This window comes from Pimelobacter sp. 30-1 (assembly GCF_018831735.1).
In the GTDB taxonomy this organism is placed as follows: domain Bacteria; phylum Actinomycetota; class Actinomycetes; order Propionibacteriales; family Nocardioidaceae; genus Nocardioides.
In genome coordinates this window covers 1-56,080 of sequence record NZ_NHTS01000004.1, presented here as the reverse complement: position 1 = coordinate 56,080, position 56,080 = coordinate 1, and the positions used below count along the sequence as shown (strand labels likewise).

The window sequence follows — 56,080 nt, the reverse complement described above, 5'->3', positions numbered from 1 at the left end:
CGGTCCAGCGCGGTTCCGTTGAAGTCGTCGTGGAAGCTGCAGGACCAGTACGTGCCGTCGGCGCGCTGCGGGCGGGGACCGCAGGCGTCCGAGGGTGCCGAGGCGGCCGGGACGGCGACGTGCCGGACGCGGCGTGACTTGCTCGCCCGGCCCGCGGCGTGGGCACGGAACACGCGCGTACGACCGGGGGCCGGCAGGGTGATCGTGAACCGGCCGGCCGCCGAGGACCGGCGGACGGCGACCGTGGCCCACCGGCCGCTCGTGCGCATCTGCAGGCGGACGGAGGTCCGGGGCCGGGCGAGTCCGCGGAAGGTCACGGACGTCCCGGCGCGGACAGGGCGCTTCAGCACGGGGACCGCTCGCGCGTGGGCCGCCGCGGCCGCGGCCTGCGGCACGCCGGCCGACGGGGTCGCGGGCGCCGGTGCCACCAGCAGGCCCAGCGCGAGCGTCGCGACGACGGTGGCGACGGCGATCCGCCGACGCCGGAACCGGGTACGCCGGCGCTCGGACGGTGCTGCTCCCACGCTGACCATCGCTGCTCCTCGTTCCGCGTGCGCTGACGCCTCGACAGGGTCGTTTCGGCACGAGCTCGCCACGCGGGCGAGGTCGGCGTCACAGTAGTGGGACGAGGTCGGCGAGGCGAGGGTTCGGCGCAATTCTCCTCAGGAGTCGATCCGGCGCTCGCCGGCGACGGGCACGACCGCGACCGCCAGCAGCGGCAGCGCCGCCGCGAGGGCGTACGCCGCGCCGTACCCCCAGGCGGCGATGGTGAGTCCCGCGACGGGCGGGACGGCGACGGCGGCGACGTGCTGGGCCGTGTTCTGCAGGCCGAGGGCGCGTCCCGACCAGAACGGGCCGGCGCGCTCGGCGACGGCGGTGAAGGCCAGGCCGTTGTCGGCGACGGTGACCGCGGACGCGACGACGAGCAGCCCGACGGCGAGCACGGTCAGCGGTGTCGAGCCGGCGGCGCCGGTCGCGGCGAGGCCGAGCAGGGCCATGGTGGCCGCGGCCAGGAAGGCGACGGCGCGCATCGGGCGCATCCGGCTGCCGACGAGGTCGGAGGCCCAGCCGGCGCCGATCCGGGCGGCGGCACCGGCGGCCTGGGTGCCGGCGACGACCAGGCCGGCGACGCCCGGCGACCAGCCGAGGTCGTCGACCAGCCAGGTCAGGCCGAAGGTCCACACCAGGAACTGGGGGACGACGAGCAGCACCGACGCGGCATGGATCCGGGTGAGATAGCTGTCCGCCCGGTAGGGGTTGGCCGCGCGGACCCCGCCGGTCGCGGCCGGCCGGGGTGGGTCGAGGACGACCAGGGCGACGAAGCCCATCATCAGCACGGCGGCCCCGGTCGGCACCCACAGGGCCGGGCCGATGCCGTGGTGATGGGCGATGACGGCGACCGTGCCGGCGGCGAGCCCGACGCCGAGCGGCTGGCCCGTCTGCCGGATCCCCATCGCGATGCCGCGCCGCTCGGGCGGGAACCAGCCGACCACGACCCGGCCCGAGGCGGAGTTCGTCGCGGCGGCGCCGATCCCGGCGAAGCACAGGGCGGCGGCCATCGGCCACGGCGAGGCGAGGACGGCGGCCACGCCACCGCCGACCGCGGTGACGAGCAGCCCGGCGAGCAGCGCGAACCGCTCCCCGCGCCGGTCGACCACCAGGCCCCAGAGCACCAGGGTGAACATCATCCCGGTCATCGACGCCGCGGCGACGACCCCGGCCTCGGCGAGGCTCATGCCGTACCCGCCCTCGGCGATCGGCCGGTGCAGCTCGGGGATCAGGAAGCTCGGCGCGGTGACCATCGCGGACGTCGCGGCCTGAGCGCCGGTGCCGGCCGCCAGCATCGCCCAGCGGCGGGCGGCCGAGACCGTCGCCGGCGCCGGGCGGCGCGCGGCGGAGGTCGTGCTCATGGCCCCAGTAGACGCCCGCGGGCCGGCGCGGGACCGCCGGATCTCATGGGAGGAGGTGTGAGAAATGCGGCACCCGCGCCGGCCCGGCCGGGCCGGCGGCCCAGCGACCTAGCGGCCGAGCAGCTTGCGCAGCACCGCGAGCCCGGTCAGGGCCGCGATCGCGCCGAGGACCGCCGCCTGGAGCGGGGTCGGCTGGGGGAGCACGGAGCCGAGGTCGAGCGGCGGGTTCTCCGCCGGGGCGACCGGGCGCGGCGCCGTGGCCGCCGGGGCGGCAGCGGCCGAGGCAGCGGCGGGAGCAGCGGCGGGAGCGGCGCCCCGTGGCTGGGTCAGCTCGTCGGCCAGCCGGGTGGCGAACTGCCCGACGATCTTGTTGCTCACGTCCTGCATCAGCCCGCGCCCGAACTGCGCGGGCCGGCCGGTCACGTCCAGCTCGGTGGTGACGTGGACGGCGGTGTTGTCGCGGTCGAGCTCCTCGAGCCGGGCGGTGATCCGGGCGGCGGCGGTGCCGTTGCCGCGGGCGTCCTTGGCGCGCCCGTCCATCACCATCACGTGGTCGGCGGCGTTGCGCTCGAGGATGGTGGCGGTGCCCAGGTAGTTGAGCATCACCGGGCCGAGCTTGACCTTCACCGCGCCCTCGAGGACGTCGCCCTCCATCCCCGCCAGGGTCGCCCCGGGCAGGCACGGCGCCACGCGCTCGAAGTCGAGGAGGGCCTCCCAGGCTCGGTCGGTGGTCACCGGCACGGTGAACGTGTGGTCGAGCTGCATCTCAGATCTCCTTGGGTACGTCGAGGGCGGGGGTGGCGTGCGGTGCGTCGGCGTGCTGACCCGGCTCGGAGCGGTCGGCCGCGAAGCGCAGGAGGTGGTAGACGACGATCGTGCCGACCCCGCTGAGCGCGATGCCCGCGAAGACGTAGTCGCCGAGCGTGAGCGTGTAGTTCGCGGCGCCGACGACGAGGCCGAGGGCGGCGGTCGTGAGGTTGACCGGGTCGCGGAAGTCGACCTCCGCGGCGACGTACATCCGCAGGCCCATGCAGGCGATCATGCCGAAGAGGATCGTGGAGACGCCGCCCAGGACCCCGAGCGGGACCGCGCCGACGAGGGCACCGAACTTCGGGCAGATGCTGAGCGCGATCGCGATGCCCGCGGCGATCATGTAGGCCGCGGTGGAGTAGATCCGGGTCAGCGCCATGACGCCGATGTTCTCGGCGTAGGTGATCTGGCCGGAGCCGCCGAACAGGCCGGACACGGTGGTCGCGACGCCGTCGCCGACGATCGCGTTGCCGATGCTGGAGTCGAGGTTGCGCTCGCACATCGCGCTGACCGCCTTGACGTGCGCGGCGTTCTCGACGACGAGCACCAGCAGCACCGCCGGTACGACGAGCAGGATGGCCTGCAGGCTGAACGTCGGCGTGGTGAACTCCGGCCACCCGAGCCAGGCCGCCTCGCGCACCGGGTCGAGGTCGACCCGGCCGAGTCCGGCCGCGAGCAGGTAGCCCGCGGCGACGCCGATGAACACGGCGAGCCGGCTGATGAACCCGCGCAGCAGCACGCTGACCAGCACGACGACGGCGAGCGTGACCGAGGCGAGCAGCCCGTCGTCCTGGTAGCTGGACCACGCCACCGGCGCGAGGTTGAGGCCGACCATCGTGACGATGGTGCCGATCACCACGGGTGGCGCGATCCGGTCGATGATCTGGTAGCCGACCTGGTTGATGATCAGGCCGGTGATGATGAGGGCGACGCCGGTGGCGACCAGGCCGCACAGCGCGGCCGCGTAGCCGCCCTGCGCCTGGGCCGCGAGCACCGGCGCGATGAACGCGAACGCCGAGCCGGTGTACGACGGCACCTTGTTCCGGGTGATCACCAGGAACAGCAGCGTGCCGACGCCGCTGAAGAACAGGGTGGTGCTCACCGGGAAGCCGGTGAGGATCGGGACCAACGTCGTCGCGCTGAACATCGCGATGACGTGCTGGGCGCCGAGTCCCGCCATGCGCGGCCAGGCCAGCCGCTCGTCCGGCGTGACCACGCGTCCCGGGATGACCTTCTTGCCGTCCCCGTGCAGGGACCAACTGAGCAGTGCCATGGAGGCTCCTCGGATGTGTATCCGTTCACCGGATACGGCCTACGAATATTCGCCAAGTAAGTCCCTGCCCTGCCCAGGTTGTCAATAGTCACCGGGCAAAAGAATTCTCCCCAGACGTCACCCCTTGACAGCGATCGTTGTCGAGGTCTCTACTTCATTCAGCGAAATCAACATTCGCTCAGCGGATAGGAGCAAGTGACATGGCAGGTTCGTTCAGGGTCTCGGTGGACACCGGTGGGACCTTCACTGACGTGATCGGGGTCGACGCCTCCTCCGGAGAGCTGTTCGCGGTCAAGACCCCGAGCAACCGCGAGGACCCGAGCCGCGCGCTCCTCGAGGGCGTGGCCAAGGTGCTCGAGGCCGCGGGCAAGACGCCCGAGGAGATCGAGCTCGTCATCCACGGCACGACGACGGCGACGAACGCCGTCCTGGAGCACGAGTTCGACGGCATCGGGCTGCTGGTCACGACCGGCTTCCGGCACCTCGTCGAGATCGCGCGCCAGTCGGTGCCGGACGGCTACGGCAACTCGTACTTCTGGGTGAAGCCGCCCCGGATCGTCCCGCTGCACCTGGTGCGCGAGGTCCCCGAGCGCCTCGCGTACGACGGCGCGGTGCTCGAGCCGCTCGACCTCGACGCCGTGCGCACCGCCGCGGCCGAGCTGGTCGAGTCCGGCGTCAACCGGCTCGGCGTGTGCCTGCTGCACGCGTACGCCAACGACAAGCACGAGCGCGAGATCGGCCAGATGCTCGCCGAGGAGTTCCCCGACCTCTTCGTCTCGCTCTCGTCGGTGGTGCTCCCCGAGTACCGCGAGTACGAGCGGGCGATGACCACCCTCATCGACGTGATGGTCAAGCCCTACTGCAAGACCTACCTCGGCGCCGCGCAGCGCGACCTCAACGAGGTCACCGGCGGCCGCCCGTTCCTCATCATGCAGTCCAACGGCGGTGTGGTCTCGGCCGAGACGGCCGGCGACAAGCCCGTCACGATGCTGCTCTCCGGCCCGGCCGGCGGCGTCCTCGGCGCGATCGAGGCGGCCCGCAGCGCCGGCGTGCGCGACCTGATCACCCTCGACGTCGGCGGTACGTCGACCGACGTGGCCCTCATCGAGGACCTCAAGATCCGGCTCACCAGCGAGACCGTCATCGAGAACTACCCGGTCAAGGTGCCGATGATCGACATCGCCACCGTCGGCACCGGGGGCGGCTCGATCGCCTGGCAGGGACCGGGCGAGTCGCTCAAGGTCGGCCCCAAGAGCGCCGGCGCCTACCCGGGCCCGATCTCGTACGGCCGTGGCGGCACCGCGCCGACCGTGACCGACGCGGCCGCCATCCTCGGCCGGCTCCCCGACGCGCTCGTCGGCGGTGAGCTCAACCTCGCCAAGGACGCCGCGCGCACGGCCTTCGACGCCTTCGGCACCCAGTTCGGCCTGAGCGCCGAGGAGGCCGCGGCCGGCGTCCTGGAGGTGGCGGTGATCGGCCAGGTGGCCGGCATCCGCCAGGTCTCCACGCTCAAGGGCCGCGACCCGAGCGCCTACGCCCTCGTCGCCTTCGGTGGCGCCGGGCCGCTGCTGGCCAACGAGGTCGCCGAGGCGCTCGGCATGCGCCGGGTGCTCGTGCCCCCGACGCCGGGCAACCTGTCCGCCTTCGGGCTCCAGGTCTCCGACGTCAAGCGCGACTACGTCCGCACCCTGGTCCGCGACCTCGACGCCGGCAACGACGCCACCGTCGTCGACGAGATCGAGAAGGTCTGGCTCGAGCTGGAGGCCGCCGGGCGCGGCGAGCTGCGCGCCGAGGGCGTGCCGACCGAGCAGGTCTCGCTCGTGCGCGGAGCCGACCTCCGCTACGTCGGTGAGGGCTACGAGGTCTCCGTCGTCATCGACGACCTCGCCGGCGACGCCGCCGTGCGGGCCGTCGAGGCGGCGTTCCACGAGGAGCACAACCGGGTCTACGGCTTCTCCTACGCCGGCGAGCAGCAGGTCGAGGTCGTGGCGCTGCGCGTCCAGGCCCTCGGCGAGCTGCACCGCCCGACGCTGGCCACCGCACCGAAGACCGGGAGCGGCGGCGCGCCCGAGCCGACCGGCAGCCGCTCCGTCTACTGGCGCTCCACCGGCTGGATCGACTGCCCGACGTACGACCGGGCGAGCCTCGGCGACGGCGACGCGGTCGCCGGCCCCGCGATCGTCGAGGAGTACGGCTCCACCTACGTCGTCCCCACCGGCTGGGACGCCACCGTCGACCACTTCGGCAACATCCTCAGTGAAAGGAAGGACGCGTGAACACCACCAGGAAGCTGGGGCCGATCGAGCTCGAGGTCATCACCGGGACGATCCGCTCGGCCGAGGTCGAGATCGAGGCGGCCGTCGAGCGCGCCGCCCGCTCGCCGATGATCCGCGACCAGCACGACTACCGCGTCGGCCTGTACGACGCCCGCGGGCGCAAGCTCACCGGTCGCTCGTACGGCAGCCTGATCGAGCCCGTCTTCGAGTTCTTCGGCGACGACATCAACCCGGGCGACGTCTTCTTCTGGAACGACCCCTACAACAGCGCCGGGTCCTGCGGCCACGTGCCGGACCTGTGCACGACCGTGCCGATCTTCGTCGGCGACCGGCTGATCGGCTTCAGCCAGGTCTTCGGCCACCACGACGACGTCGGCGGCTGCGTCCCCGGCAGCCTCCCCGTGCAGGTCCACGACCAGTGGGGCGAGGGGCTCGTCGTCCCGCCGATCAAGCTCTACGACCGCGGCGTGCTCAACGAGACCGGCTTCCGGATCATCGAGCGCAACTCCCGGCTCTCCGAGCACCTGCGCGGTGACATCGACTCCGAGATCGGCGCCTGCCAGCTCGGCTCGCGGCGCCTGGTCGAGCTCGCCGAGCGCTACGGCATCGAGACGCTGGAGGCGGGCTTCGACGGGATCATCGAGAACTGCGCGCGAACCATCCGCGAGGAGCTGTTCCCGAAGATCGAGGACGGCGTCTACACCTTCGAGGACTACATCGAGTGCGACGGCTTCACCCGTCAGCTCTTCGCGATGCGGGTCACGATGACCAAGACCGCCGACAAGATCACCCTCGACTTCAGCGGCACCGACCCCGAGGCCGAGGGCCCGATCAACTGGGCGATCGACTACTGCGACGGCCGCTTCGTCCGCAAGTGGATGGCGCCGGTGCTGCGCTGCCTGGCCAGCTCGCCGGAGCGCGCGGCCGAGATCGACATCAACGAGGGCGCCCTCGACGTCATCGACGTGGTCTTCCCCGAGAAGGGCACGCTCATCACGCCGCACTTCGGGCGGCCGACCGGCCTGCGGTTCTTCATCCTGCTGCGCTCGCTCGGCATCTTCGCCGGGGCGCTCGCCAAGGCGACCGGCGGCCAGATGCCGGCCGACCACGAGACGATCCGGATCTGGGGCATGCACAGCCGCGACGAGCAGGGGAAGCTCAGCCTGTTCCGCGAGGTGCTCGGCGGCGGCGGTCCCGGCCGGCCGTGGGCCGACGGCAGCGACGTCGTCCACATCGTGCCCAACTCCCGGAACCTGCCGGCCGAGTTCTCCGAGCAGCGCTACCCGGTGCTGGTCGAGCAGCTCGCGCTGCGGCCCGACTCCGGCGGCGCCGGCAAGCACCGCGGCGGCCTCGGGTACGACAAGCGGATCCGTGCGCTCAAGGACTGCATGCTCCTGTCGAACGCCGACCGCACCGACCTCAACCCCTACGGCGTCAACGGCGGCCAGGCCGGCGGCAACTACTCGATCCTGCTGCAGCGCGCCGACGGCACCGAGGAGGTGCTCGACGGCATGGTCGACAACGTCCCGGTCCGCGAGGGCGACGTCGTCCGGCTGTGCACGACCGGTGGTGGCGGCTGGGGCGACCCGCTGGCCCGCGACCCCGAGACGGTCCGGTACGACGTCCTGTGCGGCAACGTCACGCTGGCCGCGGCCGAGGGCTTCTACGGCGTCCGGCTGGTCGGCGAGGGTCCCGGGCTGAGCGTCGACACGGCCGGCACCGAGGAGCTGCGCGCCAAGCTCACCGCCGAGCGCGGCGACGTCGCGATGTTCGACCGCGGCGAGCACTTCGAGCGGATCAAGGCCGACGGCGGCGTGCGCTGGCCGGAGGGCTGGAGCGACCCCGACGACTGCCTCGCCGGGCGGTCCTGAGGAGCATGGGACCGACTGCGCCGGAGGAGGTGCCGATGAACGACGTGACCTGGGTAGTGTGGGATCAGCCTCACGAGCTACGAAGGGAGGGTGGTCGTGGCCGACAAGAAGGGCCGGACCGGCAGCAGCGCGGCGGCGGCCGAGGCCTCCTCGCCGACGCTGCAGGGAGTCTCCCGGGCGCTCCGGGTCCTCGACGTGGTCGCCCAGCGGCCGATGCGGACGACCGAGCTGTCCGAGGAGCTGGGCATCTCGTGGGCGACGCTGCAGCGGACGCTGGCGCAGCTCGAGGCCGACGAGTTCATCACCCGCGACGAGCGGGGCAACTTCCACATCGGGCGCAAGACCTGGCTGCTGGGCAGCACCTACCTGGTGGGGCACCGGCTGATGGAGCTCGCGGTGCCGCTGCTGACCCGCGAGTCCAGCCTGGTGCCCACCTCGGTGCTCCAGCTGGTCGAGCGCAGCGGCGACACGACCGTGGTGCTGTTCTCCCGGGAGGCGGCCTCCAAGGAGGTCATCACCCGGACGACCTACGGTCACCACTTCCCGCTGCACTGCGGCTCCAAGGGCTGGGTCTTCCTGGCCAACGCGGAGCCGGAGTTCATCGACCGCTACCTCTCCGAGCCGCTGATCTCGCTCACCCCGGCGACGGTCACCGACCCCGACGAGCTGCGCGAGCGGCTGGCCGAGGTGCGCGAGCAGGGCTATGCCGTGACGGTCGGCGACGTCCAGTCCTTCACGGGCTCGGTGGCGGCGCCGGTCTTCAACGACGAGGGTCAGGTCGAGGCCTGCATCTGCGCGGTCTCGCGCCGGTCCAGCCTGACCGGCGACAAGCAGGAGCAGATCGTCGAGCTGGTGCAGCGCGTCGCGCAGACGCTCTCGCTCGGACTGGGTTGGCAGCCGTTGCGGCACGCCAAGGTGGTCCAGCGGAGCTGACCCGCGGCGTCGTTCCGGCCGGAGCAGGGGAGCGCGCATGAAGCCGTCACGGTTCGAGTACGTCCTGCCGCGCTCGATCGAGGAGGCGGTCGCCGCCCGGGTCGAGCACGCGGACACGGTGGTGCTGTCGGGCGGGCAGAGCCTGGTCCCGACCCTCAACTTCCGGTTGTCCAACCCGGAGGCGGTCATCGACCTGCGGCTGGTCCCGGGGCTGGCCGACGTCCGGGTCGACGGGGACTGGATCCACGTCGGCGCCCGGACCCGGCAGCGTGACCTGGAGCTGGACGAGGTGGTGCACGCGGCGAACCCGCTGATCCGGGAGACCCTGCACCACGTCGCCCACCCGGTGATCCGCAACCGCGGCACCGTGGGCGGCAGCATCGCCCACGCCGACCCGTCGGCCGAGCTGCCGTGCCTGCTGCTGTGCCTCGACGGCGAGGTCACCGCCCACGGGCCCGACGGCGCGCGGACCATCGACGCCCAGGACCTCTTCGAGTTCATCCTGTCCACGTCGCTGGAGCCCGAGGAGATCCTCACCGAGGTGCGGTTCCCCGTGCTCCCCGACCGGACCGGCTGGTGCTTCACCGAGTTCGCCCGCCGGCACGGGGACTTCGCCCTCGCCGGGGTCGCCGCCACGCTCACCCTGGCCGAGGACGGCTCGGTCGCGTGGGGGCAGGTCGCCGCCTGCGGGGTCACCACCACGCCGGTCCGGCTGGTCGCCGTCGAGGACGCCCTGCTCGCCGACGGCGCCGACCCGTCCCGGTTCCCCGAGATCGCCCGGCTCGCGGCCGACGTCGTCACCGTCCCCGACGACGAGTCCTGCTCCAGCGCCTACCGGCGCGACCTGCTGGTCGGCCTGGTGGAGCGCGCGCTCCGCACCTCCTTCGAACGAGCCACCGCACGAACCTCCCGAGAGGTCACCTCATGACGTCCTCGATGTACCGGTCGCCGGTGAACGACGACCCCACGCTCGACATCTCGCTGGTCGTGAACGGCCGCAAGGTCGAGGCCGCGGTCAGCCCGCGGCTGCTGCTCAGCGACTTCCTGCGCCACCACCTCGGCCTGACCGGCACCCACGTGGGCTGCGAGCACGGCGTGTGCGGTGCCTGCACCGTGCACATCGACGGCCGGGCGGCGCGCAGCTGCCTGACCCTCGCCGTCCAGCTCGACGGCGCCACGGTGCGCACCGTCGAGGACCTCGAAGGTCCCGACGGATCGCTGAGCCCGGTCCAGGAGGCGTTCCGCGACTGCCACGGCCTCCAGTGCGGCTTCTGCACGCCCGGCTTCCTGATGTCGGTCACGGCCCTCCTCGACGAGGACCCCGACGTCGCCGACGCCTCCGACGCCGAGATCCGCGAGCGGATCGCCGGCAACCTGTGCCGCTGCACCGGCTACCAGGGGATCGTCGCGGCCACCCGCCAGGCCGCCGAGACCATCCGCGACGCGAAGGAGCAGGCCGATGGCTGAGCCGCCGATGGTCCACACCGGAGCCCGCGTACGCCGCAACGAGGACCCGCGGCTGCTGCGCGGCCAGGGCCGCTACGTCGACGACATCCCCCTCGAGGGCTGCGTCCACGGCGCCTTCCTGCGCAGCACCGTCGCCCGCGGCCGGATCGTCGCGCTCGACACCACCGAGGCCGAGCAGGTGCCCGGCGTCCTCGCGGTCTACACCTGCGACAACATCGAGGGTCTCGACCGCGAGATGCCGCTGCTGATCCCGCACCCCTGCATCACCCACGGCCGCACCCAGCGCCCGCTCGCCCGCGACGACGTCTACTACGTCGGCCAGGCGATCGCGTTCGTCGTCGCCGTCGACCGCTACGTCGCCGAGGACGCCGTCAGCCGGATCTCGGTCGACATCGAGCCGCTCCCCGTCGAGGTCGACATGGAGCGGGCCGTCGAGGACGGCGCTCCGCTGGTCCACCCCGACGTCCCGGCCAACATCGCGGCGTCCCTGGTGCAGAACTGCGGCGACGCCGACGCGGCGTTCGAGCGGGCCGAGCACCGCACCAAGATCCGGGTCCAGGTCGACCGCAGCACCGGCGCCCCGATGGAGTGCCTCGCCACAGCCGCGCGCTGGGACCCGGTCTCCGGCGAGCTGGTCGTGTGGGACGGCACCCAGGCGCCGATCGGCCTGCGCGGCGCGCTCGCGTCGCTGTTCGACCTCGACGAGGACAAGGTGCGCGTCATCGCGCCCGACGTGGGCGGCGGCTTCGGCCCCAAGATCCACTTCCCCTACGCCAACGAGGTGCTGGTGCCGCTCGCGGCGATGCAGCTCGGCCGGCCGGTGAAGTACATCGAGGACCGCTCCGAGAACTTCGTGCACATGTCGCACGAGCGCACCCAGATCCACGAGATCGAGCTCGCCGCGACCAAGGACGGCGAGGTGATCGGGCTGCGCGACGTCTTCCTGCACGACACCGGCGCGTTCATCCCCTACGGCATCGCGGTCGCCCAGGTCGCCTCGACGGCGATCGCCGGGCCCTACCGGATCCCGAACATCGAGGTGGAGTTCCGCTGCGTCTACACGCCGACGGTGCCGGTCACGCCCTACCGCGGCTGCGGCCGCCCGCAGGCCAACTTCGCGCTGGAGCGGGCGATGGACCAGCTCGCCGAGGAGCTCGGCATCGACCGCTTCGAGATCCGCCGGCGCAACCTCATCGCCGACGACGAGTTCCCCTACAAGCGTGAGGGGCTGATCTTCGCCGACGGCCTGCCGGTCACCTACGACTCCGGCCAGTACGGCGCCGCGCTGGCCCTGCTGGAGGAGGAGCTCGACATCCCGGCGTTCCGCGCCGAGCAGGAGCGCGCCCGGGCCGAGGGCCGTTGGCTCGGGCTGGGGCTGTCGTTCTACGTCGAGGGCACCGGACTGGGCCCCTACGAGGGCGGCCGGGTGCGCATCCACCCGATCACCGGCAAGGTCTACGTCAACACCGGCCTGACCACCCAGGGCCAGGGGCACGCGACGTCCATGGCCCAGCTCGTCGCCGACCAGCTCGGTGTCGCGGTCGACGACGTGATCGTCGTCGAGGGCGACACCGGCGTCTACGACTGGGGCGTGGCGACCTTCGCCAGCCGCGCCATGGTGGTCAGCGGCAGCGCCATCCACAAGGCCGCCGTCAAGGCCCGCGAGCGGGTCCTCGAGATCGCCGCCAACATGCTGGAGGTCGACCCCGCCGACATCGAGCTCAAGGACGGCGCCGCCGGCGTCCGCGGCACCACGACGACCATCCCCCTCGCTGCCATCGCGACCGTCTCGAACCCGCTGCGCTACGCCTTCAACGACGCCGCGCAGATCGCCACCCAGTTCGCGCCCGCCAGCAAGGGCGACGGCCCGCCGCTGCCCGGCGACGCGCGGCCCGGCATCGAGACCGAGCAGTTCTACAGCCCGCCGCACGCCACCTGGGCCTACGGCGTCCACGCCGCGATCGTCGAGGTGGACCCGGTCAGCTACGACCTCCAGGTCAAGCGCTACGTGATCGTCCACGACTGCGGGAAGATGATCAACCCGATGATCGTCGAGGGCCAGATCGCCGGCGGGGTCGCGTCCGGCATGGGCGGTGCGTTCTACGAGAAGCTCGAGTACGAGGCCAACGGCAACCTGCGCAACGCCAGCTTCATGGAGTTCCTCATGCCCTACGCGACCGAGGTCCCCCACATGGAGATGCACCACCTCGAGACGCCCACGCCCCTCAACCCGATCGGGGCCAAGGGTGCCGGCGAGGCGGGCACCATCCCGGTCGCCGCGGTCATCGCCTCCGGCATCCAGGACGCCCTCGCCCACGAGGGGATCGACCCGCTGTGGCACGTCCCGCTCAACCCGAGCGTCCTGCACGACGCCGTCCGGGAGGCCCGGTCGCGATGAGCACCAGCGACCTCTGCTTTCGCACCGCCCGCGAGCTCGTCGGCCTCATGGCGGCCGGCGAGGTCTCGGCGGTCGAGGTCGCCGAGGCCCACCTCGACCAGGTGGCCGCGGTGAACCCGGCGGTCAACGCCGTCGTCTCGCTCGACCCCGAGATCACCCTCGCCGACGCCCGCGCGGCGGACGACGCCCGCGCCGCCGGCCGGTCGCTCGGACCGCTGCACGGCCTGCCCATGGCGTTCAAGGACACCCACGACGCCGCAGGGTTCCCGACGACGTACGGGTCGCCGATCCATGCCGGCAACCGGCCGGCCGAGAGCGAGCTGCTGGTCGCCCGGCTGCGCGCCGCGGGCGTCGTACGGCTGGGGAAGACGAACGTGCCGGAGTTCGCGTCCGGCTCGCACACCTTCAACAACCTCTTCGGCACCACCCGCAACCCCTACGACCTCACCCGCTCGGCGGGCGGGTCCAGCGGCGGGGCCGCCGCCAGCCTGGCCAGCGGCATGCAGCCGCTCGCCGACGGCAGCGACATGGGCGGCTCGCTGCGCAACCCGGCGTCCTTCTGCAATGTCGTCGGGCTGCGGCCCTCGCCCGGCCGAGTGCCCATCCATCCCGCTCCGCTGCCCTGGCAGACGCTCGCCGTCCAGGGCCCGATGGCGCGCAATGTCGACGACCTCGCCCTCATGCTCGGCGTCGTCGCCGGCCCCGACGACCGCGTGCCGCTCTCGATCACCGAGGATCCAGCGGTGTTCACGGGGGCGCTCGAACGCGACCTCACCGGTCTCCGGATCGGCTGGTCGCCCGACCTCGGCGGCGCCCTCCCGGTCGAGCGCGCCGTCGTCGACGTGATCCGCAAGCGCCTGCACCTCTTCGAGGACCTCGGCTGCGACGTCATCGAGGTCGAGCCCGACTTCTCCGGCGCGGACCGCTGCTTCCGGACGCTGCGTGCCTGGCAGTTCCAGGCCACGTTCGGCGACCTCCTCGCGGCGTACCCGGGGCAGCTGAAGCCCAGCCTGGAGGCCAACATCCGCGAGGGTGCCGAGGTCACCGCCGCCGACGTCGCGATGGCGTCGAGGATCCAGGGCGAGCTGTTCCAGCGCTTCGCGGCCGCCTTCGCCGACGAGTACGACGTGCTGGTGCTGCCGGTCAGCCAGGTGCTGCCCTTCGACGCCGACCTCGAGTACCCCACCGTGATCGAGGGCGTCGCCCAGCAGACCTACCTCGACTGGATGGCGTCGTCGTACTACGTCAGCGCCATCGGCCTGCCTGCGCTGTCGGTGCCCGCCGGCTTCAGCGACGGCAGGCTGCCGGTCGGGATGCAGCTCGTCGGGCCCTACCGGCAGGAGCGGTTGCTGCTGGAGGTCGGGCGCGGGCTGGAGATCGCTGCGGGGGACGGCGCCTTCGTCCGGCCCCCCGTCGGCTAGTCGCCGCTCGGCACGATCGCCGAGATCACCGTGCCGTCGGCCCGCTGGATCCCCGCAGGGTACGGCGGCTCCCCCTCCAACCGCGGACCCTGGTGCGCGAGCGGCAGGGTCACCGCGGCGCCGGGCGCGAGCTTGACCGCCTCACCGCGCACCGAGACCGTGAGCGGCCCGTCGCCGTGCTCGATCGCGAGGTCGAGCTCGTCGGTGCGGACGGTGACGCGGAGCCGGGTGCCGAGCAGGGTGACCCGGTAGGTCAGCGACGACCAGCCGTCGGGCAGCCGCGGATCGATCTGCCACTGCTGGTCGCCCGCGGCCGAGCCGATGTCGCGGAAGCCGCCGAAGCCGGACACCAGGGCGCTCCACACGCCGCCGGTCGAGGCGACGTGCACCCCGTCGGCGGTGTTGTTGTGGCGGTCGGCGAGGTCGACGAAGAGGGCCGACATGAAGTAGCGCAGGGCGAGCTCGTGGTAGCCGACCTCGGCCGCGACGACGGACTGCATGACCGCCGAGAGCGTCGAGTCGCCGGTGGTGATGGGGTCGTAGTAGTCGAAGTCGGCCTTCTTCTGCTCGGGCGTGAACTCCTCGCCCTGCAGGTAGAGCGCGAGGACGACGTCCGCCTGCTTGAGCACCTGGAACCGGTAGATCACCAGCGGGTGGTAGTGCAGGAGCAGGGGCCGCTTCTCGAGCGGAGTGTTCTCGAGGTCCCACATCTCGCGCTCCAGGAAGTGCGCGTCCTGCGGGTGGATGCCGAGGAACTCGTCGTACGGGATCGACATGGCCTGGGCGGCCTCGGCCCACTCGTCGGGCTCGTCCGCCGTCAGCCCGGTACGCCGGACGAGGCCCTCGTAGGCCTCAGGGTCGTCGCGCTGCAGCTCCCACACGGCGCGGGCGGCGCGACGCAGGTTGAAGCGCGCGAGGACGTTCGTGTAGAGGTTGTCGTTGACGACGGTCGTGTACTCGTCGGGCCCGGTGACGCCGTGGATGTGGAACGTGCGCCGCGACTCGTCGCGCCAGAACCCCAGGTCGGCCCACAGCCGGGCGGTCTCGACGAAGATGTCGACCGCCTCGCGCGCCAGGAACTCCTCGTCGCCGGTGGCGCCGACGTACTGGCTCAGGGCGTAGGCCACGTCGGCATCGATGTGGTACTGCGCGGTGCCGGCCGCGTAGTACGCCGACGCCTCGTGACCGTTGATCGTGCGCCAGGGGAACAGCGCGCCCTTCTGGGAGAGCTCGCGGGCGCGGTGCCGGGCGCTGGTGAGCAGCGCGTAGCGGAAGCGCAGGGCGTTCCGCGCGGCCCACGGCATCGTGTAGGTCAGGAACGGCATCACGTAGATCTCGGTGTCCCAGAAGTAGTGACCGCCGTAGCCCGAGCCGCTCACCCCCTTGGCCGCGATGCCCTGGCCCTCGGCGCGTGCGGAGGCCTGGAGCACGGCGAAGAGGTTCCACCGGATCGCCTGCTGAATGGCGGGCTGGCCGGGGACCTCGACGTCGGCGCGCGCCCAGAAGTCGTCGAGCCAGGCGCGCTGGGCGGCGTACTGGCGGGGGAGACCTTCTTCGTGGGTGCGGTCGAGGGTGCGCTCGCAGCGGTCGATCAGCTCGCGCGGGGGCACGGTCTGGGCGGTGTGGAAGGCGACGATCTTGGTCAGCGTGACCGGGACGCCGGGCTCGGCGGCGATCCGGTAGATCACCTTGGCGAGGTCGTCCTCGGAGTGCACGCTCATCGAGCAGGAGGACGTCGTCTCGAGCGTGTGGTCGGCGACGACGCCGACGGTCATCCCGCTCTGGACGGTGCGGTAGCCGAGCTTGATCCGGCCGGTCTCGGCATCGGCGCCGTGGATCCGGGGGAGGAGCACGCGCCGGTCGAACGCCTCGGCCTTGCGCGGGTCGGCGGCGCCGCTCGGGGGCGTGCCCGCGAGCTCGGCGTCGGCGATCGGCTGCTCGACCTCCTCGTCCTGCCGGTTGACCAGCTGGGACGAGATCGCCAGCGAGGCGTGCTGGTCGAGCAGGGTCACCTCGAAGGTGAGGACGGCGAGGTGGCGCTGCTCCAGCGGCACCATCCGGGTGCTGCGCACCCGGACCCGCTTGCCGCCGGGCGTGCGCCACAGCAGGTCGCGCGAGAGCACGCCGCTGCGGAAGTCGAGCGCGCGCTCGTACTCGATCAGGTCGGCGACCGAGACCTGCAGCGGCTCGTCGTCGACGTAGAGCCGGATCACCTTGGGGTCGGGGACGTTGACGATCGTCTGCCCGATGCGCGCGAAGCCGTAGGCCTCCTCGGCGTGCGAGATCGGCCAGGTCTCGTGGAAGCCGTTGATGAACGTGCCGTCCTGGTAGGCGTCGCGGCTCTCGGAGTAGTTGCCGCGCAGACCGAGGTAGCCGTTGCCGACGCTGAACAGCGACTCCGTCGTGCCCAGGTCGGAGCCGTCGAAGCGGGTCTCGACGAGCCGCCACTCGTCGACGGGGAAGCGGGTGCGGTCGAGCGGGTCCTCCACCGACGGTGCGACGTGCGACGGGCCGGGGCCCTCAGGAGCGTTCATCGGTCCTCCTCGGCCGGGTCGGCACCGGGCAGCAGCTGGGCCAGGTCGGTGACGACGAGGTCGGCTCCCGCCGCGGTCAGGGCGTCGGCCCCGGCCCCGCGGTCGACGCCGATCACCAGCCCGAACTCACCGGCGTGACCGGCGGCCACCCCGTTGATCGCGTCCTCCAGGACGACGGCCCGCGCGTTCGTCGTCCCCAGGACGGTGGCCGCGTGGGCGAACGTGTCCGGGGCCGGCTTGCCGGGCAGCCCCAGCTCGGCAGCCAGCCCGCCGTGCATGACGAAGGCGAAGTCCTCGGTCATCCCGGCCGCCGCGATCACCGCGGGCGCATTGCGCGAGGACGAGACCACCGCCAGCGGGATGCCCCGCCGGTGCAGCTCCTCGACCAGCCGCTTCGAGCCCGGGTACGCCGTGACCCCCTCGGTGGCCAGGATCGCGCTGAACGCCTCGTTCTTGCGGTTGCCCAGCCCGCAGATCGTCTCCGCCGTCGGCGGATCCTCCGGACTGCCCTCGGGGAGCGTGATCTCGCGCGAGGCGAGCAGCGAGCGCACGCCGTCGTACCGGGGCTTGCCGTCGACGTAGGAGAAGTAGTCCTGCTCCGTGTACGGCGCATAGGCGACCCCGTCCGCGGCCGAGCGCGTCGTGAGGTACGTCGTGAACATCGCCTCCCAGGCGTGCATGTGCACCTCGGCTGTGGGGGTCACCACACCGTCGAGGTCGAAGAGCACCGCATCCCAGGCCTGCCAGTCGAGCGTCGTCCGAGCCACCGGAACAGGCTAGCCCGGCGACGTGGTCAGACCCCGCACTGCGAGATCGGATGACACACTCGTGCCCTTCTCGACAGGAACAGGACATGGGACTCTCCACGCCGTCGCCGCGGGAGCGTGAGCAGCGCTTCCGGGACATCTACGACGCGGCGTACGTCGACCTGCTGCGGTTCGTGCGCCGGCGCGTGCACCCGACGCATGCCGAGGACGTCGTCGGCGAGGTCATGCTCATCGCCTGGCGCCGCCTGGACGACGTTCCGGCCGACCTGCCGGCCGCGCGCGCCTGGCTGTTCGGCGTCGCCCGCAAGGTCCTCCAGAACGCCCGGCGCCGCGAGGACAAGCACGACGCCGTCGCCGTACGTCTCGCGGAGGCCCAGGACGATCCCGAGCCCGTGGCCGCCGGCCATCACCCCGACCTCGTCGCCTGCCGGATCGACCTGGGCGCGGCGTGGCCGCTCCTGAGCGCGACCGACCAGGAGGCGATCGCGCTCGCCGTCCTCGACGGGCTCACCGCGCCCGAGGCGGCCACAGTCCTGGGCATCTCGGCGACCGCCTTCCGGCTGCGGCTCTCCCGGGCGCGGCGCACGCTGCGCCGGCACCTCGACCAGACCGACGCGGCCCGCGCTCCAGGACCCGTCCTCCCCGCTTCCGAGAGGAGCCCGCGATGAGCAGGTCCACCGCCGACCTCGTGCTGCTCACGACCGCCCTGCGCCACCTCGACCCCGCACCGGATGCCGGGTTGAGCCAGGAGGAGCGCGACCGCGCTGACGCGGCCTTCGCGCGCATCGTGGCGACGCCCCCCGGTGCTCCGGTCCCCGTCGAGCCGGACCGACCCCACCGGAGCCGTCGGCGTCGCCGGATCCGGAACCGGCTGCTGGTCGCGGCCGGACTGGCCGGTGCCGTCGGCGTCGCCGGCCCCGCCCTGCTGCTCGGCGGGGGCAGCGCGTACGGGACGTGGACCCCGAAGCCCGAGCCCCTCACGGCCGCGGCCGCGATCGAGGCCGGGGTCACCTGCCGTGCCGCGCTCGCCGTACCCGATCGCGGGGAGCGGGTCGCCCTGGCGGAGCGGCGAGGCACGTGGACGTACGTCCTCCTGACCGGTCCCCGCGGGGAGGCTGCCTGCGTGATGCCCGAGGACCTCGTCGCCAGCGGGCGCCCCGACGACCGCGAGCGGAGCAAGGGCTTCCTCGGGACCTACACGCCCGACCCCTCGGCGCCCCCGGTCCTCGCCCCCGACGGCCTCGACGAGGACAGCGCCATGGAGAGCAGCACCGACGAGGGATGGCTCGTGTGGACCTCGGGCCACGTCGGCAGCGGCGTCACCGGGGTCACGGTGCACACCTCCACGGGCCTCGACATCGAGGCCACGGTCGCCGGAGGCCGGTTCGCCGCCTGGTGGCCGTCGGTCGAGCAGAGCTCCGAGCACCCGTCCGAGACGTGGTCGTACACCGTGCACCTCGCCGACGGGAGCACCCGGCGCAGCACCGGCTGACGGCGCGATCCGGGTCACACCAGGGGTCGTTCGGGGTCACACCCGATGTATCGAGTGGTCTCATCTGGTGGAATACCGTCCATGCGGCTCCCCCTCCTCGGCCCGATGCTCGGCCCGGTCAAGCAGCGCGTCGGCGTCTGGCTGCTCAACCGGACCATGCGCAACGGCATCGACCTGCGCAAGCTGCGCTTCCTCCCCGAGTCGGTCACGCTCCCCCTCAAGCGCGACGGCCTGGACCCGCTCCCCGCGATGATGAAGGTCCAGGGCGAGGAGCCGGTCAAGAAGCTCGCCGACCTGTTCGGCAAGGGTGTCTGGCTCGTCAGCGGGTACGACGAGTCGCGCGAGGTCCTCGCCGGCGGTGCGGAGGTCTGGTCCAACGACCTCGGCCAGTTCGTCTCCCAGGAGGGCCGCTCCGACGAGGAGCAGATCGGCGGCCTCGGCATGACCGACCCGCCGCTGCACACCGCGTTGCGCCGCTACCTCACCCCCGAGTTCACGATGCGCCGGCTGGCCCGCCTCCAGCCCGGTATCGAGCAGATCGTCGGCCAGCGCCTCGACGCGATGGCCGCGGCCGGGCGCGACGGCAAGCCGGTCGACATGGTCGAGGAGTTCGCCTTCGCGGTGCCCTTCGACGTCATCTGCGACCTGCTCGGCCTGCCCGTCGACGACCGGGCCCGGTTCCTCGAGCTCGGCGTCGCGCGCTTCGACCTCACCGAGGGTGGCGCCGGCGCCTTCGGGGCGGCCGCGCACACCCGGGAGTTCCTCATCAACGCGGTGCGCGAGCAGCGCGCCGACCCCGGTGACGGCCTGATCGGCGCCCTGCTCAAGGAGCACGGCGACGAGCTCGACGACGTCACCCTCGGCGGCATCGCCGACGGCGTCTTCCTGGGCGGCTACGAGACCTCCGCGTCGATGCTGGCCCTCGGCGCCTACCTCATCGCGACCACGCCCCAGGCCGGCGAGATGCTGCGCTCCGACGACGCCGAGCAGGTCAACCGGGTCGTCGAGGAGCTGCTGCGCCACCTGTGCGTCGTCCAGCTCGCCTTCCTGCGGTTCGCCAAGCAGGACGTCGAGATCGGCGGGGTGCTGATCAAGGAGGGCGACGCGGTCGGCGTCTCGCTCCTCGCCGCCAACCGCGACCCGCGCCTGGCGCCGGACCTCGACACCTTCGACCCGAGCCGCGAGCCCACCCGCCACCTGGCCTTCGGCTGGGGCATGCACCGCTGCGTCGGCGCCGAGCTGGCCCGGATGGAGCTGCGCACCGCGCTGCGGATGCTGGCCGAGCGGTTCCCCGACCTGGCCATGGCCAGCGACATCTCCGACCTCGACTTCCGCAAGCTCTCGGCCGTCTACGGCGTGGAGGCGCTCCCCGTCCTCACCGGCACCGAGCGCGAGCCGGCCTCGGCCTGAGCACGATGGCCGGGCCCCTGCGCATCGTCGTGGTCGGCGGCGACGCCGCCGGCATGAGCGCCGCCCACCAGGCGCTGCGCGCGGCCAAGGCGGCCGGTCGGGACGTCGAGGTCACGGTGATCGAGGCGACCGGGCACACGTCGTACTCGGCGTGCGGGATCCCGTACTGGATCGCCGGTGACGTCGCCAGCGGCGACGACCTCGTCGCCCGTACCGCCGACGAGCACCGGGCCGCGGGCCTCGACCTGCGCCTGGGCACCCGGGTGGTCGCGATCGACCGCGAGCGCCGCACCGTCCGGTACGACGGCGCGGACGGCGCCGGTGAGCTGCCCTACGACGAGCTGGTGCTCGCGACCGGCGCGACGCCCGTCGTACCGGACTGGGCGCGCGCCGACGGCGCCCTGGTCACCGGCGTGCACCCGGTCAAGAACCTCGACGACGGCGCCGCCTGGCTCGACCTGCTCGCCGCCTCCGCCGGTCCCGCCGTGGTGGTGGGCGGCGGCTACATCGGCGTCGAGATGGCCGAGGCCCTGCTGCGCCGCGGCTTCGGCACCACCCTGGTCACCCGGAGCCGGGTGATGAGCTCGCTCGACCCCGACCAGGGCGACCGGATCGAGAAGGCGATGGCCACCGCCGGCGCCGCGCTGCGCACGGGGCACACCGTCGAGCGTCTCGACCTCGACCCGGACGACGGCCGGGTCCGCGGCGTCGTCCTCGACTCCGGCGTCCGCCTCGACGCGGCCCTGGTGGTGCTCGCGATCGGCGTCGAGCCGGCCACCGCCCTGGGCGCCGCCGCCGGCCTCCCCCTGGGCGAGTCCGGCGGCTACCTGCCCGACCCCGGCGGCCGGATCGCCCCCCACGTCTGGTCGGCCGGCGACTGCTGCGAGATCGAGCACCGTGTCTCCGGCCGGCGGGCCTTCCTGCCCCTCGGCACCCACGCCAACAAGCTCGGCCGCGTGGTCGGCGACAACCTCCTCGGCGCCGACCGCCGCTTCGGCGGCGCCACCGGCACCGCCATCACCCGCTTCGTGGCGGGCGACGTCCACCTGGAGATCTCCCGCACCGGCCTCAGCACCGCCGAGGCCACCGCCGCCGGCCATGACGTCGCCTCGCTCGTCACCGAGGGCACCACGGCCAGCGGCTACATGCCCGAGGCCGAGCCGATCGCGACCAAGGTGCTCGCCGACCGTCGTACCCGGCGGCTGCTGGGTGTCCAGATCGTCGGCGGCCCCGGCTCGGCCAAGCGCGTCGACGCCGCCGCAGCCGCCCTGTGGGCCGAGCTCGACGTCGACGACCTGGCCGGCATGGACCTCGCCTACGCGCCGCCGTTCGCGACGGTGTGGGACGCGCTGCAGATCGCGGCACGGCGACTGGCCGAGCGGATCTGAGTCGATCCGCCCGGCCTCGCGCCGGCGCTCACGCCTTCTTGAGCGGGGTCTTCCCGGAGGTCGGGCATCCCGACGTGCCGTCGAGGTTGCGGGTGACCATGGTGTGCACCACCCGGTACTTCCCGTTCTTCTTCTCGTAGATGTAGAGGAAGCCCTGGAACTGGCCGGGCACGCACTTCGCGCTCGGCGAGCGCCACGCCTGCTTGACCGTGGCCTTGAGGTCGACGCACTTCGACTTCTCGGGCCGCGAGGCCAGGGCCGTGTGGTACCAGACGATGGCGCACGCCCGGTGCCAGGTCTTCTTCTTGCACGAGATGGTCGCGCCGGTCCAGGTCTTGCCGGGCTTCCCCTTAGACCAGTGCAGGTTGCCCGTCGCCGACGGTGTGCACGCGGCGGCGGCACTGGCCGGCGGCGGGCCGGCCAGTGCGCTGTCGGCGGGGACGAGGACCGCACCGGCCATCAGGACCGTGCAGAGGAGTCGCTTGAGCATGGAAACGTCGAACCTCCCGAGATAGGTGGCCGCCGAGGTTAGGTCACCCTCAAGGGAAGGTCAACCGGTCACCGGCTCGCCGCGATCCGGTACTGCCGCACGGCGAGGGGAGCGAACACCGCGATGATCCCGACGGCCCAGATCAGCGTGTAGGCCACCGGGTTCTGCAAGGACCAGGCGTCGGAGCCTGGGCCCACGCCGGTGTTGCCGAACAGGTCGCGACTGGCTTGGGTGACCGCGGAGACCGGGTTCCACTCCACGACCGGCTTGAGGACCGAGTTGAAGTCCTTGGTCGGCACGAAGGCGTTCGAGACGAACGTCAGCGGCATGATCACGATGAACGACGCATTGTTGATCACCTCGACGCTCGGCACCATCAGCCCGACCCACGCCATCACCCAGCTGATCGCGTAGCCGAACACCAGCAGCAGCGCGAAGCCGGCGAGCGCGTCGAGCGCGCCCTCGCGGATGCGCCAGCCGACGAGCAGGCCGGTCAGCGCCATGATGATCAGCGAGAGGACGTTGTAGACGACATCGGACGACGTGCGCCCCACCAGCACGGCGGAGTTGGACATCGGCAGCGACCGGAACCGGTCGATGATGCCCTTCTGCATGTCCTCGGCCAGGCCGGCGCCGGTGAACGTCGCGCCGAACACGATGGTCTGGCCGAAGATGCCGGCGATCAGCCACTCGCGGTAGTTGACGCCGGGGGTGTCGATCGCGCCGCCGAAGACGTAGGCGAAGAGCAGCACGAACATGATCGGGCTGACCAGGACGAAGACCAGGATCTCGGGGACCCGCACGATCTTGATGAGGTTGCGCTGGGCGACCACCCAGCCGTCGCTGACGGCCTGCGTCATGGTGCTCACTGGGCGGCCTCCGTGCTCTCGTTGCGGTCCGTGCTGTCGTGGCTGTCGTGCCCGGTGAGGCTGAGGAAGACGTCGTCCAGGGTCGGTCGGCGCAGGCCGACGTCGAGCACCTTGACGGCCTCGCGCTCGAAGCCCTGGAGGACGCGCAGCAGGTCGCCGGCGGCCTCGTCGCCGACGGCGGCGCCGAGCTCGCGCCCGGCGCTGGTGACCTGGACCTCGCCGACCGCGACCTCGTTGAGGATGCGGGCGGCGGCCTCGGTGTCGGCCGCATTGGTCAGGACGACCTCGATGCGCTGGCCGCCGGTCTGGGCCTTGAGCTCGTCGGCGGTGCCGTGGGCGATCTGGCGTCCGTGGTCGATGACGACGATGTCGTCGGCGAGGACGTCGGCCTCCTCGAGGTACTGCGTGGTGAGCAGCAGCGTGGCGCCCTCGCCGACCAGCTCGCGGATGACGTCCCACATGAGCTGGCGGCTGCGCGGGTCGAGCCCGGTGGTCGGCTCGTCGAGCACGATCACCGGCGGTGCGGCGACGAGCGCGCCGGCCAGGTCGAGGCGGCGGCGCTGGCCGCCGGAGTAGGTCTTGGTCGGCCGGCTCGCGAACTCGGTGAGGTCGAAGCGCTCGAGCAGCTCCTGCGCGCGGGCCCGCGCCCGCTGCCGGCCCAGGTGGTAGAGCCGGCCGATCATCACCAGGTTCTCGTACGCCGTGAGGTGCTCATCGACCGCGGCGTACTGACCGGACAGGCCGATCTTGGCCTTGGCCGCCGCCGGCTCGGCCAGCACGTCGATGCCGGCCACGGTGGCGCTGCCCGCGTCGGGCTTGAGCAGCGTGGTCAGGCAGCGCACGGCGGTGGTCTTGCCGGCGCCGTTGGGCCCCAGGAGGGCCAGCACCTTGCCCTCGGGCACGGCCAGGTCGAGGCCGGCCAGGGCCTCGACTTCCTTGTAGCGCTTGACCAGTCCGGTCGCGCGGATCATCGGTTCGCTCATCGGTCCTGCGTCCCCTCGTGCCTCTCGGATGCCCTGTGCTTCGCACCCTAGGGACCGCCACCGACAACGGAATTCATCGCTCGCGCGGGCGCCGGGTGCGCAATTGAGGCAAGGCTCGCTTTCCTGGAACGGTTCAAGAAAAGGTGGCAAGGTGGGGGTCACCGCAACCAGAGAACGAACGAAAGGGAGCAATCTCCATGGCCGCCACCGCGACCCAGCACCGCACCCGCCAGCACGTCTCGCACCCCGCCTTCCGCGCCGACGAGACGCTCGCCGGTCACCTCCAGCAGGTCCTCGTCGACCTCAACGACCTCGCGCTCCAGGGCAAGCAGGCCCACTGGAACGCCGTCGGCCCCAACTTCCGCGACCTGCACCTGCAGCTCGACGAGATCGTCGACGCCGCGCGTGAGTTCACCGACGACGTCGCCGAGCGGATGCGCGCCCTCTATGTCGTCCCCGACGGCACCTCGGCCCGCACCGCCGCGCAGTCGAGCCTGCCCGCCTTCCCCGGTGGCGAGGTCGAGACCGGCGCCGCGATCGACGCGATCGTCGCCTCCCTGTACGCCGTGGCCGGCACGGCCCGCCGCGTCCACGACGAGGTCGACGCCGCCGACCCGACCACGGCCGACCTGCTGCACACGATCCTCGAGCGCGTCGAGCAGCTCGCCTGGCTGACCGACGCCGAGCGCCGTACGCCGGGCGCCTCGGTGCCGGAGGCGATCGTCGTCTGACGCAACCCTAGACAGATCAGCCGACATGTCTCACTCTTGAGGCATGTCGGCTGAACTGTCCCACAACCACGGCTATCGCCCGGGCGGTGGCGCCGCCTGGCGCGATCCCTGGTCGGGCTACGCCTGGCTGCGCGAGCACGACCCCGTCCACCACGTGGTGCCCGCGGGCCGCCCCGAGCACGACCACTACGTGCTCTCCCGCCACGCCGACGTGCTCGCCGCGGCGGTCGACACCACGACGTACTCCAGCGCGGCCGGCCTCACCGTCGAGTACGGCGAGCTCGAGCGGATCGGCCTGGCCGACAACCCGCCGTTCGTGATGACCGACCCGCCGGTGCACACGACCTTCCGCAAGCTGGTGGCCCGCGGGTTCACCCCGCGCCAGGTGCGCGACGTCGAGCCGGCGGTGCGCGCGTTCGTGGTCGAGCGGCTCGACCGGCTGCGGGCGGCCGGCGGCGGCGACGTCGTCACCGAGCTGTTCAAGCCGCTGCCGAGCCTCGTCGTGGGCCACTACCTCGGTGTCCCGCCCGAGGACCAGGGCCGCTTCGACGACTGGAGCGGCGCGATCGTCGCGGCCAACGTCGCCGGTGAGGGTGCGGGTGCCGCCGACGACGCGGCCGGCGCGACCATCGAGATGATGGGCTACTTCACCGCCCTGGCCGAGCGTCGGCGCCACGACCCGGGCGACGACACGGTCTCCCAGCTGGTCCAGGCGGACGTCGACCTGCTCTCCATCCTCGCCTTCGTCTTCACGATGGTGGCCGGCGGCAACGACACCTCGACCGGCGCCCTCGGCGGCGCGGTCCAGCTGCTCGCCGAGCGCCCGGACCAGCGCGCGCTCCTCGCCGCCGACCCCGACCTCCTGCCCGACGCCGTCGAGGAGTTCCTCCGGCTCACCTCGCCGGTCCAGGGCCTGGCCCGGACGACGACCCGCGACGTCACGCTGCACGACACCGTCATCCCCGCGGGCCGCAAGGTGCTCCTGCTCTACGGCGCCGGCAACCGCGACCCGCGCAAGTACGGCCCCGACGCCGAGCACCTCGACGTCCGGCGCCGCCCGACCCAGATCCTCAGCTTCAGCCAGGGCCACCACCACTGCCTCGGCGCGGCCGCCGCGCGGCTCCAGATCACCGTCGCGCTCCAGGAGCTCCTCGCCCGGATCCCCGACTTCGCCGTCGACCACGACGCCGTCACCTGGGCGCCCGGCCCCTACGTACGCCGACCGCTCTCGGTCCCGCTGGTCGTGGTCTGAGGTGAGCGCCGCCTGGGTCGACCGCCGTACGGCGGCGGAGGAGCGGATCCTCGACGCCGCGGGCGAGCTCTTCGCCGCCGCCGGTGCCGCCGGTGTCGACGGTGTCGCCATGGGCGAGATCGCCACCGCGGCGGGCTGCTCGCGCGCCACGCTCTACCGCTACTTCCCCGACCGGCCCGCGCTGCAGCGGGCGTTCGTGCAGCGCGAGGCGGTCCGGGTGGGGGCGCTCGTCGCCGCCGACGGGGCCGCCACGGTCACCGACGCCGTGCTGTCGGCGCTGCGCCACGTGCGTGCCGCGCCCACGCTCGCCGCCTGGTTCCGCGCGGGGGATGCCGGCCGCGCCGCCGGCCTGGCCCACGACTCCGAGGTCATCGCCGCGCTCGGGCTGACGGTGGTGGCCGACCGGGACGCGGCGCAGTGGCTGGTCCGGGTGATCGTGTCGCTGCTGACCGTGCCGGGTGGCGACGAGGACGCCGAACGCCGGCTGGTCGAGCGGTTCGTCGTACCGGTGATCGCCCTGGGTAGCCCCTGATCGGTCCCTGGCCGGCCCCTGAGCCGCCCGGGAATGCGCCCGATCTCCCCTACGGTGGTGCCCGTGGCAGCGGTGGTCTGGGTCTACACGGTTCTGACGAGCCTCGTGCTGGCGATCGGCCTCGGGGCGGTGATCCGGCGGATCCTCGGCGCCCGCGTCGGCTGGCTGCGCACCGTGCTGGTGGCGTGGATCGCCCTCCTGGTGGGGATCCCGGTCACCGGCAAGCTGGCGGTCACCGCCGGCGTCGGTACGTCGAGCGGCGAGCTGACGACGTCCCAGGGGACGGCGATCGCCTTCATCCTGGTCAGCTGCCTGTGGGTCTTCGCGGCCGCGCTGGCGGTCGTCATGCTGACCGAGGTGCTGCTCCCGTCCGGCACGGTGCCAGGCCCCGGCGAGGTCGTCGGCCGGACCCGCTCGTGGGCCCGCCGGACCCGGCGCTACCTCCAGATCGCCCGTGCCGCCACCGGTTCAGGGCTCGGTGCTGTGCTGCGCGGCGGACCGTCGTCGGCCTCCTTCGGCCCGGCCCTCGCGTCGGTCTTCAACAAGTCCGGCGTCACCTTCGTCAAGCTCGGCCAGATCCTCGCCACCCGCGACGACCTGCTCCCGGCCGACACCACGCGTGCCCTCGCGACGCTCCAGTCCGACGCCGACCCCGAGCCGTACGACGCCGTGGCCGGCACCATCGCGGCCGAGCTCGGCGGCCGGCCCGACGCCCTCTTCGCGACGTTCGACGTCGTTCCCCTCGCCGCCGCGTCCGTGGCGCAGGTGCACACCGCGACCACCCACGACGGCCGCGACGTCGTTGTGAAGGTGCAGCGCAGCAAGGCGCGGCGCCAGGTCGAGGTCGACACCGAGATCCTGCTCCGGCTCGCCCGGACCGCGGAGCAGCGCTGGCCCTGGGCCCGCGACATGACGGTCTCCCGGCTCGCCGCCGGGCTCGCGCAGTCGCTGCGCGAGGAGCTCGACTACCGCATCGAGGCCGAGCGCACGGCGTCCGGCGCCGCTGCCCTCCGCGGTCGCGACGACATCGTCGTCCCCGCGGTCGACCTCGGGCTCAGCACCCGCCGGGTGCTCGTCATGGAGCGGCTGCACGGCGTACCGCTCTCGGCGGGGGACACGGCCGTCGCCGGCCTCGACCCCGAGCGCCGTACCCACCTCGCGGAGGCCCTCATCGGCGCCCTGCTCGACACGGTCTTCGTCAGCGGCTTCTTCCACGCCGACCTGCACCCCGGCAACATCCTCGTCCTGGACGACGGCCGGCTGGGCCTGCTCGACTTCGGTGCCGTCGGCATCCTCGACAGCGAGACCCGCCAGCTCCTGGCCCTGCTGCTCTTCGCGATCCTCAGCGACGACGCGGTGTCCGCGGTCGACGCGATGGCGCTCGCGTTTGACATACCGGACGACCTCGACGTGCCCCTCCTGCGCCGCGAGCTCGGCCGCGAGATCGCCGCCCTGCAGCTCCAGGACACCATCAGCGGCGACACCTTCGCCCGCATCTTCGCGGTCCTGCGCCGCCACGGCATCGGCGTCCCCGGCGACGTCGCGGCCGCCTTCCGGACCCTCACCTCCGTCGAGGCCGCCGTCACCCTCCTCGACCCCACCAACAGCCTGCTGTCGTCGGCCCGCGACCACCTCCCGTCCCTCCTGCGCCGCCTCGCCGCCCCCCAGCGCCTCGCCGCCCAGGCCGCCAGCCAGGCCGGCGTCGTCGCTGCCATCGCCCGCCGCCTCCCCGAACGCCTCGAGCACGTCACCGGCGCCCTCAGCGACGGCACCTTCACCGTCCGCACCCGCGCCTTCGGCGACGCCGAGGACCGCGCCTGGCTCCGCGACCAGGTCAACAACGGCCTGGCCGCCGCCTTCGGCATCACCGCCTGCGTCCTCGCCGTCCTGCTCGCCCTCAGCGACAACGGGCCCCGGCTCACCGACGACCTGTCGTTGTTCGGGCTGCTGGCGCTGGCGCTGGGGTTCTGCGGGGTCACGCTGGCGCTGCGGGTCGTCGTGCGGTTGTTCCAGCGGCGCGAGAGCCCCTAGTCCCTCCTGATATCGTCCGATATCAGGAGGTGGCGCGATGACTGACCTGCTCATCCGGAACGTGCCCGACGAGGACCTGCGGCGGATCGACGACAAGGCTCGTCGGCTCGGCCTGTCGCGGGCCGACTACTTCCGCCGGCTGATCCTCCAGGAGGCGGCGCGCGGGGTCGACGACGCCGAACCGGGCACCGACGTCTTCGCGCGGTTCGCGGACCTCGCCCAGGACCTCGGCGACGACGACGTCATGAGGGACGCCTGGTCATGACCGACTGGCTCATCGACAAGTCCGCCCTCGTCCGGCTGGCGCACGCTGCCGAGCGCGACGAGTGGCGCGAGCGCTGCCGCCGGGGTCTGGTCCGGATCACCTCGCCGACGCTGCTCGAGGCGGGCTTCTCCGCACGATCGGCCGACGACTGGCAGGCGCTGGTCGCCGGTCCGCCCGTGTCGTGGTTCCCCGTCGAGTACCTCACCCCCGCCATCGAGCGCCGCGCGCTCGATGTCCAGCGCATCCTCGCGGCGCGTGGCCAGCACCGCGCCCCGTCGGTGCCCGACCTGCTGATCGCCGCGGCGGCCGAGCTGGCGGGGCTCGTCGTCCTCCACCTCGACGAGGACTTCGAGCTCATCGCCGACGTCACCGGTCAGCAGGTCGAGCGCCTCGGCCTCACTGCGTGATCAGCGCCGCCGCCACCCGGTCCTCCAGCGGAGGCGTCAGCGCGTCGTCGCCCGAGACGATCTCGACGCGCTCGATCCGCCCGGTGAACCGGAACCCGTCGCGGGTCCCGTAGTCGTCGGTGACCGGCGTGCCGCGGTCGATGCCGACGTCGAGCGTCTGGTCCATCGAGAACATGTGGGGCAGCGACCGCTCCAGGCGGCCCTCGGCGACCTTTGCGCCGTCGAGCACGAGCGTGATCGAGGCGCCCTTGCCGAAGCCGCCGCCGTCGTACGCGAAGACGAGCTCGACGTCGTGCTCGCCGTCGGTCAGCACCGTCGCCGACCGCACGTGCGTCCAGTCGATCGCCGCCCGGCTGTAGGCCCAGGTGACGACGCCCTCCTTGACGTAGAGCGACCACCCGCCGAAGTACCCGCCCTGCGCGACGAGCACGCCCGACGTCCCCGGGCCTCCCGCGAACCTCGCCCGTACGACGTGCGACGCGTTGCGCACCGGCGGCACCGCGTCGTCGCGCAGCCGTCCCGAGGTGGGCCCGAGGACGATCGAGGTCGGGGGAGCGGGCCGGCCGGTGCCGCCGGCGTTGAACCGGCGGGCGAGCTTGTCGTCCATGGGGAGCACGTGGTTGCGCCGCGCCTCGGCCAGGAAGAGCTCCTGCAGGGCGGCGAGCCGCTCCGGCTCGGCGTCCGCGAGGTCCCGGGCCTGGGTCCAGTCGGTCGTGGTGTCGTAGAGCTCCCAGCGGTCGTCCTCGAAGCGCGGCGTCTCCACCGACGCCGGGTGCCAGGGCGCCTTGTGCGCGGCGACCGCGGTCCAGCCCTCGTGGTAGATCCCGCGGTTGCCGAACATCTCGAAGTACTGCGTGGTGTGCCGTTCCGCGGCCTGCGGCTGGTCGAAGGAGTAGGCGAACGAGACGCCGTCCAACGGCGCCTGCCGGACGCCGTCGATCGTCTCCGGCACCGGTACGCCGGCCACGTCGAGCAGCGTCGGCAGCACGTCGTTCACGTGGTGCCACTGGTGCCGCACCTCGCCGCGTGCCCGGATGCCCGCGGGCCAGTGCACGACCAGTCCGTTGCGGGTGCCGCCGTAGTGCGAGGCGACCTGCTTCGTCCACTGGTACGGCGTGTCCATGGCCACCGCCCAACCGGCGGGGTAGTGCGCGTAGGTGTCCGGTCCACCGAGCTCGCCGGGTCGCTCCGCGATGAAGCGCGCGATCCGCGCCGGGTCCTCCTCGATGCCGTTGAAGTGCAGCCCTTCGTTGAGCGTCCCGGCCGGCCCGCCCTCGGCGGAAGCCCCGTTGTCACCGAGGATGTAGAGCACGATCGTGTTGTCGAGCTCGCCGCGCTCGCGCAGCGCGTCGATCACCCGGCCCACCTGGGCGTCGGTGTGCTCGGCGAACGCCGCGTAGAGCTCCATGAGCCGTTGCCCGGTCTCCTGCTCCAGCGCGGAGACGTCGTCCCAGTGGGGGACGCCGGGCGTCCAGGGCGCCAGCTCCGCCTCCGGAGGTACGACGCCCAGGGCGCGCTGCTTCTCGAGCGTGATCTCGCGCTGCCGGTCCCACCCGTGCGCGAACTCGCCGCGGTAGCGGTCCCGCCACGACTCCGGGACCTGGAAGGGCGCGTGCGTCGCGCCGAACGCGAGGTAGCAGAACCACGGCTTGTCGGGCGCGTGCGTGCGGACGTCGCCGGTCCACGCGATCGCGCGGTCGGCGAGGTCCTCGGACAGGTGGTAGCCCTCGGCCGCGCTGCGCGGCGGGTCGACGAACGTCGTACCGTCGACGAGCGTCGGCTCGAACTGGCTGGCCTCGCCGCCGAGGAAGCCGTAGAAGCGGTCGAATCCCTCGCCCGTCGGCCACCGGTCGAACGGTCCTGCCGCGGTCTGCTCCCAGGGCGGCGTCTGGTGCCACTTGCCGAAGGCGCCCGTGCTGTAGCCGTTGCCGCGCAGGACCTGCGCGAGGGTGCCGGCGTCGCGGGGGCGCAGGCCGTCGTACCCCGGGGCGCCGGTGGAGATCTCCATGACCGTGCCGACGCCGACCGCGTGGTGGTTGCGGCCGGTCATCAGGGCGGCGCGCGTGGGGGAGCAGAGCGCCGTGGTGTGGAAGCGCGTGTAGCGCAGGCCGTCGTCGGCGAGCTGCTCGGCGACGGGCGTCCGGCACGGGCCGCCGAAGACCGAGGGGGCGCCGAATCCCATGTCGTCGAGCAGGACGACGAGCACGTTCGGCGCTCCCTCGGGGGCTTCGAGCCGCTCCCGCCCCGGCAGCGGACCGTCCTGGTCCCGTACGTCGACCTCCGCCTCGAAGGCGGCGCGGGCGCGGTGGAAGGGCAGGTGGGCGCGGGGATCGTCGGACACGGGGTCTCCGTTCATGAGGGGGTCGAGAGGGAATTGCCGCACCGGAAGCCGACATTGGCCGAGGCCGAGTCGGGGGTGTTGCTGCTGCGGGCGGCGACGCGGTAGCGGTTGCAGTACGAGTCGTGGCAGAGGTACGAGCCGCCGCGCATCACGCGCGTGTGCCCGTGCCGGGGCCCGTGCGGATCGTCGGCGGGAGAGTCGGCGTAGTAGCCGGCGTCGAACCGGTCGGCGCACCACTCCCAGACGTTGCCGACGGTCTGGAAGAGGCCGTAGCCGTTGGGTCGGTAGGACTTCACCGGCGCTGTCGTCAGGTGGCCGTCGTCGAGCGTGTTGTGCCGGGGGAAGTCGCCCTGCCACACGTTGAGCCGCCAGGCGCCGCCGTCGTGCAGCTCGTCCCCCCAGGGGAAGCGGCGGCCCGCGAGGCCCCCACGTGCGGCGAATTCCCACTCGGCCTCGGTCAGCAGCCGCTTGCCCGCCCAGCGGCAGTACGCCTGCGCGTCGTGCCACGTGACGTGCACGACGGGGTGGTGCGGCAGGTCGCCGATCGACGACAACGGTCCGGCGGGGTGCCGCCAGTCCGCGCCCTTGACCGCGACCCACCAGGGCGTCGTGTCGAGCCGGTGCAGCACGTCGGCCCGGGCGGCCTCGACCGCGAGGTGGAAGACCGCGGAGACACCGAGCTGCTCGGCCTCGGTGACATGGCCGGTGGCGCGCACGAACCGCGCGAACGCCGCGTTGGTCACCGCCGTCTCGTCCACGAGGTACGGCGCCAGCGTCACCTCGTGCACCGGACCCTCGCCGTCGGCGGGATCTCCGTCGCCGAAGGGGTCGCCCATCGCGAACGTCCCGCCGGGGATCGGGCGCTGGCCGCGGGTGTCGCGCCGGTCGGCCGGCGGCCGGTACGGAGCCGCGGGACCGACGGTGAGCAGGTCGCCCTGGCCGACCGATCCCGCGCAGCAGGCGCCACTCATGACGCGAGCTCGCGCACCCGCCGGCCGCGGCGCCGGCTGGGGTCCGGCACCGGGACGGCGTCGAGCAGCCGTCGCGTGTAGTCCTCGCTCGGGTGCGTGAACACCGCGCTCACGGGGCCTTCCTCGACGAGCCGACCAGCGCGCAGGACCGCCACCCGGTCGGCGACCTGGTGCACGACGGCGAGGTCGTGGCTGATGAACAGGCAGGCGAAGCCGAGCCGTTCCTGGAGGTCGCGGAACAGCTCCAGCACGCGCGCCTGCACCGACACGTCGAGCGCACTGGTGGGCTCGTCGGCCACGAGAAGGCTCGGCTCCAGCGCGAGTGCACGGGCCAGGGCGATCCGCTGCCGCTGGCCGCCGGAGAGCTCACGCGGGCGCCGTCCGGCGTACGACGTGGGGAGCTGGACCGCTTCGAGGAGCTCGGCCACCCGGGCGTCGCGCTCATCGGTGGTGCCGACCTGGTGGATGTCGAGCGGCTCGCGGATGCTCGCACCGACGCTGAGCCGCGGGTCGAGCGAGGCCTCCGGGTCCTGGTGCACGAACGCCAGGCCACGACGGAGGTTCCGGCGCTCGGAGCGAGGCGCGGCCAGCACGTCCCGGCCGCGCAGCAGCACCTGCCCGTCGGCCAGCGGGACGAGGCCGGCGGCGAGCCGGCCGAGTGTCGTCTTGCCGGAGCCGGACTCGCCGACCAGGCCGAGCACCTCACCCGGCGCGACGGTGAGCGAGACCTCGCTGATCGCGGGGAAGGCCCGGCCCCGCCGGCTCGATCCGTAGTGCACGTGGACGTCGCGGAACTCCACGGCGGGGGTCACCTCGTCCGCGACGATCACCGCCGCCGCGGGGACGGATGGGCCCGGCGTCGCCTGCGTGCCGGCCTCGGGGAGGCGCAGCACCGACGCGAGCAGCGTCTTGGTGTACGGCTCCCGCGGGTGGGCGAACAGCGCGCGGGTCTCGCCCTCCTCGACGACATTGCCCGCTTGCAGGACGACGACCCGGTCGGCGATCTCGGCGACCACCCCCATGTTGTGGGTGATGAGCACGATCGCGGTGCCGGTCTGCTCGCGGATCCGGTCCAGCAGGCGCAGGATCTCGGCCTGCACGGTGACGTCGAGCGCGGTGGTCGGCTCGTCGGCGAGCAGCACCTCCGGCTCGTTCGCCAGCGCGAGGGCGAGCACGACCCGCTGCTTCTGGCCGCCCGAGAGCTGGTGGGGGTACGAGCCGAGCCGGCGCTCCGGCTCGGGGATCTCGACCGCGCGGAGCAGCTCGATCGCCCGCTCCCGTGCGGCCTTCCGCGATCGGAGGCCGTGCGCGCGCAGCGCCTCGCGGAGCTGCCAGCCGACGGTCCGCACCGGGTTGAGGGCGGTCTGCGGCTCCTGGAACACCATCGCGATCCGGGCACCGCGGAACCGGTCGAGCTCGGCCTCGGGCAGCCCGAGGAGCTCCTCGCCGTCGTACCTGATGGACCCGGTGGCCTGCGCGCCCGGTGGCAGCAGGCCGAGCACCGCACGCGCGGTCATCGACTTCCCGGAGCCCGATTCGCCCACCAGGGCGAGGATCTCGCCGCGTTCGAGGGCGACCGAGACGTCCTCGACGGCGGGCCGGGGCTGGGCGAACGAGATGGCGAGGTGCTCGATCTCGAGCACGGGGGACACAGGCGACTCAGGCACGGCGGGCCTCCGCGAGGGACTGGGAGATGAGCAGGAGACCGAGGACCAGCGCCACCACCACGGCGAGCGGGCCCACGGCGAAGAACGGCGCCTCGTGCAGCAGTCGCACGCCGTCCTTGATGAGGGAGCCGAGCGAGGGATGCGGCGGCCGGACACCCAGCCCGAGGAAGCTCATCGCGCCCTCGATGAACACCGCGACCGACATCGACACGGCGAGCTGGACGGTCAGCGGCTCCAGCGAGTTGGGGAGGACGTGCTTGCGCAGCACCCACCAGGGCCCGGCGCCGACGACCTGCGAGGCCTCGACGAACGGCATCTCCCGCACGGTCCGCACCGACGTGCGCACCAGCCGCCCGAAGACCGGGATCTCCAGCGCCACGATGACGACGCCGACCGTGAGCACGCCGGGGCCGAGGAAGGCGGTGAGCAGGATGCCCAGGATGAGCGCGGGGAACGCGAGCAGCAGGTCGAACGCCCGCTGCGCGATCACGTCGGTCACCGTCCACCAGCTCGTGACCAGGCCGATCAGCACGCCGGCGGCCGCGCCGACCGGCACCGCCGCGAACACGATGACCAGGTCGACCCGGATGCCGTACAGCGTGCGGGACAGGATGTCCCGGTTGAGCTCGTCGGTGCCGAGCCAGTGCCCGGAGCCAGGCCCCAGCAGGTTGGCGCCCTTGATCTGCTCCGTCGGCCCGTACGGCGCGAGCAGCGGTCCGAGCACGCCGAGCGCCACCACGGTGCCCACGAGCACGAGCCCCACGAGGCCGCGGCCGTGGCGCAGCGCATGCAGCAGGCCGTCGCGTCGTACGGGCGCGGGATCGCCGGGGACGGGACCCACGGGGACCGGGCTGAGCGGCTCCTCCAGCGAGACGTCGAGGGTCATCAGGAGACTCCGTTCAGCCGGACGCGCGGGTCGAGCCACGCATGGATGACGTCCGTGGCGAGCTGGGTGAGGACGAAGACGACCACCGAGAGCAGCAGCAGGACCTGCACGACGGGGTAGTCGCGGGCCGAGATCCCCTGCTCCACCAGGCGTCCGAGGCCCGGCCAGGCGAAGACCGCCTCGACCAGGATCGCCCCACCCAGCAGGGTTCCGAGCTGCAGGCCGAGCACCGTCACCGTCGACGGCAGGGCGTTGCGCAACGCCTGGGTGAGCACGATCCGGCGGCGCGGGATGCCGAGGGCCCGCGCCGTCGTCACGTACGGCTGCCGCATCTGCGTGCGCAGCGCCTCGGTGAGGAACCGGGTCAGTGCCGCCCACGCGGGCAGCGCCAGCGCGATGCCCGGGAGGATCAGGTACTGCAGCGCGATGTCGGGCTGCGCGAAGAAGCCGGCGGGCGGCGTCCCCCCAGCGGGGAGCACGGGGAAGCGCACCGCGAACACCAGCACCAGCACGAGCGCCGTCGCGAACGTCGGTACCGCCACCGCCGCGGTGTTGAGGGCCGAGAGCAGCGAGTTGAGCCAGCGCCGGTCCCCGACCACCGCCGCGGTGCTGGTCACGATCGCACCGACGGTGGCGAGGACGAGCGCGAACAGCGTCAGCACGACGGTGTTGAGCGCACCGTCCGCGATGAGGCTGCCCACGTCCCCGCCCAGCTTGTACGACGGACCGAGGTCGAACCGGGCCAGGTCGCCGAGCCAGTGCACGTACTGGCTCCAGAACGGCTGGTCGAGCCCGAGCTGCGTGCGGATCGCGTCCCGCGCGGCGGGCGTGGCGTCCGGCCCGGCGAGCACCGTGACGGGGTCGCCCGGCACCAGCCGGATCAGGGCGAAGATCCCGATCGACGCGAGCGCCGTCACGAGGAGGGCCGAGCCCAGCCGGCTGAGGAGGTAGCGGGTCATGGCGCTGTGCTCACTTCGACAGGTACGTGTCGTAGAAGACCGGCTCGCCGCGCTTGGTCTGCCCGATGTCGTGGACCTGCGTGCTGCTGGCGTCCTGCGGCAGCGTGATCGCGATCTCCAGCAGGAACGAGCCCTTGAGCAGCGCCTGGCTCAGCGTGGCGTAGTCGGCGGTGTCGACCGCGTCGGGCTTCTCCTTCCACACCTTGTCCGCGATCGCCTGGTAGTCCTTGTCGACGTAGAGCGAGGCGTTGTGCTCGGCGTTGAAGGGGTACGCCGACACGGCGAGCGTCGACGGCGTCCAGTTGGCGTAGCCGTGGCTGAGGATCCACAGCGCCGGGAACTTCGCGCCGATCAGCTGCTGGATCACCTGCGCCTGCTCCTGCGGGTCGAGCTCGACCTCGATGCCCACCTTGGCCAGGTCGGCCTGCGCGATCTGCGCGATCGCCCCGTAGATGGGGTTCTCCGAGGGATAGGTGAGCGGCAGCTTCGGGATCTTCACGCCGTCGGCCTTGGCCTCGTCGACGAGCTTCTTCGCCTGGTCGAGGTCGTAGTCGTAGGTGCCGTTGGCCGTCGCGTCGTACGCCGGCGAGTAGTCCGGCCACGGCAGGCTGATCGGCACGCCAGCGCCGCGGAAGACCTCGTCCACGACCCGCTTGCGGTCCAGGGCGTAGGCGATCGCCTGACGGACCCGGACGTCGGAGAGTGCGGGGTTGGTGACGTTCGTGCCGACGTACACCTGGCCCTCGGCGCCGTCCCACTGGTTGACGTTGAACTGGTCGTCCTTGCCGAGGCTCTCGAAGTCGCGGTACGACGCGCCGAGGATCAGGTCGAGCTGGTGCGAGCGGAGCTGGGCGACCTGCGCCTGCGGGTCCGGGATGACGCTGACGTCGATGCCGTCGAGCGCCGGCTTGCCGCGCCAGTAGTCGTCATTGCGCGTGAACTGGATCTTGGCGCCCGGGCTCCAGCTCTTGAACTCGAACGGGCCGGTGCCGACGAACGCCTTGCCCTCGCGGAGCTGGTCGATCGTGTCCTGGTCGATGATCGGCAGCATGTCGAGCAGGTCGAAGATGTTGCTCAGCGGGTGCGCGAAGGTCAGCGTGATCGCGTGCTCGTCGGTGGTGTCGAAGCCGGTGATCGCCGCGGCCGTGCGCTGCAGCTGCACCGTCCAGGCCGGGTCCGCCCAGGTCTTGATGCTGAACTCGACGTCCTTGCTCGTGAACGGCCGGCCGGAGTGGAACTTCACGTCGTCGCGCAGCTGCAGGGTGAGCTGCTTGCCGTCGTCAGAGAGCTGCCACGACGTCGCGAGCGAGGGCTTCGGGTCCAGGCTGTCGAGCGGGTAGTCGATCAGCGAGTCGTAGACGCTGCCGATCAGGACGTTGATCGAGTCGCTGGAGTTCGTGAAGATCCGCGCCGGAACGATGTCCTGGAGCGCGCCGACCCGCAGCGTGCCGCCCTCCTGGCGCTCACCCGAGCCGCTCTTGAGCTCGTCGACGGCCGACGAGCAGGCCGTCGCCGTGACCAGGGTCAGCAGCGCGACGAGCGCGCCGGCCAGGCGGATCAGGTGCCGGCGGGAGCGCTGGTGCGCGCGGCGGTGCGGGTGGGCGGAGACGGGTGTGGACACGGGTGTTCCTTTCGGGGACGGAGACGGGTCCGAGAAGGGGGAGAGGGGAGGGGTGGGTCAGGCGCCGCGACGGCGACGACACGCCCCGGCGGTCTCGACGCAGCCCTGGGGGTCGTCGAGGACCGGTCCCAGCGCGACGGTGCAGGCGCTGATCGCCTGGATGTCCGCGCCGAAGCGGGTGAAGGAGACGGGCACCGCGTGGTCGAGGGCGGTGTGCTCGTCGTAGGACCCGACGACGGTGTCGAGCTGCTCGGGGTCGCCGGTGAACGCCTGCCCGACGAGGACGACGCGATCCGGCGAGAGCATGTCGCGCACCGAACCGGCGACCGCGCCGAGCGTGCGCGCCCGGGCGGCGGGGGAGAGCGACGGCACCGTGGCCGCGAGGCAGCCGGTCCGGCCGCACGAGCACGGGATCCGCGAACCGGTGGGGAAGTGGGTCAGGCTCGCGGCCCGGGTGACGTCGGTCTGCACGCCGCGATCGACCGCGACCGACCAGCCGAAGGTGTCGCGGGCGTAGACGTAGAGCGTCATCCCGCCGATCCCGTGCCGGCGGTGCAGGAACTCCGATGCGGCGACCGCGGAGATGTGGTCGCCGGTGCGGACCGGGAGGCCGGTCAGGTCGCGCAGCTCGGCCTCGCGCTCGGTCGGCACCAGGCCGAGCTCGCGCCAGGGGGAGACGAGGCCGGCCGCCAGCGGGACCCGGTCGGGGAGCGTGCCGAGGAGGGCGGCGCCGACCCGGCTCAGCTGCTCGAGGTCGGGGTCCGCGCCGAGCGGGCGTCGTACGGTGCGGGAGGCGAGGACGCGGCCGGTCAGGTCGCCGAGGGCGACCGTCGCGATCCGGCGTCCGACGTGGAAGCCGAGGGTGACGTAGTGCTCCGCGTCGATCTCGACCGGGACGCCCGGGCGCCCGGTGAGTCCGGGGCGGGCGAGGTCGGGGCGCTCGCGGAGCAGGCCGAGCTCGGCGAGCTGGGCCGCCGTACGGCCGACGGTGGCGATGCTCAGCCCGCTCGCCGCGGCGATCTCGTCACGAGACGCACGGCCGGCGGAACGGACGTGCTCCAGCACCTGGGCGGCGGTCGGGCTGAACCGGCCGCGGGACACGGTGATGATCGGCGAACGAGGCACGCCGTCCTCCTTCCGAGTCCGTGGCGGGGTGCCGAGGTGCAATTGTCTATCAACTGACTCGACAAACTGTAGATCACCGTGGAGGGCACCCCACAACTTCGTCCCGCGATCCGGTCGGGTTCGGATCACGGTGAGCGGAACCCTTGTCCGGTGGGGCTTTCCGCCTCACCGTGGACCCTCGTTCCCCACCCCCGACGACGAAGGACCGCCACGTCATGACCATCAGCCTCGACCGGACGACCGCCGCGAACCCCGCCTCCGCCGCCCCTGACGGGCTCACCGTCAGCAAGCTGGGCAGCCGGATCGGCGCTCGCATCGACGGCGTACGCCTCGGTGCCGACCTCGCGCCCGAGACCGTGGCGGGCATCCGCGCGGCGCTGCTGGAGCACAAGGTCGTCTTCTTCCGCGGGCAGGACCACCTCGACGACGACGCGCAGATCGGCTTCGGCGAGCTCCTCGGCCCGCTCACCACCGCGCACCCGACGGTCAACACCGGCAGCGCGCGGGTCCTCGCGCTCAAGGCGACCAAGGGGATGGCGGCCAACTCGTGGCACACCGACGTCACCTTCGTCGATCGGATCCCGGCGTTCTCGGTGCTGCGCGGCGTCACCATCCCGGAGTACGGCGGCAGCACGGTGTGGGCCAACACGGTCACGGCGTACGAGACGCTGCCGCCGCAGCTCAAGGCGCTCGTCGACGACCTCTGGGCGATCCACACCAACGACTACGACTACGCCAACCACTACTCCGAGGAGGGCGAGGCCAACACCCAGTTCAGCCGCTCGGAGTTCGCCTCGACCGTCTACCAGACCGAGCACCCCGTCGTCCGGGTCCACCCCGAGACCGGTGAGCGCTCGCTCCTGCTTGGCCACTTCGTCAAGAACTTCGTCGGCTTCAACGCCAAGGAGTCGGCTGCGCTCTACAACCTCCTGCAGGACCGGGTGACCAAGCTCGAGAACACCGTCCGCTGGACCTGGGCCGACGGCGACGTCGCGATCTGGGACAACCGCGCGACCCAGCACTACGCCGTCGCCGACTTCGACACCCAGCTGCGCGAGGTCCGCCGGATCACCGTGCAGGGGCCGGTCCCGGTCTCGATCACGGGTCGCGAGAGCCGGGTGGTCGCCGGCTCGGCCGATGTCTACAACCGGCTGGACGAGCTGATCAGCTGAGTCTGCCTGCGCCCCGAGGTGCGGGGGTTGCTGGGCCGAGGTGCGGGGGTTGCTGGGTCGAAGTGTGAGGGTTGCTGCGCCGGACCCGCCGGACGGGTTCTTCTGTCGGGGGTCCGGCGTAGCGTCTTTTCCATGACTCCCGCCGACCTGCTGACCGATGGCCTGGGCCGTGTCCTCGACTCCGTCGAGGCCGTGCTCGACGGCCTCTCCGACGACCTCCTGGTGCAGCGCCCCGCCCCCGGCGCCAACCCGATCGCCTGGCTCGTGTGGCACCTGACCCGGGTCCAGGACGACCACGTCGCCGATGTCGCCGGCATCGAGCAGGTCTACACCGCCCAGGGCTATGCCGACCGGTTCGCGCTGCCGCTCGACGTCAAGGACCACGGCTACGGCCACACGAGCGAGCAGGTCGGCCTGGTCCGTGCCCCGGCCGGCCTGCTCCTCGACTACTACCGCGCCACCCATGCGGCCTCGCTGGCCTATGTCGCGACGCTCGGTGCCGACGACCTCGACCGGGTCGTCGACACCCGGTGGGACCCTCCGGTCACCCTCGGGGTCCGCTTGGTCAGCGTGATCGACGACTGTACGCAGCACGCCGGGCAGGCGGCGTACGTGCGGGGGGTGCTGCTGGGCTGAGCCGATCACCGCGGCCCTCCATCCCCAGGGCGACGACGGCCGCGACTGCGCCGATGCCGGCGATCCACCACCACACGGTCTCGAACTCGGCGAGGCCGGGCGTCGTACCGGAGGACGTGCCGAGCAGGCTGACGAGCACGCTCACGCCGAGGGCGAGCGCGACCTGGCGGGCCATGGTCACGATCCCCGACCCGGTCGAGGCGTCCGCCACGGGCAGGTCCGCGATGGCGGCGGCGGTGACGTTGGGCATGACCAGTCCGACGGCGACGCCGATCGCGATCCAGGGGAGCAGGTAGCCGGTCACGTACGACGGTTCCGCGGTCAGCACGAGCGCCTGCCAGGCCGCGCAGGCGGCGAAGATCGCCGAGCCCGCGGCGATGAGGTGACCGGGCCGGGCCCGGGGGAGCAGGCGGCCGACCGTGATGCCGACGACCGCGACGGCGAGCGGTCCCGGGGTGAGGGCGAGCCCGGTGCGCAGCGGGGAGTAGCCCCACGCCCGCTGCATCCAGAGGATGCCGGCGAGCAGGGCCATGGCGAAGCCCATGTTGAACACGACGGTGGTCAGGTTCGCGAGGGTGAACCGCCGGTTGCGGAACAGGTGCGGGTCCACCACGGGTGCGGGGTGCCCGGCGGCGACCAGGCGGACGCCGATCGCGGCCGCGACGGCGACGCCGAGGGCGGTGAGGGTGGCGGGCGAGGTCCAGCCCCAGGCGTCGGCCTGGACGAGGGCGAGCACGAGGGCGCCGACCGAGGTGGCGAGCAGGAGCGCGCCGAGGACGTCGGGGCGCGGCGGCACCGCGCCGTCGGTGTCGCCGGCAGCGTCGGCGGCGGCGGTGTCCTGCAGGTCCGGGACGTAGCGGACCGCGAGCGCGATCAGGACCAGGCCGGCGGGGACGTTGATCCAGAACGCCCACTCCCACGAGAGCTGGACGAGGACCCCGCCGACCGAAGGGCCGACGGCGGCGGAGACGGCGCCGACCAGGGCCCAGAGGCGGGCGACGGCGGCCCGCTTCTCCGGGGGCGCGGCGGCGACGAGGAGGCCGAGGCTGGCCGGCATCATCGCGGCGGCGCCGACGGCCTGGACGACGCGGAACCCGACGAGCGTCCAGACGTCCGGCGCGAGGCCGGCGCCGAGGCTGGCGACGGTGAACAGCGCCATGCCGACGACGAAGACGTTCTTGCGGCCACGGCGGTCCGCGACCCGGCCGAGCGGGACGAGGAGGGCGGCGAAGGTGACGGCGTAGGCGTTGAGGATCCAGCTGAGCGCGCCGAGGTCGGGCTCGCCGAGGTCGCGGCCGATGTCGTCGAGGGCGACGTTGACGATGAACAGGTCGATCCCGGCGAGCCAGACGGCGCCGGTGAGGACCAGGAGGACGAGGGGTCCTCGCTGACTTCTGTTTTCCATAGTCAGCACCGTAGAGACCTGACTATGGTCTTGAAAAGCCAGCCCGCTATGATGTGCGTCATGCCCTTCCAGCTCGAAGGCCGCCTCGCCACCCGCGACGTCCCCCTCGGCGACCACTGCCCGATCTCGCGGTCGCTCGAGGTGGTGGGCACGCGCACGGCGATGCTGCTCATCCGCGAGGCCTTCTACGGCGCCAGCCGGTTCGACGACCTGGTGCTCCGGGTCGGCGTCACCGAGGCGGTCGCCGCGCAGCGGCTCAAGCAGCTCGTCGCGGCGGGGGTGTTCGCCAAGGAGGCCTACCGGGAGCCGGGCCAGCGCACCCGCCAGCGCTACGTCCTCACCGAGGCCGGGCACGACCTGATGCCGATCGTGATCGCCTTCCTCGACTGGGGCAACCGGCACACCGAGGCCCCCACGTCCGCCCGTCCCGACATCAGCCACGCCGACTGCGGCGAACCGGTCCGCGCCGTGGTGCGCTGCGCCGCCGGGCACGACGTACCCGAGGACGCGGTCGTGGTCAGAGCCCCGCGGCGAGCTCGCTGACGATCGTCGCGGCCGATGCCTCGCGCGTCGCGCGGTAGCCCGTCCCCGCCCACAGGTGCAGCCGCTCCGGGTCGCCGACCCGGGCCGCGGCGCGGCGCAGGTCGCGGGTCAGGTGGTGCAGCTCCGGATATCCGTACGGCGCCTCGGCGTGGTGTCGCGCCGCGAACCCGTTCGCCAGCGCTCGCGCCGGGCGCCCGGTGAAGCAGTGCGTCACCGTGGTCCGCGCGTACGCCGGATCGGCGAGCGCGCCGCGGTGGGTCGCCGACGTCCCGGCCTCGGTGGCGCGGAGCAGCAGCGTGCCGACCGCGACCGCCTCGGCGCCCGCGGCGACCAGCGCCCGGACGGCCTCCGGACCGTCCACCCCGCCCCCGGCGACGACGGGCAGCCCTGACACCGCCCGGACCGCGCGCACGACGTCGGCCGTCGGCCCGTCCCCGATGGGCCGCCGCGGATCGAACGTCCCGCTGTGCCCACCGGCGCGCGGCCCCTGGACGACGAACCCGTCGACCCCCGCTTCCTCCGCGGCCCGGGCCTCGTCGGCAGTGGTCACCGTGGCCAGTACCCGCGAGCCCGCCCGCCGCAGCGCCGCGATGTCCGCCCGCCCGGGCAGGCCGAAGGTCAGCGAGACGACCGCCGCCGGATCAGCCAGGAGCAGGTCGACCTTGTCCCGCCACGCGTCGTCGTCGTGCCGCGGCACGGCCGGGAGGTCGACGCCGAGCGCCTCCGCCTCGCCCCGGAGCGCGTACGCGTAGGCCCGGAAGGCGGCCGGCTCGATCGCCCCGTCCTGCGGCACGAACAGGTTCACGCCGAACGACCGCCCGCCTGAGCCGGCGCCCGCGTGCGCCGCGCCCAGGTCCGCCGCGAACGCCTCGGCGCTCAGGTAGCCCGCCGGCCAGAACGCGAACCCGCCCGCGTCCCCGACCGCCGCGGCGAGCGCGGGCGTCGAGGGTCCGCCGGCCATGGGCGCGGCGACGAGCGGGAGGTCGGAGTCGAGCAGGGGCGACGACGGCACCCGTCCAGGATCGCGCACCCGGTCGCGGTCAGCGAGCGGTCGTGCTCGACGTCACCTGGTCGCCCCAGGCGGCCCGTGCGCCGGAGTCCCCGACGCGATAGATCTGCACGCCGGCGGCGAGCGCCGCGACGATGCCGAGCGCGGCGACGGCGCGGAGCGCGCGGGGGCCGCCGGGAGTGGTCCGGCCCGCGGCCGCCCGCCGTCCCGACCAGGTCAGCGCCGTCGCGAGCACCAGGAGCGGGAGGGCGAACCAGATGAGCTGCTCGCCCAGCGCCGCGTGCTGCCCGGGATCCCCGACGTGTCGCTCCAGCGCCTCGCCGCTCGAGGTGGCCACCGGCAGGAGCGCGGTCGCGACGAGGGCGGCGGCCACCACGAGGTGGCCGTAGCGTCCCCGCCACGCCGGCCGTACGGCGATCGCCAGGGTGCCGAGCGCGGCCAGCGGCAGCAGCACCACGACCGCGTGGACGACGAGCGGGTGGACCGGGAGTCCGTTGATCAGGTCGAACATGACGTCAGCGTCGCGTCCCGTACCTGCCACCCACCTGAACAGCGAGCGGGCGGGTCGCCACAACGCTATTTGCAATTCAGTTGCAACAGCGACAAATTGGCGACATGTCCGACTACGTCCTCCCCGACCTCCCCTACGACTACTCCGCGCTCGAGCCGTACATCTCCGGCGAGATCATGGAGCTGCACCACAGCAAGCACCACAACGCCTACGTCACCGGCATCAACACGGCCGTCGACCAGCTCGCCGAGGCCCGCGACCAGGAGTCCTTCGGCAGCCTGTCGACGCTGGAGAAGAACCTCGCCTTCCACCTCGGCGGCCACGTCAACCACTCGGTGTTCTGGCCGAACATGTCCCCCGACGGCGGCGACAAGCCGACCGGCGAGCTGGCCCAGGTGATCGACGAGTACTTCGGCGGCTTCGACAAGTTCCGCGCGCATTTCCAGGCCAACGCGCTCGGGGTGCAGGGCTCGGGCTGGTCGGTGCTGACCTGGGACACGCTGGCGCAGCGGCCGTACATCATCCAGCACTTCGACCACCAGGGGAACGTGCCGATCTGCATGGTGCCGCTGCTCATGCTCGACATGTGGGAGCACACCTACTACCTGCAGTACAGGAACGACAAGGCGTCCTTCGTGCAGCAGTGGTGGAATATCGTCAACTGGGCCGACGTCGAGCGCCGGTTCGCGGCGGCGCGGGCCCAGACCCCGGGTCTGATCGCATGACCGACCAGGCCCGCCAGGCCGAGCTCGCTCCGGTGGTCGAGGCCGCGCAGCGCGTGGCCGGAGTGATCGCGGCGCGGGGGCGCGGCGACGCGGAGGGCGCGCGGGACCTGCTTCGGACGTTCGCCGACGAGCGCGAGCTCGCCGGGGGTGCGCTGCTGGTGGCCGAGCTCAGCCTCGGGCTGCTCCGGTCCGAGACGGGGGAGTCGCTCGACGAGTGCGTGCGCGCGCTGTGCGTCGAGATGGAGTCGAGCCTGCGCTGAGGCCTCAGCGGCGCCGGCGCAGCAGGACCTGGTTGTAGAGGAGGTAGCAGCCGGACGCCTGGTACTCCAGCGTGCCGGTCACCCGCCCCCGGTGGAACCGCAGGCGGAGCTCGCCGACGACCCCGGCGCTCGTCCGCCAGGTCCGGACGGCGCGCCCGCGGCGGATCACCGTGCGCGGCACCCACAGCCCGATCGACTGCGTCCACGCGCTGGAGCCGCGGTAGCAGGAGAAGACCACCGAGCGGCCCCATCCCTTCATCACCTTGCGGCCGTCCTTGCTCACCACCTGCAGGCGGATCGGCCAGCCCTCGGCCGGAGGCGTGCCCTCGTAGAGGTGGCCGGCGTAGCGCCCCGGCAAGGGCGGCGGGCTCGCGGCGGCGCGCGCCGGGCCGGCGTCCGCGTGGTTCCGGGCGGACGCCGGAGGGAGCGCGGCGACGCCGAGCACGAGGGCGAGGACGACGACCGGGAGCGCCGAGCGCAGGAACCGAGGAGTGGTCATCTCCTGACGGTAGACAGGCTCGTGCCACGTGCTGGGGCGAGTGATACGTGAAGTCGCACCTAGGGCGTGGGACGGGCCGCGGTGGTGATCCGGTACCGCACGAACGACGGTACGGCGAGCGCCGCCACCACCGTCAGCACGACCACCAGGACGCCGCCGCCCGCGGCCGCGGCCGCCGTTCCCACCATGGCGGCGGACGCGCCGTGGGCGACGTCGGCGAGGCGGGGTCCGCCGGCCACCACGACGATGAAGATGCCCTGGAGCCGGCCGCGGACCTCGTCGGCGGCGGCGGTCTGGAGCATCGAGGTGCGGAAGGCCGCCGAGGCCATGTCGGCGGCACCGCCGATGACGAGCATCAGGACGGCGACCGCGAGCCATGCGTGCACCGACCCGGGCAGCGCGTCGGCCCCGAACACCGCGAGGCCGAAGCCGACCATGGCCAGGCCCCAGACGATGATGCACCAGATGACTGCGCGGCCCTGTCCGCTCACCCGGGACACCCACCCGGAGAAGACGCCGCCGAGCACGGCGCCGAGGGGGATGCCGGCGAAGAGCAGGGCGAACGCCAGGCCGCCCTCGTCCGGGCCGAGGAAGCTCTCGTGCGCGACCTGGGGGAACAGTGCCCGGGGCATGCCGAAGAGCATCGCGATGATGTCGACGACGAAGGACATCATGAGCACCGGCTGGGTGCGCAGGTAGGTGATGCCCTCGATCACCGAGCGCAGCCCCGGCGTACCGCTGGTGATGCCCTCGATCGGCAGCGGCGGCAGCCGCAGCACCGCCCACAGCGTCGCGAGCAGGCAGATCGCGTCGGCGAGGTAGAGCCAGGCGAAGCCGGTGAACGGGATGAGGACGCCGGCGATGAGCGGTCCGCCGATCGCACCGGCCTGCATGACGGTCATGTTGAGCGAGTTGGCCGCCGGGAGGATCTCGGCGTCGAGCAGCCGCGGCAGCACCGCCGAGCGGGTCGGCTGGTTGATCGCGAAGAACGCCTGCTGCACGGCGAACAGGCTCAGGAGCAGCCAGACGTTCCCGGAGCCGAGCGCCGCCTGCACCCAGAAGAGCGCGGCGGTGCCGATCAGGCCGGTCGTGGTGACCAGCAGCAGCGTGCGCCGGTCGAAGTGGTCGGCGAGCGCGCCGCCCCACAGCCCGAACACCACCAGCGGCACCAGGCCGAAGATCCCGGTCAGGCCGACGTACGCCGACGAGCCGGTCTCGGCGTAGATCTGGGCCGGCACCGCGACCACCGTCAGCTGGGCGCCGACGACGGTGATGATGTTCGCGGTCCACAGCCGCCGGAAGTGCGGGTTCTTCAGCGGCCGGGTGTCGGCCAGCAACCCGCGAAGACTCACCGAGCCAGGCTACGGACCCCGTCGGCGCGACGATGAATCGGTGCCCCTGCGACGGTCGACACGTCCATGAGCACCTCCCCGAGCGGGGTCGGCCCGCTGGACATCACCTTCACCGAGACCCTGCGCCAGAGCGACGCCCCGGGCGGCTGGACCTACGTCATCTGGCCCGACTCCGTCGAGCGGTTCGGTACCCGCGGCCGGGTCAAGGTCCGCGGGACCGTCGACGGCGCTCCCTTCGAGACGTCGTTCATGGCGCTCGGCGACGGCACCCACAAGCTACCGGTCGCCAACGCCCTGCGCGTCGACTCCGGCAAGCGCGCCGGCGACACGGTCGAGGTGCACCTCACCGAGCGCCTCGCCTGAACGAGCCCGCCCGACCGGCCAGACCTGGCCGAGCGGGCGCGGCCCTCAGCAGCCGCAGGTGAAGTAGGTGACGTCCCAGTGGTTGCCCTCGTCGGCGTACAGGTTGCCCGACGCGGCCTTGTAGAGCGGCGCCCCGTCGCCGCGCAGCCCCTGGTAGGCGTACGTCGCGTGCACCCAGCTGGTCAGGCAGCTCGTCCGCGAGAAGTCGAGCTTGTAGCCGTTGGCATGGCTGTAGGTCCCCGACGCGTGCCCGACCTCGGTCCCGCCGGTGATGGTCAGCGCGCAGCCGCTGGCCCGCTTGAGCGTGACCGCGCCGTCGACGCTCGCCTGGCGCAGCCCGTCGAAGGACGTGCAGGTGGCGACATTGCGGTTGGTGCACCCGCCGGTCGACGTCCAGCCGACGGCGTTGGCGCGGAAGGTCGCCTCGGCTTGGGCCTGGGTCACGGCGGAGGCGGGGACGGCGGTCGCGACGACCGCGGTCAGGGAGACGAGGCCGGCGAGGACGGCCAGCACGAAGGACTTGCCCGAGAAGGTCATGGCTCCATCCCCACACGGCACCGGTTCCGGGTCAAGAGAGGCTGCCGAGTGTTCATCCGCTGAAAAACTTCGTGCCAGGCTGTCGTACCGGACGTCCCCCCTTCGTGGTGAGGGTGAGCGGCGGTCATCGGGGCCACCGCAGCACCCCACCAGAACCCAAGGAGCAGAACCATGACGCAGTACCTGCTGTCCGTGCACGGCAACGAGGAGGAGTACGCGGCGGTCCCCCAGGAGGAGTGGCCCGAGATGTTCGCCGCGGTCGACCGGTTCAACGACCAGCTCCGCACCGACGGGGTGTGGGTCTTCGCCGGCGGCCTCGAGGGCGCCGAGACGGCCACGGTGGTCGACGGTCAGGGCGAGGCGCCGGTGTTCACCGACGGTCCCTACCTGGAGACCAAGGAGCACATCGGCGGCTTCTGGATCATCGACGTCCCCGACCTCGACGCCGCCCTCAAGTACGCCGCCGCCGGCTCCAAGGCCTGCCAGGGCAAGGTCGAGGTCCGCCCGTTCCAGGCCGAGCCCCCGGCTGCCGAGTGAGCTCTGCCGACGCAGCCGTCGAGCGGATCTTCCGCGACGAGCACGGCCGGCTGATCGCCTCCCTCGTCCGCCGCTTCGGTGACATCGACATCGCCGAGGACGCGGCGGGGGAGGCGCTCGTCGCCGCGCTGGAGAAGTGGCCGGTGGACGGCGTGCCCCCCAACCCGGGGGCCTGGCTGACCACCACCGCCGGCAACCGGGCCATCGACCGGTTGCGTCGCGAGAAGCTGCGGGACGGCAAGCACCAGGCCGCTGCCATGGCGTACGACCCCACACCCCACGAGCCCACCGGCGTCATCGAGGACGACCGGCTGCGGCTGATCTTCACCTGCTGCCACCCGGCGCTCGCGCCGGAGGCCCGGATCGCGCTCACCCTGCGGCTGCTCGGCGGCCTCACGGTCGCGGAGATCGCGAGCGCCTTCCTCGTCCAGGAGACGACGATGGCGCAGCGCATCACCCGCGCCAAGAGCAAGATCAAGGGCGCCCACATCCCCTACCGCGTGCCGGAGCCGGTCGACCTGCCCGACCGGGTGGGCGCGGTGCTGGCCGTGCTGCTGCTCATCTTCAACGAGGGCTACCTGTCCTCCGGGGACGGCGACCCGGTCCGCGCCGAGCTGACCGGCGAGGCGATCCGGCTGGCCCGCACCCTCCACGAGCTGCTGCCCGAGGACCTCGAGGCGACCGGGCTGCTCGCGATGCTGCTGCTCACCGAGGCGCGCCGGGCGGCGCGGGTGCGCGACGGCGAGCTGGTCCCGCTCGACGAGCAGGACCGCGGCGGCTGGGACCGGACGCTCATCGCCGAGGGCCACGACCTGGTCCGGGCCTGCCTGAAGGCCAACCGGCCGGGCCGCTACCAGGTCCTCGCCGCGGTCAACGCCGTGCACACCGACGCGCCGAGCGCCGCGGCGACCGACTGGTCCCAGGTGGTCGCGCTCTACGACCAGCTGGCCCGGATCGATCCCTCGCCCATCGTCGCCCTCAACCGCGCGGTCGCGGTCGCCGAGCTCGACGGACCCGAGGTGGCGCTGGCGATCGTCGAGCGGCTGCCCCTCGACGGCTACCACGCCTGGCACGTCACCCGGGCCGAGCTGCTGCGCCGGATCGGGCGCAGCGCCGACGCCCGCACCCAGTACGACGCCGCGCTCGCGGCCTGCGACAACACCGCCGAGCGCGCGTACCTCACCCGGCGCAGGGGGCAACTGGCAGGCTGAGTCCATGACGTCCGTGCCGCTCGCCCCGCTCGACCTGCCGACCTCGTCCGACGCCTGGCCCGCCTGGGTCCGCGACCGCTCCGCTGCCGAGCTGGCCCGCGCGACCGCGCTGGTCGACGACCTGCGCGCGAGCCCGCCGGCCGACCCGTTCGCGGTGCTGCGCCAGTGGGACCGGGCGGCCGGCCACCTCGGCAATGTCGCCGCCCTGGGCTCGCTGTTCGGCAACGTCCACCCGGGCTCCGAGGTGCGCGACCTCGGCGACGCCGCCGAGCAGGAGGCGGAGCGGGTCGCGACCGCGTGGGGCCTCGACCGCGCCCTGTACGACGTGTTCGCCGCCCTCGACGACAGCGCGGTCGCCGCGGACCCGGTCGCCGCCCGGCTCCTGGCCAAGGTGCGCAACGACTTCCGTCGCTCCGGCGTCGACAAGGACGAGGCGACCCGGACCCGCATCGCCCAGGTCCGCGAGCGGATCACCGAGCTCGACCAGGAGTTCAGCCGGGTCACCCGCGACGACGTCCGCACGATCCGGGTCACCCCCGCGCAGCTCGACGGGATGCCCGCGGACTGGCTGGCCGAGCACCCCGTCGACGACGAGGGCATGGTCACCGTGACCACCGACTACCCCGACTCGGTGCCGGTGCGGATGTTCGCCCGCGACCAGGAGGTCCGCCGCGCCATCACCGTCGCCTTCCTCGACCGCGGCTGGCCGGCCACCGACGCGCTGCTGACCGAGCTGTTCACGCTGCGCCACGAGCTCGCCACCACGGTCGGCTACGCCGACTGGCCGTCGTACGACGCCGACGTGAAGATGATCGGCGAGGGCCCGGCGATCCCGGCGTTCATCGACAAGATCGCCGCGGCCGCCGAGGAGCCGATGCGGCGCGACCTCGACCAGCTGCTGGCGCGCTACCGCCGCGACTTCCCCGACGCCACGGAGGTGCCGGGCTACGACTACAACCACTACGCCGAGCTGGTGCGGGTCGAGCAGTACGAGGTCGACGCCCAGCGGGTGCGCACCTACTTCGACTTCGGCAAGGTCCGCCAGGGCCTGCTCGACGTGACCGGCCGGCTGTTCGGGCTGCGCTACGAGCCGGTCGACGTACCGGTGTGGCACGAGGACGTCACCGCCTACGAGGTGCTCCGCGACGGTGCCCCGATCGGCCGGATCTACCTCGACCTGCACCCGCGCGAGGGCAAGTACAAGCACGCCGCGCAGTTCACCCTGACCGACGGGGTCGCGGGCGAGCAGCTGCCCGAGGGAGTGCTGGTCTGCAACTTCTCCCGGGGCCTGATGGAGCACGACCACGTGGTCACGCTCTTCCACGAGTTCGGCCACCTGCTGCACCACGTGCTCGCGGGGCACGGCGACTGGTTCCGGTTCGCCGGGGTCGCCACCGAGTGGGACTTCGTCGAGGCGCCGAGCCAGATGCTCGAGGAGTGGGCGTGGCACGCGGACGTGCTGCGCACCTTCGCCACGGACGCCGCGGGCACGCCGATCCCGGGTGAGCTCGTCGCCGCGATGCGCGCCGCGGACGACTACGGCAAGGGGATCTACGCCCGCACCCAGATGTTCTACGCCGCCATGTCGTACTGGTTCCACGCCGACCGCGCCGACGCCGCGGCCGGCGCGCCCGACCTGACCGCGCGGATGATCGAGCTCCAGGAGCGGTACGCCGCGCTGCCCTACCTGCCCGGCACCCACATGTTCGCGAGCTTCGGCCACCTCGGCGGCTACAGCTCGGCGTACTACACCTACATGTGGTCGCTCGTCATCGCCAAGGACCTGTTCAGCGCCTTCGACGAGTCCGACCTCTTCGCCCCCGAGGTGGCCCACCGCTACCGCGACCGGGTCCTCGCCCCGGGCGGCTCCGGCGATGCCGCCGACCTGGTCGCGGACTTCCTCGGCCGGCCCTTCGCCTTCGACGCGTACGCCGCCTGGCTCGCCCGCTGAGCGGCCGCCGAGCGCTTCGCCCTTGCGTCGGGGGCGAAGTCGGCGTACGGTTGCGATATATCGCGATAGGAACACGAACTGTTCCCGCGGTATCACGAACTCAGCAATCGGGCTCACAAGGCCCACCAGTGCGAAGGAGGTCCCACCATGGGACGCCACGAGAACTTCAACCCGTACGACGACCGCGACCCCTGGGGTCGCCGCGAGGGCCGTGAGGGCCGGGGCGGTCAGCGCCGGCAGCGCGGCGGCTTCGGGCCCGGTAGCCCGGGCGGCGGCGCCTGGGGCGGCTGGGCCCAGTGGGGCGAGCCGCACCGCGGACACCGCGGCGGACCGGGTGGCCCCGGCTTCGGTGGCCCCGGCATGCCCCCGCCGTGGCTGGCCGGCCTGTTCGGCCTCGGCCGGCCCGAGCCGGGCCGCGGCCCGCGGGTCCGCCGCGGCGACGTCCGCTCGGCCATCCTGGACGTGCTCCGCGAGGCCAACCAGCGCGAGGAGTCGCCCAACGGCTACCAGGTGATCCAGGCGATCACCGACCGCAGCGGCGGCGTGTGGAAGCCGAGCCCCGGCTCGGTCTACCCGACCGTCCAGCAGCTCCAGGACGAGGGCCTGGTCGAGCTCGACGACGAGGCCGGGCGCCGCGCCCTGCGGCTCACCCCCGAGGGCGCCACCTGGTGCGCCGAGCACGGCGACGAGCTCGCCGCCGTCTGGGCGCCGTTCGACCGCAGCCGCGAGAGCGGACGCGGTCCCGTCGACCAGGGCCACGCCGACCTCAAGGCCGAGATCGGCCAGGTCATGGGGGCGATCTGGCAGATCGTCACCGCCGGCTCCGACGCCCAGCGCAAGGCCGCCGTCGACGTGCTCGTCGAGGCCCGGCGCAGCCTCTACGGCATCCTCGCCGACGGTCCGACCGCCGGCAGCGACCCGGCCGACCCCGCCGACCCGGCGGATCCCGCCGACCCCGAGGACCCGGCCGACCCGGCCGACCCCGAGGACCGCGACGACGCCTGACCCCGGCACCGTCGTTCCCTGAGCGAAGGGCCCCGCACGCGACCCGTGCGGGGCCCTTCGTCGTCCGCGCGGCGCCGGATCTGCGTAGGCTCCGTGCCGTGAGAGCCCGACGTGTGCCCGTCCTGCTCGCCGGCGCCGGCTGCCTGGCGTGGCTGACGCTGACGTCCGGGTACGGCGCCGCGGCCGCGTCCGGTCAGGTCGACCTCGGCGGTGCGGACCTCTCCGCGCGGACGAGCACCGACCGCGGCAAGCCCACCACGATCGCGCCCGGCCTGTGGCAGGCGTCGCCGCTGGAGCCGGACCTGCCGCAGTACTTCCGCTACGACCGGCGGATGTCGGGCAGCCGGGTCCACATCGGTGTCGCCGGCCTGCCGCCCGGTGCGAGCGGCGACGGCCTCCGGATCAGCGCCGGCGTGGCGACCTCCGGCAGCACCGACCTCACCGACTGCGGCACCGAGGACGACTCCGCCGAGAGCAACGTCCCCCAGGCCGTCCTGGGCGAGCGGGTCGTCGTCGGCGGCGAGACCGGCAGCACCGGCGACGCCTGCCGGGCCGCGGGCACGGTCCGGATCGAGGTGAGCCGGGCCGGCTCCGAGCCGGCCGCGATGCCGTACGTCATCAAGATCGTCGAGGAGGCGCCCTCGACGGCGCTGCCCGAGGACGCGGAGCCCGAGGACGAGCCGTCGTACGCCGTGCCGGAGCCGGTCGCCGCGCCCGACGCCGTGGCCGGCGCGACCTCCTTCGATGACGCCCCCGAGCTCGACGCCCGCGACGAGACGGTCACCGTGACCGCCAAGGTCCGCCAGGGCACCGAGCGGCTCTGGCGGGTGCCGCTGACCTGGGGTGACCTGCCGGTGGTCCGGGTCGACGTGCCCGTCGCCCCGGGCGACGACTTCGACTACGGCGGCCCGGCGGTGACCCTGCACCTCGTCGACCCGCTGCGCGGTCGGCTGCGCTACACCGACTCCGCGGGCGACGACTCCCCGACCGGCGACTACCGCGGGGCCCCCGAGGACGAGCCGGGCGAGCCCACTCGCCTGGTCGCCGCGGGCTTCCCGGTGAGCCAGGTCGACGAGCGGCTGCCCGGCGACTACTGGGTCTCGCTCGCCGTCGCGCCGGCCGCCGAGGACAAGGACCCGGTCGACGTGCCGGTCACGATCACGGTGTCGGTCGAGCGGACCTCGGACGGCGCGCCGGCGTACGACAGCGCGGTGCTCTCGCAGGACAAGTCGGCCGGTCCCGAGGGCTACTCCCCGGACCAGCCGTTCCTCGTCGGCGAGGACACGTTCTCGCAGGTCGCCTCGGGCAGCCCGGTCGCCGACGGCGACGGCTGGTTCAGCACCCGGCGCTGGGCCGGCCTCGGCCTGGCCGCGGCCAGCGCGGCGTGCCTCGCGGCCGGTGCGGTCCGGCTGCGCTCCCGGCGCGGCTGAGCGGGCTCAGCCCAGCAGCAGGACGAGCGCGACCAGCAGTCCGAGCAGCCCCATGCCCAGCAGCACGTAGGCATCGCGCGGCGCCCGGGTGCGCACCGCCGCCACCGGTGCGTCGAGGTCCGGCCGGGTCCGCGGCGGGGGTGGTGGGGGAGGCGGCGGCGGGTACGGCGCGGTCGGCAGGTTGGTCGCGGAGACGTCCGGCGTCGGCGGGAAGTCGTCCGGTACGCCGAGGTCGTCGGCGAGCGCCGGGTCGTCCCAGCGGGCCACGAGCCCGCGCAGGGCGGGATGCGTGCGGAGCTCGGCGGCGCTCGGTCGCCGCCCGGCGTCGTACGTCGTGGCGGCGGCGACCACCTCGAGCACCGCATCGTGCTCGGGCACACCGGTGCGCAGCGCCGCGACGTCGATCGGCGCGGGCTCGCCGTCGCTGGGCGGACGGCGTCCGGTCAGCATCTCCAGCACCACGATGCCGAGCGCGTAGACGTCGGCGCTGGGGTCGGGATCGGCGCCGCGGTAGAGCTCGGGCGGCATGTAGCCCGGCGTACCGATCATCATCGCGACGTGGGTCAGCCGCGGCTCGTCGCTCGGCACGGCGATCCCGAAGTCGGTCAGCCGCAGGTGCGGCCGGCCCGTCCCGGTCGGCTCGAGGAGCAGGTTGCCGGGCTTGATGTCGCGGTGCACGATGCGGGCCGCATGGACCGCCTCCAGCGCCTGGAGGGTCTGGTCGGCGAGCACCGCGATCCAGCGCGGCGGCAGCCTCCCGCCGTGGCGCTTCATCAGGCTCGACACCGAGCCGCCGCGCACCAGCGGCATCGTGAACAGCACCCGATCGTCGACGCCCGCCCACGACTGCGGCGTCACCACGTGGGTGTGGTCGATCCGCACCGACTGCTCGCGCACGAACCGCAGCAGCATCGCGGCATCGGCCTGGCGCAGCATCTTGGCGGCCTTGACGTCGCCGGCGGTGCGGTCGAGGACGCGCCACACCGTCCCCATCCCCCCGGTGGCGATGGGGTCGAGCAGCTCGTAGCGCCCCGCGAAGACCTCGCCCATGGCCGCGAGCCTAGCGAGCGTCCGCCCTCAGGCGAGCCGGACCGCGCGGTGCACCCAGGTCGACTCCACCCGCATCCCGACCTTCTCGTAGAGCGCCAGCGCGCCAGCGCGCCAGCGCGCCAGCGCGCCAGCGCGAGTCCGCGCGGTGCCTGCGTTCCAGACGTGCGCGACGTCGGCGACCCGGCCGGCGAGGGCGGCGCTCGCGCGGGCGGACCACTCCAGGAAAGGCGTCCTCGGCGACCGTCCAGACCTGCTCGTGGTCGGCGGGCGTCGCCTCGCGCAGGGCGTAGCCGGCGGGCGGCGATCTCCGCGCCCGGGGTCCGGCCGCGCTCCCGGCGCGGCTGAGCGGGCTCAGCCCGGCAGCAGGACGAGCGCGACCAGCAGCCCGAGCAGCCCCACCCCCCGCCCCCGGTACGACGGCAGCACCGCCGCGTCGTACCGCTCCTCGCCGAGGTGCTCGGCGTAGGCGACCATCCGGTCGCCGTCGAGCACCGCGACCGAGCTCGACCCCAGGTCGTACGACGGCCGCTGCCAGTCGCTGAGCAGGTCGGCCTCCTCGACCTCGACGCTGCCGAGGTCGTGGCGCTCCTGCTCGGCGGTCACCGCGAAGGCGGCGGGCGCGTCGGCGAGGGTGAGCGGGCGGGCGGTCAGCCCGGGCGGCAGCGAAAAGGCGGACACCCGGGCGAGTCTGGACGACTCACCCGGGTGCCGGTGCGCGAATGCGCGAGACGCGGTCGGGGACCGCGGTGGATCAGGCGTTCTTGATCGCGGAGATGTCGAACTCGAGCTTGATCTTCTCGGAGA

At 73.0% G+C, this 56,080-nt stretch carries 52 protein-coding genes (1 of these 52 cut by a window edge); 28 read left to right on the top strand and 24 right to left on the bottom strand.

The window, feature by feature from the left end:
* From CCO04_RS29730 to CCO04_RS09910, 4 genes are all read right to left on the bottom strand, one after another.
* A protein-coding gene (locus CCO04_RS29730; protein WP_215813982.1) for a family 16 glycosylhydrolase crosses the window boundary here: on the bottom strand, positions 1 to 524 show its 5' portion. It extends 685 nt beyond the left edge of the window; only the first 524 of its 1,209 coding nucleotides appear in the window; its start codon is at positions 522 to 524; the stop codon falls past the left edge of the window.
* A 138-nt stretch (positions 525 to 662) separates the two neighbouring features.
* Complete coding sequence (locus tag CCO04_RS09920; protein ID WP_215813981.1) at positions 663 to 1,910, bottom strand: MFS transporter; 1,248 nt, start codon at positions 1,908 to 1,910, stop codon at positions 663 to 665.
* Positions 1,911 to 2,018: 108 nt separating this feature from the next.
* Positions 2,019 to 2,675, bottom strand: coding sequence for an SRPBCC family protein (locus CCO04_RS09915; RefSeq protein ID WP_215813980.1), 657 nt, complete (start codon positions 2,673 to 2,675; stop codon positions 2,019 to 2,021).
* A gap of 1 nt (position 2,676) precedes the next feature.
* Positions 2,677 to 3,993, bottom strand: coding sequence for a uracil-xanthine permease family protein (locus CCO04_RS09910; RefSeq protein ID WP_215813979.1), 1,317 nt, complete (start codon positions 3,991 to 3,993; stop codon positions 2,677 to 2,679).
* Positions 3,994 to 4,193: 200 nt separating this feature from the next.
* Between CCO04_RS09910 and CCO04_RS09905 the strand changes: the two genes are divergently transcribed.
* The 7 genes from CCO04_RS09905 to CCO04_RS09875 all read left to right on the top strand — a co-directional run bounded on the left by CCO04_RS09905 (position 4,194) and on the right by CCO04_RS09875 (position 14,359).
* Entirely contained in the window at positions 4,194 to 6,269 is a 2,076-nt protein-coding gene (locus CCO04_RS09905) for a hydantoinase/oxoprolinase family protein (protein WP_215813978.1), read from the top strand.
* Entirely contained in the window at positions 6,266 to 8,140 is a 1,875-nt protein-coding gene (locus tag CCO04_RS09900) for a hydantoinase B/oxoprolinase family protein (protein ID WP_215813977.1), read from the top strand. The genes CCO04_RS09905 and CCO04_RS09900 overlap by 4 nt, the downstream gene beginning before the upstream one ends.
* A gap of 96 nt (positions 8,141 to 8,236) precedes the next feature.
* The gene (locus tag CCO04_RS09895) at positions 8,237 to 9,073 is read left to right on the top strand and encodes an IclR family transcriptional regulator (RefSeq protein ID WP_215813976.1); all 837 of its coding nucleotides are present in this window, start codon (positions 8,237 to 8,239) and stop codon (positions 9,071 to 9,073) included.
* A 37-nt stretch (positions 9,074 to 9,110) separates the two neighbouring features.
* Positions 9,111 to 10,001, top strand: coding sequence for a xanthine dehydrogenase family protein subunit M (locus CCO04_RS09890; RefSeq protein ID WP_215813975.1), 891 nt, complete (start codon positions 9,111 to 9,113; stop codon positions 9,999 to 10,001).
* Positions 9,998 to 10,540, top strand: coding sequence for a (2Fe-2S)-binding protein (locus tag CCO04_RS09885; RefSeq protein ID WP_252373064.1), 543 nt, complete (start codon positions 9,998 to 10,000; stop codon positions 10,538 to 10,540). Before CCO04_RS09890 ends, CCO04_RS09885 begins: the two co-directional genes overlap by 4 nt.
* Positions 10,533 to 12,938, top strand: a complete 2,406-nt coding sequence (gene cutA / locus CCO04_RS09880; protein ID WP_252373063.1) for an aerobic carbon-monoxide dehydrogenase large subunit — start codon at positions 10,533 to 10,535, stop codon at positions 12,936 to 12,938. Before CCO04_RS09885 ends, cutA begins: the two co-directional genes overlap by 8 nt.
* Positions 12,935 to 14,359, top strand: a complete 1,425-nt coding sequence (locus CCO04_RS09875) for an amidase (RefSeq protein ID WP_215813974.1) — start codon at positions 12,935 to 12,937, stop codon at positions 14,357 to 14,359. Before cutA ends, CCO04_RS09875 begins: the two co-directional genes overlap by 4 nt.
* Here CCO04_RS09875 and CCO04_RS09870 read toward each other — a convergent pair.
* Both CCO04_RS09870 and CCO04_RS09865 read right to left on the bottom strand, forming a co-directional pair.
* Positions 14,356 to 16,893 (bottom strand): glycoside hydrolase family 65 protein, encoded by a 2,538-nt coding sequence (locus CCO04_RS09870; RefSeq protein WP_215813973.1) that lies wholly within the window; start codon positions 16,891 to 16,893, stop codon positions 14,356 to 14,358. The two genes, CCO04_RS09875 and CCO04_RS09870, sit on opposite strands and share 4 nt — an antisense overlap.
* Positions 16,890 to 17,660 (bottom strand): HAD family phosphatase, encoded by a 771-nt coding sequence (locus tag CCO04_RS09865; RefSeq protein ID WP_215813972.1) that lies wholly within the window; start codon positions 17,658 to 17,660, stop codon positions 16,890 to 16,892. Before CCO04_RS09865 ends, CCO04_RS09870 begins: the two co-directional genes overlap by 4 nt.
* A gap of 86 nt (positions 17,661 to 17,746) precedes the next feature.
* On the opposite strand from CCO04_RS09865, the gene CCO04_RS09860 reads away from it, so the two are divergent.
* The 4 genes from CCO04_RS09860 (at position 17,747) to CCO04_RS09845 (ending at position 21,950) form a co-directional block, all read left to right on the top strand.
* On the top strand, positions 17,747 to 18,328 hold the full coding sequence (locus tag CCO04_RS09860; protein WP_215813971.1) for an RNA polymerase sigma factor: 582 nt from the start codon (positions 17,747 to 17,749) through the stop codon (positions 18,326 to 18,328).
* A complete protein-coding gene (locus tag CCO04_RS09855; protein ID WP_215813970.1) occupies positions 18,325 to 19,152 on the top strand; it encodes a hypothetical protein in 828 nt (275 codons plus the stop codon). Before CCO04_RS09860 ends, CCO04_RS09855 begins: the two co-directional genes overlap by 4 nt.
* Positions 19,153 to 19,233: 81 nt before the next feature.
* Positions 19,234 to 20,562 (top strand): cytochrome P450, encoded by a 1,329-nt coding sequence (locus CCO04_RS09850; protein ID WP_215813969.1) that lies wholly within the window; start codon positions 19,234 to 19,236, stop codon positions 20,560 to 20,562.
* Positions 20,563 to 20,567: 5 nt separating this feature from the next.
* The gene (locus CCO04_RS09845; protein ID WP_215813968.1) at positions 20,568 to 21,950 is read left to right on the top strand and encodes an FAD-dependent oxidoreductase; all 1,383 of its coding nucleotides are present in this window, start codon (positions 20,568 to 20,570) and stop codon (positions 21,948 to 21,950) included.
* 28 nt (positions 21,951 to 21,978) lie between these two features.
* On the opposite strand, the gene CCO04_RS09840 is transcribed toward CCO04_RS09845, so the two are convergent.
* The 3 genes from CCO04_RS09840 to CCO04_RS09830 all read right to left on the bottom strand — a co-directional run bounded on the left by CCO04_RS09840 (position 21,979) and on the right by CCO04_RS09830 (position 24,292).
* Positions 21,979 to 22,440, bottom strand: a complete 462-nt coding sequence (locus CCO04_RS09840; RefSeq protein WP_215813967.1) for a hypothetical protein — start codon at positions 22,438 to 22,440, stop codon at positions 21,979 to 21,981.
* A 68-nt stretch (positions 22,441 to 22,508) separates the two neighbouring features.
* Entirely contained in the window at positions 22,509 to 23,300 is a 792-nt protein-coding gene (locus CCO04_RS09835; RefSeq protein ID WP_215814244.1) for an ABC transporter permease, read from the bottom strand.
* A gap of 5 nt (positions 23,301 to 23,305) precedes the next feature.
* A complete protein-coding gene (locus CCO04_RS09830) occupies positions 23,306 to 24,292 on the bottom strand; it encodes an ATP-binding cassette domain-containing protein (RefSeq protein WP_215813966.1) in 987 nt (328 codons plus the stop codon).
* A 197-nt stretch (positions 24,293 to 24,489) separates the two neighbouring features.
* On the opposite strand from CCO04_RS09830, the gene CCO04_RS09825 reads away from it, so the two are divergent.
* The 6 genes from CCO04_RS09825 (at position 24,490) to CCO04_RS09800 (ending at position 29,510) form a co-directional block, all read left to right on the top strand.
* Positions 24,490 to 25,023, top strand: coding sequence for a Dps family protein (locus CCO04_RS09825; RefSeq protein ID WP_215813965.1), 534 nt, complete (start codon positions 24,490 to 24,492; stop codon positions 25,021 to 25,023).
* 43 nt (positions 25,024 to 25,066) lie between these two features.
* Entirely contained in the window at positions 25,067 to 26,275 is a 1,209-nt protein-coding gene (locus tag CCO04_RS09820) for a cytochrome P450 (RefSeq protein ID WP_215813964.1), read from the top strand.
* Position 26,276: 1 nt separating this feature from the next.
* Positions 26,277 to 26,807 carry a TetR family transcriptional regulator gene (locus tag CCO04_RS09815; protein WP_215813963.1) on the top strand — a complete coding sequence of 177 codons (531 nt, stop codon included), beginning with the start codon at positions 26,277 to 26,279 and terminating at the stop codon, positions 26,805 to 26,807.
* 63 nt (positions 26,808 to 26,870) lie between these two features.
* Positions 26,871 to 28,838, top strand: coding sequence for an AarF/ABC1/UbiB kinase family protein (locus CCO04_RS09810; RefSeq protein WP_215813962.1), 1,968 nt, complete (start codon positions 26,871 to 26,873; stop codon positions 28,836 to 28,838).
* 37 nt (positions 28,839 to 28,875) lie between these two features.
* Complete coding sequence (locus CCO04_RS09805) at positions 28,876 to 29,103, top strand: ribbon-helix-helix protein, CopG family (RefSeq protein ID WP_215813961.1); 228 nt, start codon at positions 28,876 to 28,878, stop codon at positions 29,101 to 29,103.
* Entirely contained in the window at positions 29,100 to 29,510 is a 411-nt protein-coding gene (locus CCO04_RS09800) for a PIN domain-containing protein (protein WP_215813960.1), read from the top strand. The genes CCO04_RS09805 and CCO04_RS09800 overlap by 4 nt, the downstream gene beginning before the upstream one ends.
* Here CCO04_RS09800 and CCO04_RS09795 read toward each other — a convergent pair.
* The 7 genes from CCO04_RS09795 to CCO04_RS09765 are packed head-to-tail and all read right to left on the bottom strand — an operon-like array spanning position 29,500 to position 39,080.
* A complete protein-coding gene (locus CCO04_RS09795) occupies positions 29,500 to 31,851 on the bottom strand; it encodes an arylsulfatase (RefSeq protein ID WP_215813959.1) in 2,352 nt (783 codons plus the stop codon). The two genes, CCO04_RS09800 and CCO04_RS09795, sit on opposite strands and share 11 nt — an antisense overlap.
* An 11-nt stretch (positions 31,852 to 31,862) precedes the next feature.
* On the bottom strand, positions 31,863 to 32,822 hold the full coding sequence (locus CCO04_RS09790) for a formylglycine-generating enzyme family protein (protein WP_215813958.1): 960 nt from the start codon (positions 32,820 to 32,822) through the stop codon (positions 31,863 to 31,865).
* Complete coding sequence (locus CCO04_RS29725) at positions 32,819 to 34,489, bottom strand: ABC transporter ATP-binding protein (protein ID WP_215813957.1); 1,671 nt, start codon at positions 34,487 to 34,489, stop codon at positions 32,819 to 32,821. Before CCO04_RS29725 ends, CCO04_RS09790 begins: the two co-directional genes overlap by 4 nt.
* The gene (locus CCO04_RS09780) at positions 34,482 to 35,375 is read right to left on the bottom strand and encodes an ABC transporter permease (protein WP_215813956.1); all 894 of its coding nucleotides are present in this window, start codon (positions 35,373 to 35,375) and stop codon (positions 34,482 to 34,484) included. The genes CCO04_RS29725 and CCO04_RS09780 overlap by 8 nt, the downstream gene beginning before the upstream one ends.
* The gene (locus CCO04_RS09775) at positions 35,375 to 36,334 is read right to left on the bottom strand and encodes an ABC transporter permease (protein ID WP_215813955.1); all 960 of its coding nucleotides are present in this window, start codon (positions 36,332 to 36,334) and stop codon (positions 35,375 to 35,377) included. The genes CCO04_RS09780 and CCO04_RS09775 overlap by 1 nt, the downstream gene beginning before the upstream one ends.
* Positions 36,335 to 36,344: 10 nt before the next feature.
* Positions 36,345 to 37,955 carry an ABC transporter substrate-binding protein gene (locus CCO04_RS09770; RefSeq protein WP_215813954.1) on the bottom strand — a complete coding sequence of 537 codons (1,611 nt, stop codon included), beginning with the start codon at positions 37,953 to 37,955 and terminating at the stop codon, positions 36,345 to 36,347.
* Between the two features lie 57 nt (positions 37,956 to 38,012).
* Positions 38,013 to 39,080, bottom strand: coding sequence for an ROK family transcriptional regulator (locus tag CCO04_RS09765; RefSeq protein ID WP_215813953.1), 1,068 nt, complete (start codon positions 39,078 to 39,080; stop codon positions 38,013 to 38,015).
* 215 nt (positions 39,081 to 39,295) lie between these two features.
* On the opposite strand from CCO04_RS09765, the gene CCO04_RS09760 reads away from it, so the two are divergent.
* On the top strand, positions 39,296 to 40,252 hold the full coding sequence (locus tag CCO04_RS09760; protein ID WP_215813952.1) for a TauD/TfdA family dioxygenase: 957 nt from the start codon (positions 39,296 to 39,298) through the stop codon (positions 40,250 to 40,252).
* Positions 40,253 to 40,384: 132 nt separating this feature from the next.
* Positions 40,385 to 40,888, top strand: coding sequence for a DUF664 domain-containing protein (locus CCO04_RS09755; RefSeq protein WP_215813951.1), 504 nt, complete (start codon positions 40,385 to 40,387; stop codon positions 40,886 to 40,888).
* Here the strand turns inward: CCO04_RS09755 and CCO04_RS09750 are convergent.
* A complete protein-coding gene (locus tag CCO04_RS09750; protein ID WP_215813950.1) occupies positions 40,818 to 42,293 on the bottom strand; it encodes an MFS transporter in 1,476 nt (491 codons plus the stop codon). The genes CCO04_RS09755 and CCO04_RS09750 overlap by 71 nt on opposite strands.
* 60 nt (positions 42,294 to 42,353) lie before the next feature.
* On the opposite strand from CCO04_RS09750, the gene CCO04_RS09745 reads away from it, so the two are divergent.
* Positions 42,354 to 42,836: a helix-turn-helix domain-containing protein gene (locus tag CCO04_RS09745; RefSeq protein WP_215813949.1), complete on the top strand. Its 483-nt coding sequence runs from the start codon at positions 42,354 to 42,356 to the stop codon at positions 42,834 to 42,836.
* On the opposite strand, the gene CCO04_RS09740 is transcribed toward CCO04_RS09745, so the two are convergent.
* Both CCO04_RS09740 and CCO04_RS09735 read right to left on the bottom strand, forming a co-directional pair.
* On the bottom strand, positions 42,811 to 43,848 hold the full coding sequence (locus tag CCO04_RS09740) for a nitronate monooxygenase (RefSeq protein ID WP_308281172.1): 1,038 nt from the start codon (positions 43,846 to 43,848) through the stop codon (positions 42,811 to 42,813). The genes CCO04_RS09745 and CCO04_RS09740 overlap by 26 nt on opposite strands.
* A gap of 28 nt (positions 43,849 to 43,876) precedes the next feature.
* Positions 43,877 to 44,356, bottom strand: coding sequence for a DUF2231 domain-containing protein (locus CCO04_RS09735; RefSeq protein WP_215813948.1), 480 nt, complete (start codon positions 44,354 to 44,356; stop codon positions 43,877 to 43,879).
* Between the two features lie 104 nt (positions 44,357 to 44,460).
* On the opposite strand from CCO04_RS09735, the gene CCO04_RS09730 reads away from it, so the two are divergent.
* Both CCO04_RS09730 and CCO04_RS09725 read left to right on the top strand, forming a co-directional pair.
* Positions 44,461 to 45,081 (top strand): superoxide dismutase, encoded by a 621-nt coding sequence (locus CCO04_RS09730; RefSeq protein WP_215813947.1) that lies wholly within the window; start codon positions 44,461 to 44,463, stop codon positions 45,079 to 45,081.
* Positions 45,078 to 45,341 carry a hypothetical protein gene (locus tag CCO04_RS09725; protein ID WP_215813946.1) on the top strand — a complete coding sequence of 88 codons (264 nt, stop codon included), beginning with the start codon at positions 45,078 to 45,080 and terminating at the stop codon, positions 45,339 to 45,341. The genes CCO04_RS09730 and CCO04_RS09725 overlap by 4 nt, the downstream gene beginning before the upstream one ends.
* Positions 45,342 to 45,345: 4 nt before the next feature.
* Here CCO04_RS09725 and CCO04_RS09720 read toward each other — a convergent pair whose 3' ends face one another.
* Both CCO04_RS09720 and CCO04_RS09715 read right to left on the bottom strand, forming a co-directional pair.
* The gene (locus CCO04_RS09720; protein ID WP_215813945.1) at positions 45,346 to 45,840 is read right to left on the bottom strand and encodes a hypothetical protein; all 495 of its coding nucleotides are present in this window, start codon (positions 45,838 to 45,840) and stop codon (positions 45,346 to 45,348) included.
* Between the two features lie 59 nt (positions 45,841 to 45,899).
* Complete coding sequence (locus tag CCO04_RS09715) at positions 45,900 to 47,192, bottom strand: MFS transporter (protein ID WP_215813944.1); 1,293 nt, start codon at positions 47,190 to 47,192, stop codon at positions 45,900 to 45,902.
* Between the two features lie 66 nt (positions 47,193 to 47,258).
* On the opposite strand from CCO04_RS09715, the gene CCO04_RS09710 reads away from it, so the two are divergent.
* The gene (locus tag CCO04_RS09710) at positions 47,259 to 47,555 is read left to right on the top strand and encodes a DUF1905 domain-containing protein (RefSeq protein WP_215813943.1); all 297 of its coding nucleotides are present in this window, start codon (positions 47,259 to 47,261) and stop codon (positions 47,553 to 47,555) included.
* Positions 47,556 to 47,600: 45 nt separating this feature from the next.
* Here CCO04_RS09710 and CCO04_RS09705 read toward each other — a convergent pair whose 3' ends face one another.
* Entirely contained in the window at positions 47,601 to 48,092 is a 492-nt protein-coding gene (locus tag CCO04_RS09705) for a hypothetical protein (protein ID WP_215813942.1), read from the bottom strand.
* A gap of 171 nt (positions 48,093 to 48,263) precedes the next feature.
* Between CCO04_RS09705 and CCO04_RS09700 the strand changes: the two genes are divergently transcribed.
* From CCO04_RS09700 to CCO04_RS09680, 5 genes are all read left to right on the top strand, one after another.
* Positions 48,264 to 48,629: a YciI family protein gene (locus CCO04_RS09700; RefSeq protein ID WP_215813941.1), complete on the top strand. Its 366-nt coding sequence runs from the start codon at positions 48,264 to 48,266 to the stop codon at positions 48,627 to 48,629.
* Entirely contained in the window at positions 48,626 to 49,840 is a 1,215-nt protein-coding gene (locus tag CCO04_RS09695) for an RNA polymerase sigma factor (protein ID WP_215813940.1), read from the top strand. The genes CCO04_RS09700 and CCO04_RS09695 overlap by 4 nt, the downstream gene beginning before the upstream one ends.
* Positions 49,841 to 49,844: 4 nt before the next feature.
* Positions 49,845 to 51,791: a M3 family metallopeptidase gene (locus tag CCO04_RS09690; protein ID WP_215813939.1), complete on the top strand. Its 1,947-nt coding sequence runs from the start codon at positions 49,845 to 49,847 to the stop codon at positions 51,789 to 51,791.
* A 147-nt stretch (positions 51,792 to 51,938) separates the two neighbouring features.
* Complete coding sequence (locus tag CCO04_RS09685) at positions 51,939 to 52,796, top strand: PadR family transcriptional regulator (protein ID WP_215813938.1); 858 nt, start codon at positions 51,939 to 51,941, stop codon at positions 52,794 to 52,796.
* Between the two features lie 98 nt (positions 52,797 to 52,894).
* Positions 52,895 to 54,226 (top strand): hypothetical protein, encoded by a 1,332-nt coding sequence (locus CCO04_RS09680; protein WP_215813937.1) that lies wholly within the window; start codon positions 52,895 to 52,897, stop codon positions 54,224 to 54,226.
* A 6-nt stretch (positions 54,227 to 54,232) separates the two neighbouring features.
* Here CCO04_RS09680 and CCO04_RS09675 read toward each other — a convergent pair whose 3' ends face one another.
* Both CCO04_RS09675 and CCO04_RS28465 read right to left on the bottom strand, forming a co-directional pair.
* Complete coding sequence (locus CCO04_RS09675) at positions 54,233 to 55,276, bottom strand: serine/threonine-protein kinase (RefSeq protein WP_215813936.1); 1,044 nt, start codon at positions 55,274 to 55,276, stop codon at positions 54,233 to 54,235.
* Between the two features lie 351 nt (positions 55,277 to 55,627).
* The gene (locus tag CCO04_RS28465; RefSeq protein ID WP_252373061.1) at positions 55,628 to 55,954 is read right to left on the bottom strand and encodes a hypothetical protein; all 327 of its coding nucleotides are present in this window, start codon (positions 55,952 to 55,954) and stop codon (positions 55,628 to 55,630) included.
* Between the last annotated feature and the right edge of the window lie 126 nt (positions 55,955 to 56,080).

What these genes read in the sequence shown, in the direction of transcription:
- CCO04_RS09835 (WP_215814244.1), bottom strand. Translation starts at nt 23,300, where the DNA reads ATGACGCAGGCCGTCAGCGACGGCTGGGTGGTCGCCCAGCGCAACCTC.
- CCO04_RS09860 (WP_215813971.1), top strand. Translation starts at nt 17,747, where the DNA reads ATGGGACTCTCCACGCCGTCGCCGCGGGAGCGTGAGCAGCGCTTCCGG.
- CCO04_RS09700 (WP_215813941.1), top strand. Translation starts at nt 48,264, where the DNA reads ATGACGCAGTACCTGCTGTCCGTGCACGGCAACGAGGAGGAGTACGCG.
- CCO04_RS09885 (WP_252373064.1), top strand. Translation starts at nt 9,998, where the DNA reads ATGACGTCCTCGATGTACCGGTCGCCGGTGAACGACGACCCCACGCTC.
- CCO04_RS09855 (WP_215813970.1), top strand. Translation starts at nt 18,325, where the DNA reads ATGAGCAGGTCCACCGCCGACCTCGTGCTGCTCACGACCGCCCTGCGC.
- CCO04_RS09760 (WP_215813952.1), top strand. Translation starts at nt 39,296, where the DNA reads ATGACCATCAGCCTCGACCGGACGACCGCCGCGAACCCCGCCTCCGCC.
- CCO04_RS09800 (WP_215813960.1), top strand. Translation starts at nt 29,100, where the DNA reads ATGACCGACTGGCTCATCGACAAGTCCGCCCTCGTCCGGCTGGCGCAC.
- CCO04_RS09850 (WP_215813969.1), top strand. Translation starts at nt 19,234, where the DNA reads ATGCGGCTCCCCCTCCTCGGCCCGATGCTCGGCCCGGTCAAGCAGCGC.
- CCO04_RS09735 (WP_215813948.1), bottom strand. Translation starts at nt 44,356, where the DNA reads ATGTTCGACCTGATCAACGGACTCCCGGTCCACCCGCTCGTCGTCCAC.
- CCO04_RS09755 (WP_215813951.1), top strand. Translation starts at nt 40,385, where the DNA reads ATGACTCCCGCCGACCTGCTGACCGATGGCCTGGGCCGTGTCCTCGAC.
- CCO04_RS09775 (WP_215813955.1), bottom strand. Translation starts at nt 36,334, where the DNA reads ATGACCCGCTACCTCCTCAGCCGGCTGGGCTCGGCCCTCCTCGTGACG.
- CCO04_RS09890 (WP_215813975.1), top strand. Translation starts at nt 9,111, where the DNA reads ATGAAGCCGTCACGGTTCGAGTACGTCCTGCCGCGCTCGATCGAGGAG.
- CCO04_RS09730 (WP_215813947.1), top strand. Translation starts at nt 44,461, where the DNA reads ATGTCCGACTACGTCCTCCCCGACCTCCCCTACGACTACTCCGCGCTC.
- CCO04_RS09745 (WP_215813949.1), top strand. Translation starts at nt 42,354, where the DNA reads ATGCCCTTCCAGCTCGAAGGCCGCCTCGCCACCCGCGACGTCCCCCTC.
- CCO04_RS09840 (WP_215813967.1), bottom strand. Translation starts at nt 22,440, where the DNA reads ATGCTCAAGCGACTCCTCTGCACGGTCCTGATGGCCGGTGCGGTCCTC.
- CCO04_RS09830 (WP_215813966.1), bottom strand. Translation starts at nt 24,292, where the DNA reads ATGAGCGAACCGATGATCCGCGCGACCGGACTGGTCAAGCGCTACAAG.
- CCO04_RS09720 (WP_215813945.1), bottom strand. Translation starts at nt 45,840, where the DNA reads ATGACCACTCCTCGGTTCCTGCGCTCGGCGCTCCCGGTCGTCGTCCTC.
- CCO04_RS09910 (WP_215813979.1), bottom strand. Translation starts at nt 3,993, where the DNA reads ATGGCACTGCTCAGTTGGTCCCTGCACGGGGACGGCAAGAAGGTCATC.
- CCO04_RS09825 (WP_215813965.1), top strand. Translation starts at nt 24,490, where the DNA reads ATGGCCGCCACCGCGACCCAGCACCGCACCCGCCAGCACGTCTCGCAC.
- CCO04_RS09905 (WP_215813978.1), top strand. Translation starts at nt 4,194, where the DNA reads ATGGCAGGTTCGTTCAGGGTCTCGGTGGACACCGGTGGGACCTTCACT.
- CCO04_RS09845 (WP_215813968.1), top strand. Translation starts at nt 20,568, where the DNA reads ATGGCCGGGCCCCTGCGCATCGTCGTGGTCGGCGGCGACGCCGCCGGC.
- CCO04_RS09725 (WP_215813946.1), top strand. Translation starts at nt 45,078, where the DNA reads ATGACCGACCAGGCCCGCCAGGCCGAGCTCGCTCCGGTGGTCGAGGCC.
- CCO04_RS09790 (WP_215813958.1), bottom strand. Translation starts at nt 32,822, where the DNA reads ATGAGTGGCGCCTGCTGCGCGGGATCGGTCGGCCAGGGCGACCTGCTC.
- CCO04_RS09685 (WP_215813938.1), top strand. Translation starts at nt 51,939, where the DNA reads ATGGGACGCCACGAGAACTTCAACCCGTACGACGACCGCGACCCCTGG.
- cutA (WP_252373063.1), top strand. Translation starts at nt 10,533, where the DNA reads ATGGCTGAGCCGCCGATGGTCCACACCGGAGCCCGCGTACGCCGCAAC.
- CCO04_RS09875 (WP_215813974.1), top strand. Translation starts at nt 12,935, where the DNA reads ATGAGCACCAGCGACCTCTGCTTTCGCACCGCCCGCGAGCTCGTCGGC.
- CCO04_RS09750 (WP_215813950.1), bottom strand. Translation starts at nt 42,293, where the DNA reads ATGGAAAACAGAAGTCAGCGAGGACCCCTCGTCCTCCTGGTCCTCACC.
- CCO04_RS09710 (WP_215813943.1), top strand. Translation starts at nt 47,259, where the DNA reads ATGAGCACCTCCCCGAGCGGGGTCGGCCCGCTGGACATCACCTTCACC.
- CCO04_RS09920 (WP_215813981.1), bottom strand. Translation starts at nt 1,910, where the DNA reads ATGAGCACGACCTCCGCCGCGCGCCGCCCGGCGCCGGCGACGGTCTCG.
- CCO04_RS09915 (WP_215813980.1), bottom strand. Translation starts at nt 2,675, where the DNA reads ATGCAGCTCGACCACACGTTCACCGTGCCGGTGACCACCGACCGAGCC.
- CCO04_RS09820 (WP_215813964.1), top strand. Translation starts at nt 25,067, where the DNA reads ATGTCGGCTGAACTGTCCCACAACCACGGCTATCGCCCGGGCGGTGGC.
- CCO04_RS09705 (WP_215813942.1), bottom strand. Translation starts at nt 48,092, where the DNA reads ATGACCTTCTCGGGCAAGTCCTTCGTGCTGGCCGTCCTCGCCGGCCTC.
- CCO04_RS09870 (WP_215813973.1), bottom strand. Translation starts at nt 16,893, where the DNA reads ATGAACGCTCCTGAGGGCCCCGGCCCGTCGCACGTCGCACCGTCGGTG.
- CCO04_RS09780 (WP_215813956.1), bottom strand. Translation starts at nt 35,375, where the DNA reads ATGACCCTCGACGTCTCGCTGGAGGAGCCGCTCAGCCCGGTCCCCGTG.
- CCO04_RS09690 (WP_215813939.1), top strand. Translation starts at nt 49,845, where the DNA reads ATGACGTCCGTGCCGCTCGCCCCGCTCGACCTGCCGACCTCGTCCGAC.
- CCO04_RS09675 (WP_215813936.1), bottom strand. Translation starts at nt 55,276, where the DNA reads ATGGGCGAGGTCTTCGCGGGGCGCTACGAGCTGCTCGACCCCATCGCC.
- CCO04_RS09805 (WP_215813961.1), top strand. Translation starts at nt 28,876, where the DNA reads ATGACTGACCTGCTCATCCGGAACGTGCCCGACGAGGACCTGCGGCGG.